A 57,671-nucleotide genomic window follows, 5' to 3' on the forward strand; every position below is an offset into this window, starting at 1 on the left:
GGCGTGTCGCGCGCGACACGCCGACAGCACCCCTCAGGCGGTCGAGGCCGCCGGCGGAACCACCACGACCCCGCGGGCCGTGGTGGCCACCACGGGAGGGTCCAGGAGCTCGGCCGCGGACTCGCCGCGCTCGGGGGCACCGCGGCCGACCACGCGGACCTCGAACTCCATCTCACGGCTGCGGGCGCCGGCCCGCACCAGTCGGGCCTCGATCTCGATGACGTCGCCCGCCCGGACCGGCGCCTTGAACTGGACGTCGGAGTACGACGCGAACAGCCCCTCGTCGCCGTCCGTCCGGATGCACATCTCGGTGGCGACGTCGCCGAACGCAGCGAGCGAGTAGGCGCCGTCGACGAGGTTCCCGGCGTAGTGCGCGTGGCTGTAGGGAACGTAGCGGCGGTGGGTGACGGTCAGTCCGACCGTCGCGGTGCCGGGGGCGGTCATGACGTCTCCTTGGTGCGGGTGTGGGCGGGGGCGAGGGCGTGGACGAGGTAGCTGGCGACCTCGCCCGGAGTGGTGCCGCGCCCGAAGATCCGGTCCACCCCCAGCTTGGGGGCAGAGCCCTCCTCGAAGCGCGGACCACCGACGACGAGCAACGGCACCTGTCCCGCAGGGTAGGCCTCACGGAAGGCCGCGCTCATCGTCGTCGTGTTGTGGATGTGGGCGTCGCGCTGGGTGACGACCTGGCTGACCATGACGGCGTCGGCCTTCTCGGCCCGGGCGCGGGCGACGAGCTCGGGGACGAGGACCTGGGCGCCGAGGTTCACGACCTTGATCTCCCGGTAGTACTCCAGCCCCTTCTCTCCCGCGAAGCCCTTGATGTTGAGGATCGCGTCGATCCCGACCGTGTGGGCGTCCGTGCCGATGCAGGCGCCGACCACGACGAGCTTGCGTCGCAGCCGGGCCTTGACCGCCTTGTTGACCTCGGCGGGGCTCAGCAGGGGGAACTCGCGTTCGACGACGACCACGTCGCGCAGGTCGACGAGGTGGGTGGCGCTGCCGTACACGACGAAGAAGGTGAAGTCGGGACCCATCGGCTTCGCGTGGACGAGCAGGGCCGGCTCGAGGCCCATCTTGGCCGCGAGCTGGAGCGCGGCGCCCTCGGCGCGCTTGTCGTGCGGGACGGGCAGGGTGAACGACACCTGCACCATGCCGTCGCCGGTGGTGTCGCCGTAGGGGCGGACGATGTCGGGCGTCTTGCGCGCGGCCTTGGCTCCCTTGGTGGTGGCCTTGGCGGGCATGGGGTCGAGCGGCATCGCCTTGTCGGTGGTGCGCGGGTCCTGGGCCGGGGTCATCGGGTCTCCCCCGTCTCGAGGAGGGTCGTCGCGGGGTTGTCGTAGCCGTCGGCGCGGACCACCACCCCGTCGAGGCCCTTGCCGGCGTTCGCGGGGCGCTTCATCAGGCCGAAGGTGCCGTCGGCGATCGCCTCGAGCAGGGGGGCCTTGCCAGGCTCCTCCGTGATCGCGGTGAGCAGGTCGATGGCCTCGCCGAGCACGCCTCGCGCACGGGTCTGGATGAACCCGTCACGAGGTGGGTGGAAGTCCTCGGTGAGACCCCCGGCAGCGTTGAGCACGTAGCGGACGTTCTGGAGGGCGAGGTCGCGGTCGGACAGGAACGGCGTCACCACGGCCTCGGTCATCATGCCGACGAGCAGGATGCCCTGACCGGTCATCGCCCCGACGAGGTTGAAGAACCCGTCCAGGAGGTACCCGCGGAACACGTCGCCGGTCATGTGCTTGGTCGGCGGCATCCACTTCAGCGGCGCGTCCGGGAAGAGCTGGCGGGCGAGCAGCGCGTGCGCGAGCTCCATCCGGAACGAGTCGGGGATCTCGGGGTTGATCTCGAACGCGTGGCCCAGGCCGAGCTGCCAGTCGTCGAGACCTGCCTCCTTGGCGAAGTACTCGTTGAGCAGCTGGCTCACGGTCACCGTGTGGGCGGCCTCGACGGCGTCGGCGGTGGTGAGGTAGTTGTCCTCGCCGGTGTTGATGATGATCCCGGCGCGGGCGTGGATCTGGCGGCTGAACCGCTGGTCGACGAACGTCCGGATCGGGTTGATGTCGCGGAACAGGATCCCGTACATCGAGTCGTTGAGCATCATGTCGAGCCGCTCGAGCCCGGCCAGGGTGGCGATCTCGGGCATGCAGAGGCCGGACGCGTAGTTGGTCAGCCGGATGTAGCGACCGAGCTCCTTGGACGTCTCGTCCAGGGCCGCCCGCATGAGCCGGAAGTTCTCCTGGGTGGCGTACGTGCCGGCATACCCCTCGCGGGTGGCGCCCTCGGGCACGTAGTCGAGCAACGACTGCCCCGTGGAGCGGATCACCGCGATGATGTCGGCGCCCTCGCGGGCGGCGTTCTGCGCCTGCGGGATGTCCTCGTAGATGTCGCCGGTGGCGACGATGAGGTAGATCCACGGACGCTGCTGCGGGTCGCCGTGGCGCTTGATGAGGCGGTCGCGGTTGGCTCGCTGCTTGTCGATGGCGCGTATGCCGCGGCTCACCTCGCGGCGCGCGTCCTTGGCGGCCGCGGTGGCGGCCTTGCCCTCGGGGAGCCGGAACTGGACCGAGCCGCTCGCGGCCTTCTGGGCCAGGGTGAGCAGGTCGGACGCCTCTCCCCTGCGCAGGGCGTCGAACACGGGGCTGGTGATGCCGTGCTCGAGCCCGACCTCGGCACGGACCGCGTCGACGAGGTGGTTGACCCACGGCACCCGCTCGTGGTCGGCGCCGGCCAGGCCGGCGAGGCGCAGCGTGGCGCGTTCGACGCTGACGGTCGTGTGGCTCCGGGCCAGCTTGACGACGGGTCGGCCGGCCTTGCGAGCCAGGGTGCGGGCCCGGCGGACGTCAGCCGGGTCGAGGTCGAGGAGGGGTTTCRCACGCGAAGACACGCGGCAAATCTAGCAGCGCGAGAGAGAATTTCCGGCCGCCAGTCCTCTGTGCCGCAAATTCTCCCTTCCCCGATCGGGGATCACGAGCTGAACGCGCCCGAGTCGAAGACGGTCCGGCCGCGCACGACGGTCCGCTGACAGGTCGGTGAGGGGCTGCCGGGTGAGAGGTCGGGCAGGCCGGGCGTCCCTGACCGTGGGTCGGTGGACCAGGTCTGGATGCGGTCGTCGGGTGCCTGCACCACGAGGTCGCCCACCTCCCACACGGCGAAGCTCGCCGGCAGACCAAGGTCGAGGTAGCCCCGGTCGTCGTAGCCGGCGGCCCGCCAACCACCGCGGGTGTGCGCGAGGAACGCTGATCGGGCGGACACCCGTTGTGCCTGGTCGTGGTGGAAGATGGCGGCCCGCACCGCCTCCCACGGGGCGAACGGGGTCACCGGGGAGTCGGACCCGAACGCGACCGTCATCCCCGCGGCCATCATCGACGCGAAGGCGTTCATCGGGGCGCAGTCGCCACCCCCGCGTCCGTGGACGCGGTCGGCGCCCAGCCGGGCGGCATACATGCCCTCGTCGCCGCCCCAGAAGGCGTCGAAGGCGGGCTGGACGCTGGCACTGACCCCGAGTCTCACCAGACGCTCGATGCCGTCACGCGAGATCATCTCGAGGTGCTCGAGGCGGTGCCGGTTCCGCGTCACGACCGGAGCCCCCACGAGCGCGGCAGCGGCCTCGAAACCCTCGATCGCGGTGTCCACCCCGGCGTCGCCGATGACGTGGAACCCCGCCTGGACGCCCGCCAGTGAGCAGGATGCGACGTGGTCGCGCACCTGCTCGACGGTGAGGTAGGCGTTGCCGGAGTGACCGGAGGCGTCGGAGTAGTCCGCGCGAAGGTGGGCGGTCCGTGACCCGACCGACCCGTCGATGTTGAGGTCGCCCGCGAGCCCCCGCGCGCCGCGCAGGGTGGCGACGTCGCGAGCCTGCGCCTCGTCGGCCACGAGCTGGGCCCAGTAGCCGATGGTCTGAGGGCCGTCACCGCGCTCCCCCGCCGCCAGCACCTCGGCGAAGTCGTCCGTGCCCGACAGGGTGCGCCCGCCGTTCTCGTGGACCAGTCCGATTCCGGCGGCCGCGGCGGCCTGGAGGGCGAGGTCGATGTCGGCCCGTCGCTGCGCTGGGGTGACCGCGCCGTTGAAGGCCTCGCGGGCTGCGTGGTGGGCGTCCTTGGTGACCAGGCCGTCACCCTCCCAGCCGGGAAGGTCACGGGCACCGGAGGCAGCCGCGAGGGCCGACGAGATGACCGCTGAGTGGCCGTCGACGCGGGGCGAGTAGACGACTCCCCCGTAGGTCGCGCGGTCCAGCTCGACACCCGTGTGCGGCCGGCGCTCGGCCCAGCCGCCCTGGTCCCAGTTGGGGGCGTAGACGGGGCGGCCCTGGTTGGCACGCGCGGCGTCCTCGATGCGGCTGAGCGCCTGGACGACCGACTGCGTCGCGCCGAGGTCGACCCCGCGCAGACCGGCCCCGGTCTGGGACGTGTGGGCGTGGGCATCGACGAACGCCGGGGTCACGAGGGCCCCGTCGAGCTCCACGATCTCGTCGACGGCGTCGACGTGCACGGCCGCCGCGTCGTCCCCGCCGATCCAGGCGATGGTGCCCGTCGCGTCGTCGACCACCATCGCGTTGGCGAAGGGGTCGATGGGGGTGTAGACGAAGCCGCCGCGGTACAGGGTGGTCACGCCAGCACCCTAGACGGGACGGTCCTGCCGCAGGACGGCGAGGCAGGCGCGGGCGATCTCCAGCTCCTCGTTGGTCGGGACCACGTAGGCCGCGATGTGGCTGTGGGCCGTCGTGACCAGCCGGGTGGGCTCCCCCGCGACGTTCGCCAGCGCGTCGACCTCGACCCCGAGGACCTCGAGCCCGCGGAGCACGGCGTGCCGCACCTCGGCGCTGTTCTCACCGATGCCACCGGTGAAGGCGATGGCATCCACGTGGCCCAGCGCCACGGCATACGCACCGATGTACTTGCGCAGCCGGTAGACCATCACGTCGAAGGCCAGGTCGGCGTCCGCGTCGCCGGCCGCACGCCGCTGCTCGAGCTCGCGCACGTCGGAGATGCCGGCCAGGCCCACCAGGCCGCTGCCCTTGTTGAGCGCCTCGTCGTATGCCGTGGAGTCGAGGTCCGCGACGCGCTCCAGATAGGCGCCGAGCGCCGGGTCGACGTCACCCGAGCGAGTGCCCATCACCAGGCCTTCGAGAGGCGAGAGCCCCATCGAGGTGTCGACGCTGCGACCACCCTGCACCGCGCAGGCGCTGGCGCCGTTGCCGAGGTGGAGCACGATCACGTTGCAGTCGGCGGGGCTGCGGCCCAGGAGCTCCGCCGTACGCCGGGAGACGTAGCGGTGCGACGTGCCGTGGAATCCGTAGCGCCGCACGTGGTGGCGTTCGCGCCACGCGGCGGGCACGGCATACGTGTGGGCACGTGGCGGGAGGGTCTGGTGGAAGGCGGTGTCGAAGACGGCAACCTGCGGCACGTCGGGGAAGGACTGTCGGGCGCTGAGGATGCCCTCGAGGTTCGCCGGGTTGTGCAGGGGCGCGAGCGGGACGAGCTCGCGGATGGCTTCGATGACGTCGTCGTCGACGACCACCGGCTCGGTGAACCGTGGGCCCCCGTGCACGACCCGATGGCCCACGGCGAACAGCCCCACCTCCTCGAGGTCCGGTCCGTGCTCGCGCAACGCCTCTCGGGCCGCGTCGAGAGCATCCTTGTGGTCCGTGCAGGTGACGTCGCGTTCGTGGGTCGCATCGCCGCCGGTGTGCTTGAGCCGTCCTGGTCCCCCGATCCTCTCGACCAGCCCTGAGGCCGCCGTGGCCCCTGTGTCGGCATCGATGACCTGGTACTTCAGCGAGGACGACCCGGAGTTGACGACCAGGACCGTGTGCGGGGCCGGCATCAGGCGCCGGCCTGGATCGCCGTGATGGCGATCGTGTTGACGATGTCGCGCACCAGCGCTCCACGGGACAGGTCGTTGACCGGTCGGTTGAGGCCCTGGAGGACGGGGCCGATGGCGACGGCCGACGCGCTGCGCTGAACTGCCTTGTAGGTGTTGTTGCCGGTGTTGAGGTCGGGGAACACCAAGACGGTCGCACGCCCCGCCACCGGGCTGTCCTTGAGCTTCGTCGCCGCGACGTGGGGGTCGACTGCCGCGTCGTACTGGATGGGACCCTCGACGAGCAGTTCCGGAGCACGCTGGTGGACCAGCGCCGTGGCGGCGCGGACCTTGTCGACATCAGCGCCGGTCCCCGACTCACCCGTCGAGTAGGACAGCATCGCCACCTTGGGCTCGATGCCGAACCGCTGTGCCGTGCGGGCCGAGGAGATCGCGATGTCAGCGAGCTGCTCGGCGGTCGGGTCGGGGTTGACGGCACAGTCGCCGTAGACCAGCACGCGGTCGGCCAGGCACATCAGGAAGACACTCGAGACCACGGACACGTCGGGCGCGGTCCGGACGATCTCGAGGGCGGGGCGGATCGTGTGTGCCGTGGTCGTGATGCACCCCGAGACCATGCCGTCAGCGAGCCCCTGGTGCACCATCATCGTGCCGAAGTAGGACGGGTCGACGACCCGGTCACGGGCCTGGTCGAGGGTGACGCCCTTGTGGGCCCGCAGCGCGGCGTAGTCGGCGGCGAATCCTTCGCGCAGGGAGCTGCCGGACGGGTCGATGACGGCCGCCAGGGAGATGTCCGCACCCAGGCGGGCTGCGTTGGCACGGATCGTCTCCTCGTCGCCGAGGAGCGTGAGCTTGGCGATCCCCCGTGCCAGGACGGTGTCGGCCGCGAGCAGGATCCGGTCCTCGGCGCCCTCCGGCAGCACGATGTGGGCGGCCGCGGCCCGCGCGTCGTCGACCAGCCGGTGCTCGAACATCAACGGGGTGACAGCACCCTCCCCCGTCGTCGCGACCGGCCCGAGCAACGCCTCGGCGTCGAGTCCGCGCTCGACCATGGCCACAGCGGCCTCGAGCTTCCGGGTGGACTCGGGGGTCAGGCGCCCGCGCGCCGCGCCCAGCCTCGTGGCCGTCGTCATCGTGCCGCCGTCGGTCGCGATGACCGGCAGCACCACGTCGAGGCCCTCGATGAGCCGCTCGACCTGCGGCGAGAGGGGGAACCCGCCGTTGAGCACGATTCCCGACAGCGTCGGGAACGTCTTGGAGCGGTGGGCGAGCAGGACGCCCAGGACCACGTCCTCACGGTCACCGGGCACGATCACCACGCCACCCTCGATGAGCCGGTCCAGGACGTGGGGCATGGTCATGGCTGCGACAACCAGACCCATGCACTCGCGGTCGAGCCACCCCGCCTCGCCGTGGACGAGCCGGCCCGAGCACGCGTCGACGAGGTCCTTGACGGTCGGGGCACGCAGCAGTGGCGTTTCCGGGAGCGACTGCACGGGGAGCCCGACCCGGTCCGACACGGCGGTCGTCGTGGCCGCCAGGAGCTCTCGTGCCACCTGGTTGGCCACCACGCCGGTCACGTGCGCGTGCGCCTCGCGTGCTGCCGTGACCGCCATCTCGGCTGTCGTGGCGACCTCCGCGGGATCGTGCCCCTGTGCCGGCACGACCAGGAGCAGCCGGGAGCCGAGGTTGGCTGCCACCGCGGCGTTGACCGAGAACTCCGTCGGCGCCGCGACGTCGGTGAAGTCCGACCCCACGACGAGGACGACGTCGTGGTCGCGCGCGACGTCGTGGAAGCGGTCGACGATCACCCCCATGGCCCGCTCGGGCGAGGCGTGCAGGTCGTCGTAGGTCACGCCGCACGCCTGCTCGGCCGAGAGGTCGCCGGGCAGCTGGGACAACAGCGTCAGGACGAGCTCGTCCGGCCCCGCGGCGCGGACGATGGGGCGGAACACGCCCACCCGGCCCGCGCGTCGGCTCAGCTGGTGCAGCAGTCCGACCGCCACCGCCGACTTGCCGGACCGGGCTTCGGTGCCGGCGATGTAGATGCTGGTGGTCACGGGGTCGAAACTACCGGCCCGACTCGTCCGGCGCGCTGCGGTGCAGCGGCCCCCTCCAGGTCCAGTCCGCGATGTCGGGCAGGTCCTCGAGGTGTTCCTCGATGTAGGGCCGGTGCTCGGCGAGCCGGCGCTTGCACAGCTCGGTGAGCGCTTCCGACCCGGGCACCTGGCGTTCTGCCCGCCGCAGCACTTCCTGGGCGAGGTGGAACCTGCTCATCCGGTTGAGCACGACCATGTCGAAGGGCGTCGTGGTCGTGCCCTGCTCGTTGAAGCCGCGGACGTGGAAGCGCCCGGGGTCGCTGCGCCCGTGGATGAGCTGGTGCACCGCACGGGGGTAGCCGTGGAACGCGAACACGACGTGCTTGTCGGCCGTGAAGAGGCCGTCGAACTTGCTGTCCGGGTAGCCGTGGGGGTGGTCGTTCTCGGGAAGCAGGGCCATCAGGTCGACGACGTTGACGAAGCGCACCCTGAGCTCGGGCACGTGCTGGGCGAGCAGCTCGGCGGCGGCGAGCGCCTCCTGGGTCGGGACGTCGCCGGCGCAGGCGAGCACGATGTCGGGCTCGTCGTCAGGTGCGCAGGTGCTGGCCCACTCCCAGACGCCGGCTCCCGCCGCGCAGTGTGCGTGGGCCTCCTCGAGCGAGAGGTACTGCAGGTGCTTCTGCTTGTCCACGACGATGAGGTTGACGTAGTTGGTGCTGCGCAGGCAGTGGTCGGTGATGGACAGCGTCGTGTTGGCGTCCGGGGGCAGCCACACCCGCACGACCTCCGGCGACAACGGGATGAGGCAGTCGATCAGGCCTGGCCCCTGGTGGGAGAACCCGTTGTGGTCGTTGCGCCAGCACGTCGAGGTGAGCAGCACGTTCAGCGACGACACGTCGGCCCGCCAGGGCAGCTCCTGCGCGTGCTGCAGCCACTTCACGTGCTGCACGGCCATCGACGCCGACACCATCGCGAACGCCTCGTACGTCGCGAACACCCCGTGCCGGCCGCTCAGCACGTATCCCTCGAGCCAGCCCTGGCACAGGTGTTCGCTCAGCACCTCCATGACCCGGCCATCCGGGCCGAGGTGGTCGTCGGTCTCCCGTAGTGGTCCCATGAAGCAGCGATCGGTCACCTCGAACACCGGCTGCAGGCGGTTGCTCGCCGTCTCGTCCGGGGAGAACAGCCGGAAGGTGCCGCCTCCGTCGGGTCGGGTCGTCGCGGCATACAGGTCGCGCATCAGGCGACCGGACGTGCTGGTGTTCTCGACCGAGTCCTGTCCGCGAGTCGTGGGCGTGAGGGGGACCTCGTACGCTGCCAGGTCCTGCGCTGGAAGCTCCGTGCGCAGCCGTCCGCCGTTCGCGTAGGGCGTCGCCGACATCCGCTTGTCCCCTCGGGGCGCGAGCTCCCGCAGCTCGGGCACCAGCCGGCCGTCGTCGTCGAACAGCTCGTCGGGGCGGTAGCTGCGCAGCCACTCCTCGAGCAGGCGCAGGTGTTCGGGGTCGTCGGCGAGGCCGGCCAGCGGCACCTGGTGGGACAGGTTCGTCCCCTCCACCTGCTCGCCGTCGACGACGTCGGGACCGGTCCAGCCCTTCGGTGTCCGCAGCACGATGGCCGGCCAGGGGTGACGTACGGGCTCGGCCGGCCCGTCGCCACTGCGTGCGGTCGCCTGGATGCCCAGGATCCGGTCGTGGGCTGCCGCCAGTGCCGCACGGAAGGCCGGGAACACCTGCTCGGGGTCGTCGCCACTGACCGTCACCGGATCCCATCCCTGGCTGCGCAGGTAGGCCTCCACATCCGCGTCGGAAGTCCGTCCCAACACGGTGGGCCCGGCGATCTTGTAACCGTTGACGTGCAGGATCGGCAGCACCGCACCATCGCGCCGCGGGTTGAGGAAGTTCGGCAGCCGCCATGACGCGGCCAGCGGGCCCGTCTCCGCCTCCCCGTCGCCGACGACGCACGCGACCACGAGCTCCGGGTGGTCGAACGCCGCGCCCGCCGCATGCACCAGCGCGTATCCGAGCTCGCCACCCTCGTGGATCGACCCGGGGGTCTGCACGCTGACGTGGCTCGGCACGCCACCGGGAGCGGAGAACTGCCGAAAGAGCTGGAGGACGCCAACACCGTCGTCGCCGACGTGAGGGTAGATCTCGCTGTACGTGCCTTCGAGCCACGCCGCGGCCACGAGCGCCGGGCCGCCGTGACCCGGGCCGGTGACGTAGAGCCAGTCCGTGCCGGTCTCCCGGATCCGCCGGTTGACGAGGGCGTAGACCATCGACAGGCCGGGGCTGGTCCCCCAGTGGCCGAGCAGGCGGGGCTTGGTGTGCGCCAGGGCCAGGGGCTCACGCAGCAGGGCGTTGTCCAGGAGGTAGATCTGCCCGACCGTCAGGTAGTTGGCCGCAGCCCACCATCGCAGGTCCAGCTCGAGGTCCTCCGGGGCGTAGGACACGGTCTCGGGCACGGCGGACGTCTGCGGCATGCGCCCACGACACCACGGACCGACACCGGAGCGGAAGGCCTTTGGTCCCGCGGCTACTCCGCGAGGCGGCCTTCGAACAGACCCCTCACCGCGGCGTTGCCCCGGATGAGGTCGAGGGCGTATGCCGCGTGGCCGGGCACGTAGCCGTTGCCCACCAGCATGCGCACGTCGGCGGCGACGCCCTCGGCGCCGAGGGCTGCTGCGGCGAAGTGCGTGGCCATGGAGAAGAAAATGATCGTGCCGCCCTGGGCCGTCGACAGGATGGCCGGCTGCTCGCACCCGGGGACGTCGACGCAGACCACCGTGATGTCGGCGGGTCCACCGGCGGCTGCGACCGCTTCGGACAGCCCGAGCGGGCTGCGGGCGTCGGCGATGACCACCTCGTCCGCCAGGCCAGTGCCGGCCAGCAGGTCGGCCTCGCGGTGGAACGGCACCACAGCGATCCGACGGCCCGCACCCGCATCCGCCGCCGCGGCGAGCGACAGCGAGCCGGACTTGCCGGCCGCGCCGAGCACGCACACCGTCGGGCTTAGGCCGCGCGCGGCATACTCCCCCACGACGCGGGCCACGAGCGCTGGTGCGCCGCACACGTCCATGACCATGAGGGCGAGGTCCGGGGTGAGGTCGTCGGGCAGCTGGGCTGCGATCGAGCGGCCGAAGAGGATGGCGTGCCCCTGCGCCGGGACCCGCTCGGAGCGGCCGTCCCAGCCGGCCAGCTCGTCGGTGATGACCAGCGGCGTGAGCGACAGGGAGACGAGCGTCGCGACGCGGTCCCCGACCGACAGGCCCAGGGTGGACTCCGGCCCGACCTCCTCGACGGTGCCGATGAGCATGCCGCCGGAGCCGGTGACAGGGTTCTGCATCTTGCCGCGGGTGGCCACGATGTCGAGCACCTCTGCCCGCAGTGCCGCGCCGTCGCCCGCGTGCTTCTCGGAGAGCTGACGGTAGGAGGCCGCGTCGAGGTTGAGCGTCTCGATGCTGATGCGGACCTCGTCCGGCCACAGCTCGGGCGAGGCGTCGAGCCGCTGGGCCGCCTGGGGCAGCGAGGCCCCCGCGGGCTCGAGGACGCGGTGCAGACCCACCGGCGAGGACGGCGTGGATCGGCAGTTGATCGACGCAGGCACAGAATCTCCTATCAATTGCGACACAGAGCGCAAATCTTGCGGTCGGATGTCGATTTCATCGGAACCTGTCCCGTATCCTGCCACGTATGAGCACCGCGATCGAGCAGCCCTATGTCTACCGCCACCGCGAGCTGGTGGAGCCCGACTGGACCCGTTTCGCGGGCTGGCGTGACGTCACCGCCGAGGACTGGGCCAGCGCGCAGTGGCAGCGGGCGCACTGCGTCAAGAACATCAAGCAGCTGCGCGAGCTGATGGGCGACCTGCTCAGCGACGCCTTCTATGCCGACCTCGAGCGTGACCAGGCCGAGCGCGCCACGATGTCGATGCTCGTCCCCCCGCAGATGATGAACACCATGGTCAGCGAGATGACCTGGACCGACGGGCGGATGCCCGCCGCCGGTGCCGAGTTCACGCGGGCGTTCTACGCCGACCCGATCCGTCGCTACATGCTCCCGGTCTTCTCCGACCGCCGCACCGACTGGCCGTCCCACCCGCACGCGACCCGCGACAGCCTGCACGAGCACGACATGTGGGTCGCCGAGGGCCTGACCCACCGCTACCCCACCAAGGTGCTCGCCGAGCTGCTCCCGACCTGTCCGCAGTACTGCGGCCACTGCACCCGCATGGACCTCGTCGGCAACTCGACCGCCGTCATCGACAAGCTCAAGCTGACCGGCAAGCCGGTCGACCGCTACGCCGCGATGCTCGCCTACCTGCAGCAGACGCCCCAGGTGCGTGACGTCGTCGTCTCGGGTGGCGACGTCGCCAACATGCCCTGGAAGAACCTCGAGGGCTTCATCGACAAGCTGCTCGACGTCGAGAACATCCGCGACATCCGGCTCGCGACCAAGGCGCTGATGGGCCTTCCCCAGCACTGGCTGCAGCCCGACGTCGTCGAGGGTGTCGCCCGCGTGTCCGCCAAGGCCCGCTCGCGCGGCGTCTCCCTGGCGATCCACACCCACGTCAACAACGCCCAGTCCGTGACACCGCTCGTGGCCGATGCCTCCAAGGCGATGCTGGAGGCGGGCGTGCGCGACGTGCGCAACCAGGGCGTCCTGATGCGCGGCATCAACGACTCGGTGGAGCAGTTGCTCGACCTCTGCTTCGCCCTCCAGGACGACGCCATGATCACGCCGTACTACTTCTACATGTGCGACATGATCCCGTTCTCCGAGCACTGGCGGCTCTCGCTCGCCGAGGCGCAGCACCTGCAGCACTCGATGATGGGCTACCTGCCCGGGTTCGCCACGCCGCGCATCGTCTGCGACGTGCCGTTCGTGGGCAAGCGCTGGGTGCACCAGGTCGACAGCTACGACACCGAGCGCGGAATGTCGTTCTGGCGCAAGAACTACCGCACCTCGATCGAGAACGCCGACACCGACGCCCTGTCGCGCGACTACGTCTACTACGACCCGATCTACACCCTCCCCGAGGCGGGCCAGCAGTGGTGGCGCGAGGAGGGCGACCACGAGGCTGCCCACGCGGTCGCCGTCGAGCGCGCAGCGGCCAGCCGCGAGGCCTCACTCGTCTGAGTGCACGTCCTGCGGGTGCCCGGTGTGACCTTCCCGACGTGAGGGCCTGTCATGAGGCGCCGTCGGGCTTCGCTAGGTTGCTCCCGTGACTGCTATCGCCCTCCCCCGCAAACGCGTCCTGGCCGACTACGTCCCCGCTGTGGTGGGCGTCCCCGCATGGGTCGGTTCACGCGTCCGTGACCTCCTGCTCATCGCGGCCGGTGCCGGATTCATCGGCCTGTTGTCCCAGTGGCACGTCCCGCTGCCGGGCACCCCGGTTCCGCTCACGCTCGGCACGTTCGCCGTCCTGCTGACGGGGGCCTCACTGGGCGGCCTGCGAGGCCTGCTCAGCGTCGGCACCTACCTGGTCGCCGGCGGCCTGGGCGTGAACTGGTTCGCCGACCACAAGGAAGGCTGGGGCGGTGCGACGTTCGGCTACGTCATCGGCTTCGTCCTCGCGGGAGCGCTCGTCGGCTGGCTCGCCCAGCGGGGCGGGGACCGCACGGTCGTCAAGACGGCGATCACCATGGTGCTCGGCAACCTCGTGATCTACGTCGTGGGCGTGTCGTGGCTGATGAGCTCCACCGGGATGGACCTCGAGGCCGGCCTGGCGGCGGGCTTCACCCCCTTCCTGGTCGGCGACGCCATCAAGGTCGCGGCCGCGGCCGGCCTCTTCCCGGCCGCCTGGGCGCTGGTCCAGCGCGTCGAGAAGCGCTGACCGACCCACTCGCGCGACCCGGCACACCGAACTCAGCATGGGCAAGCGTCGCGAAGCCAGCGCGGGCACTCCCGCCACCACCGCGCTGACGCGCCTCGGGCTGGCGTTCGAGCTGCATCCCTACGACCACGACCCCGCGGCGGCCTCCTACGGACTGGAGGCCGCTGCGGCGCTGGCGGTGCCACCGGCCCAGGTCTTCAAGACCCTCCTGGTCGAGTCCGAGCGCGGACTGGCCGTCGGAGTGGTGCCGGTCGACCGGCAGCTCGACCTCAAGGCCATCGCGGCCGCGCTGGGCCTCAAGAAGGTCGCGATGGCCCAGCCCGCCGACGCCGAGCGGTCGAGCGGTTACGTGGTCGGAGGGATCTCCCCCATCGGGCAGAAGAAGGCCCTGCCGACCGTTGTCGACGAGTCGGCTCTGGGCTTCGACCGCGTGTATGTCTCGGGAGGCCGTCGCGGCCTCGACCTGTCCCTCATCCCGGTCGACCTGGTCACCGCCACGGGGGCCGGAGTCGCGCGGATCGCGCGCTGACGCCTCGTTCGCACCCCCGTGACCTGACGCCGAACGGCCGACTCCGCCAAATGTGGTGTGTGTCGACCCCCTGGCCGATCTAGCGTGGGATGACCGGCCCACCAGTGCGGGGGGTGACACATGAGGACCACGCGGACGGGGTCGCTCGGCATCCTGCTGCTCGCGCTCGTCATGGTCGGCGCGACCGCGGGGCCCCGGGCGCACCTCCCGGAGGCACGTCTCATCACCGCACCCGGATACCGCTCACCCGACGTGTATGCCGCGGGCGGGCAGAGCAGGGCCGACCAGCTCTGGCTGGACACGGGGACCGTGCCCGGCGAGGGCACCCGCTGGGAGGACATGGCTCGATGGGCGCTGGTCGACATCCGCTCGTTCCTGTCCGCGAACGGAGCCGTGGCGGCCGGCCCCGGCGGGCCCTGGGGACACTTCTGGCCGCGAGACGGCTCGTTCGTGGCGGTCGCCCTGGGCGTCAGCGGTCACGACCAGGAGGCTGCGTCGATCCTCGACCGGCTGGCTCGACTGGAGTTCGACCCCGTGCAGGGCTTCCAGGCTCGATACCGGCTGGACGGGACTCCGCTGACCGACCGCGCGCGACAGTCCGACGGGTGTGGGTGGGTGCTCTGGGCGATCGCGGAGGTGCGAGCCGCGAGCCCCGCAGGTGTCCCCGCCGCGACGACCGGTCTCAGGGACCGCTGTGTGTGCGTCCTCACCACGCTGGTCGCCTCGGGAAACCGGCTCCCGCCACCGTCACCGGACTACTGGGAGCTGCCGGTCGAGCGCACCTCCCTGGGGACGGTGGCGCCGATGCTCGCCGGCCTGGCAGCTGCGGCCGATGACTACCGCGCAACCGGCCAGACCACTGAGGCGGTCACCACGGGGTTGGTCGCCTCGCGGTTGGGCCAGGTCGTCGCGCGCAGCTTCGGACCGGACTACGAGCGCTTCGGCCCGGGGGGTGGAGGCGTCGACGCCGCTGTGGCGATGCTGCTGCCTCCCTTCCACCGTCCACCGGCAGGTCAGGCGGCCGACCGAGCCGTGACTCACGCCTGGCTTCGCTACCAGCGCGAGGGCCTGCGCCCGGCAGGCGGTCTGGCACCCGGCGCCGACTGGCCCAAGGACGACGGTGCGTCGTGGACGCCCGAGACCGCGTTGGTGGCGCTCGCGGCCGCGGCCACGGGACGTGACGAGACAGCCACGCGGTGGTTGAACTGGCTGGATGACCACCGCACGTCCTACGGATCGCTGCCGGAGAAGGTCACTCGCACGGGGCGCCCGGCCGGCCCCGCTCCGCTCGTGTGGACCTCGGCGCTGACGCTGCTGACCCTCGACGAGCTGGACCAGCGCTGAGGCGGCTACTCCCAGGGGGTCGAGAGCACCACGGTGGTGCGCGTGGCCACGTTGGCTGCAGCACGCACCCGAGCCAGCAGCACCTCGAGGTCGCCCGGAGTGCGGACCCTCGCCTTGAGGATGTAGTTCTCCTCGCCCGCCACCGAGTGGCAGGCCTCGAGCTCGGTGATGTCGCGCAGCCGGTCCGGGATGTCGTCCGGTGCAGCAGGATCGAGCGGTGAGATCGAGATGAACGCCGTGAGCGGAAGGTCCAGCGCGGTGTAGTCGACGAGCGCGGCATACCCCTTGAGGACCCCACGCTCCTCGAGCCGGCGCACTCGCTGGTGCACCGCCGAGGTGGACAGGCCCATGGCCTTGCCCAGGTCGGTGTAGCTCATCCGACCGTCACCGCGAAGCAGGTCGACGATGCGTCGATCGAGGTCTTCCACGCCCACACCCTACTGAGGACCGAGGTCGGGAGTGGCACCATGTCCGCCATGACCTCGCCTGACGCCTCCGGCCGTCTCATGCTGCTCGATTCCGCCTCGTTGTACTTCCGCGCGTTCTTCGGGGTGCCGGACCAGCGCAGCGATCCCTCGCAGCCACCGACGAACGCGATCCGGGGGTTCCTCGACATGGTCGCCTCGCTGATCGCGACGCACCAGCCGACCCACTTCGTGGCGTGCTGGGACAACGACTGGCGGCCACAGTTCCGCGTCGACGCCATCCCGACCTACAAGACCCACCGCCTGGCCGACGCGACCGTCGTGGAGGAGGAGGTGCCCGACGACCTCGCTCCGCAGGTGCCCGTCATCGTCGACGCGCTGGCGGCGCTCGGCTTCGCCCGGTTGGGTGCCGACGGGTTCGAGGCGGACGACGTCATCGGCACCCTCACGGCCCGGCACAAGGGGTCCATGGCTGTCGATGTCGTGACCGGTGACCGCGACCTGTTCCAGCTGGTCGACGACGCGGCGAACGTCCGGGTCATCTACACCGCCCGCGGTGGCGTCCGTGACCCCGACCTCGTCGACCAGGCCTTCCTGCAGACGAAGTATGCCGTGGCGAGCGGCCCGGCCTATGCGGACATGGCGGTGCTGCGCGGCGACACCAGTGACGGACTGCCCGGCGTGGCCGGGATCGGCGAGAAGACAGCCGCCAAGCTGATCGAGAAGTACGGCACGCTCGTCGCCCTGCGCCAGGCCGTCGACTCCGGCGATCCCGACATCAAGGGCGCCCAACGGCTGCGGCTGGAGGCCGGGGCGGCCTACCTGGACGTGGCCCCGAAGGTGGTGCAGGTGGCGCCCGACGCCCCCGTGGCAGACGTGGACATGATCCTGCCGAACGAGGTGGCCGACCCCGTCCTGATGAGCAAGATCGCCAGCGAGTTCGGGGTGACCAGCTCGTTCAACCGCGTGCTGTCGGCTCTGCGCATCGAATAGCAGCGGCGCAGTCTGACACCTCAGGCTGCGGCCAGCCGGACTTCCATCAGGTGCTCGATCCAGCTGAAATCGGGTCGAGCACGGTGACGCGACAGGTCGCCTCGTCTGGCTTCGAGCACCGGCGGTGCGGTGGAGTCGTAGCTGTGTCCCGTGGGCGTTCGTAGACGGACCCGGTGCGGCGCAACATCTCCTCGCAGGCCCTGCGGTCCCGGGTCAACCACGTGTGCGGACCAACCGTGAGCCTCCTTGACCTGGTTGCAGGCGAGGCACAGACCCTGTCCGTTGGCGACATTTGTCGGTCCGTCACGGCTGGCGCCCACGACATGGTCGGCGTGGCGGATCGGCGCATCGCACCAGGGCGTGCGGCAGGTCTTGTCGCGCAGCACGAGGAAGCGCTTGAGGCGCTTGGGAAACAGCCGCCGGCGGCTCTCGAGACCGATCAGCTGAGTGCCGTCCAGCGTGGTCAGCATCCGGCGGAACCAGACCTGGGCTTCACTCTCGGCGCTGGCGGAGACCAGGGTCCTGGCGGTCTCGGCCGAGATGGGGCCCTGGCCCTCGACCTCGGCCGGTTCGTCGGTCGAGCCGATGGGCAGCAGGCCGCTGAGGTAGGTCATGGTGTCCGGTGCAGGCCGCAAGGACACACAGCGCTCGACGGCAGCCTTGCTGGCACGTCGCGCCACCGAACCGGGATCGAGCTGGGCGGCCAGCCCCTTGGCTGCGCGCTCGACCTGCGCGTCGCCCATCGACGGCAGGTCCGCCGACAGGCGGCGGTCCACCTCTCGACGGTCCTCCACTGACAGGGCGGCGGTCTCCCGACACAGGATCGTCGCCCGCCACTCACTGACCCTGCCCGCGGTCAGGTGCGCCAACGTCTGCGGCATCTCGTGGACCATCGCCCGGGCGAAGCCGAGGTGCCGCGACCCGCGGTGGGGTGACTCGCGCCTCGCCAGCGCGATCTGGGCAGCGACTCCCTTGCCGCACTCGGGAGCCGGCACTCCMCCAGCCGCCTGAACCGCCTCCTGGGAGTCGGCGAACGCGACGGCCAGCCGAGCCTGCGCCGCCGCTGCGGCGCCCTTGAGCGACTCGAGCTCGCGGATCAGGTCGATGCGCTGGGCATCGTCCAGGCAATCGAGGGAGGCCAACGAGGAGGTGACGGCGCGCACGTCGGCCGCCGAATCCATCGCGCTCTCACCACGGAGCACGCCCCCTCCATCGAACATATGTCCACACTAGACCAAGGGTCTGACAGCCCTTGCCGCTGCTCCCTGGGAGCCCCGGGTCGGACGGGCGGTGTCGAGCCTGCGTCCGCGAGCCGGACGTGGTTCAGTCGAGGCGGTCTGCAGCGACGACCCCGCGCATCACGGCGTCGATGGCCTTGCGGGCCGTGGTGCGCAAGGTGGGTTCCGGCGCGGCGTCGCTGATCTGGCCGAGCAGGTCGACGACCTGCTTGCACCGGCGCACGAAGTCTCCGGCCGCCATGTCTGACCCCCGCAGCACCTCCTCGAGCTGACGACCGCTCGCCCATCGGTGCATCATCCAGACCATCCCGGCGTCAGGGTCACCGGTCAGTGGCAGCCCCAGCTCGCGTTCGCGGTCCTCGAGCACCGACCACAGCCGGTTCATCTCGCGGACCGCCTCGGCGACGTCCTCGTTGGGCATCCGCGGCGACGGGTCGGTCTCGTCGCGTCGTGGCTCGTGGATCAGGGCCGACACGATCGACGCCAGACCGGCCGGGTCCAGCCGCTTCCACACCCCCAGCCGGAGGCACTCGGCAGCCAGCAGGTCCTTCTCGGTGTAGAGCCGGCGCAGGTTCTCGCCCTGGGGCGTCACGAGGTCACCGCTGTCGGACAGGTAGCCCATCTCCCCGAGCAGGGTGCAGATCCGGTCGAAGGTCCGGGCCACCGAGTTGGTGCGTCCCTCCACCTTGCGCTGCAGCCCGACCGTCTCGCGCTTCAGCCGCCACCACCGTTCCGCCCAGCGGGCGTGGTCCTCGCGGTCAGGACACTGGTGACAAGGGTGGGCCTTGAGCTGGCGGCGCAGCTCGGAGATGCGTTCGTCCTCGGCGCTGCCCGCGTATGCCGCGTGGTCGCGCGAGCGGCCGGGCGGCGGGTCGTACGGAACGGCGATGCGTAGCGAGGTGGCCAGGTCGCGTCGGGCCTTCGGGCTCTTGGAGTTGAAGTGCGGCGGCACCTTGACGTGGGCAATCGGCTCCACGGGGGTCGGCACGTCGACGAGGGACAGCTTGAGGAGCTGCTTGTCCTCGGTCACCACGGTCGGAGCCGGCACCTCGCCACGGTAGGACTTGGAGGGATGGACGACGACGGCGTAGCCGGCACGGCGGCCCGAGGGGATCTTGATGACGTCACCGATCTTCAACGACTCCAGGGACACCGCCGCCTGCGCCCGGTTGCTCGCGGACCGGGCCTTGGCGCCGTCCTTCTCGAGACGCGCGATCTCATGGCGCAGCGCGGCATACTCCTTGAAGTCGCCGAGGTGACACGCCATCCCCTCTCCGTAGCCCTCGAGGCCCTCTTCGTTCTTGCGCACTGCACGGGCCATCCCCACGACGGCGCGGTCGGCCTGGAACTGGGCGAAGGACGTCTCGAGGATCTCGCGGGCGGTCTCGCGCCCGACCTGGGCCACGAGGTTGACGGCCATGTTGTAGGTGGGCCGGAAGGACGACTTCAGCGGGTAGGTGCGGGTGGACGCGAGCCCGGCGACGGCCAGCGGGTCCATGCCTCGGTTCCACTGGACCAGGGCGTGGCCCTCGACGTCGATCCCGCGGCGCCCGGCCCGTCCGGTGAGCTGGGTGTACTCCGCCGGGGTGATGTCGGCATGGGTCTCGCCGTTGAACTTCACGAGCTTCTCGATGACGACGGTGCGCGCGGGCATGTTGATGCCGAGGGCCAAGGTCTCCGTGGCGAAGACGGCCTTGATGCGCCCTGCGGTGAAGAGCTCCTCGACGATCTCGCGGAACGTCGGCAGCATCCCGGCATGGTGCGCCGCGAAGCCACGGGTCAGGCCGTCGGCGAAGTCCCAGTAGCCCAGCACCCCGAGGTCCTCGTCGGCCAGCGCCGAGACGCGCTCCTCGACGGTGCGCCGGATCCGGTCGCCCTCCGCCTCGGTGATCAGCCGGACGCCGTCGCGCAGCAGCTGGCCAACGGCGGCCTCGCACCCCACCCGGCTGAAGATGAAGGTGATGGCGGGCAGCAGTCCCTCGCGCTCGAGCCGCTGGACGACCTCGGAGCGGGTCGCTCCCCCACCCGGACGACCACCCGAGCTGCGCGCCATGCCGTGGCCGCCATGACCACCCCCGGGGCCGCGCGGCCCGCGGCCTCGCCCTCCTCGGCTGTGCCGCTCCGACTGCGAGCCGTGGCGGACACCGTCGTCCCAGCGCCCGCGCTGCTCGAAGGTGCGAATCGCCTGCAACAGCTCGGGATTCACTCGCGTCGCGTCGACCCCGGTCACCGGTGCCGACGCCTCGTCCACGAACAGGTCGTACATCGACTGGGACACCATCATGTGCTGCCACAGAGGGACTGGACGGTGCTCGGACACGATGATGTCGACCCCGCTGCGCACCTCCGACAGCCAGGCGCCGAACTCCTCGGCGTTGCTCACCGTCGCGGACAGCGACACGACCTGGACGTCCTGGGGCAGGTGGATGATGACCTCCTCCCACACGGCGCCGCGGAACCGGTCGGCCAGGTAGTGCACCTCGTCCATGACCACGAAGCCGAGCCCGTGCAGGGTGGAGGACCCGGCATACATCATGTTGCGGAGCACCTCGGTCGTCATGACGACGACGGGAGCCTCACCGTTGATCGAGGAGTCCCCGGTGAGCAGGCCGACGTTCTTGGAGCCGTGTCGCTTCACGAGGTCGTTGTACTTCTGGTTGGACAACGCCTTGATCGGGGTCGTGTAGAACGCCTTGCGCCCCGTGGCCAGGGCGAGGAACACCGCGAACTCTCCGACGATGGTCTTGCCGGCCCCGGTGGGCGCCGCGACGAGCACACCACGGCCGGCCTCCACCGCCTCGCAGGCCTGCACCTGGAACTCGTCGAGGGGGAAGTCCACCGTCGCCGCGAAGGCGGCCAACCGAGACTTCTCGTATGCCGCGCGGCTGGCGCTTGCGGCGAATCGCTCAGCGGGCGTCGACATGCTCCCGAGCCTACGTGGCGGCGGGCGCCAGCACCGTCACCGCGCCGGGGACCACCTCGACGGTGATCGGCAGTGGGGCGAACCGCTCCCCGTCGGCGTAGGCCATGATGCCCTCCGCCTCGAGCGTCACCGAGCGCCCCTGGATGATCTCGACCGCAGGGTGCGTGACGTGGGCGCCCTTGAAGACCTTCGGGAAGACCTTGAGGAACTCCACCGTGCTGATCTGGTGGAGGATGAGCACGTCGAGCAGTCCGTCGTCGAACCTGGCACCGGGCAGGACCTGCATCCCGCCGCCGTAGCTCGGTCCGTTGCCCACGGCGACGAGCATGGCGCGGGTCTCGTGACGCACGCCGTCGACCGTCACGACGTAGGGAATCGCCTTGAAGAGCGGGAGCTCGCGCAGGATCGCCAGGTTGTAGCGCATGTTGCCCTTGGGCCACGGCCAGGTGTTGGCGCGCTCGTTGACGACCGAGTCGAAGCCGGCCCCCAGCACGCCCACGAACCAGTGACGTCCCCCGTGGGCGTCCACGTGGCGAACGGCGTCGATGGTGCGGGGGGTCCCCGTGGTGACCAGGTCGGCCGCGCGCACCGGGTCGTGTACCGGGAGGCCCAGCCCGCGGGCGACGTCGTTGCCGGTCCCGGCGGCGATGATGGCCAACGTCGTCTTGGTCTCGGCCGCGAGGTCGACACCGAGGTGGACCATGCCGTCACCGCCCACCACGGCGAGCACGTCCAGGCCCTGGGAGATGGCGCCGAGGGCGCGGTCGCGCGCCGCGGCATACGACTCGTCGGACAGGTCCAGCACCTCGTGACCGGCCGCCCGCATCCGCTGGGCCACCTCGATGCCGAGAGCCATCCCGCGGTTCTTGCCGGAGGTCGGGTTCACCACCAGGCCGATGCGCTTCTTGACGGTCGAGGAATTCGGACTCACGCGCGGAGGCTACAGGGCCGATGCCTCGTCGTCGGGCACCTCGGTCCACTTCGGCCGGTTCTTGCTGCGTCCACGCTCGATGAGCTTGCTGACCACGATGGCGCCGGCATAGAGGACGCACAGCGGGATGGCGAGCAGGAACATCGTGAAGGCGTCCGGTGTCGGTGTCGCGATGGCGGACAGGACGAAGATCCCGAAGATGGCGGGGCGCCAGGCCTTGATCATCGCCCTGGCCGGCAGGATGCCGATCGCATTCAGCGCGACCAGGAAGACGGGGAGCAGGAAGGCGAGGCCGAAGACGAGGATGAACCGGGTGACGAACGAGAAGTACTCGCTGACCTGCTGGATGTTCGACGCTCCCGGAGGGGTGAACCCGTAGAGGACCTCCAGCACCTTGGGCAGCACGTAGTAGGCCAGCGAACACCCGGCCAGGAACAGCGGGACCGTGGCACCGATGAAGGCCAGCGAGATCCGTCGCTCCTTCTTGGTCAGCCCGGGCACGATGAAGGCCCACAGCTGGAACAGCCACACCGGGCTCGAGACGATGATCCCGACGAAGATCGACAGGCTCACCTGCTGGGAGAAGGCGGCGGTGGCGGTGCCGAAGTTCAGGCTGATGATGCTGGTCGGGTTGGCCACCTTGTAGTCGTTGAACGGCGCGGAGAGCTGGTCGTAGACCTGGGGGTAGATGATCCAGCCGAGCACGCCACCGAGCAGGACCGTCACCGCGGAGATCAGGAAGCGTCGGCGGAGCTCACGCAGGTGGTCGCCGAGCGACATGCGCCCGTCGGGATTGCGGGCACGCCGGAACGCCATCGTCGAGGTGACTGGTGCGCTGGTGGGTCGGACTAGGAGGCGCCGGAGGAGTTGTCCGTGCGCGGACGGTCCTCACGGATCGGGCTGGCGGCCTCGGGGGCGGTGGGAGCCTCGGGATCCTTGATGGCCTCGCCCTTGACGGTGTCGCTGCTCGCCGCCGACTTGCCGTCGGTCTTCATCTCCTGGACCTCGGACTTGAAGATGCGCATCGACCGGCCGATGGAGCGGGCGGCGTCAGGGAGACGCTTGAAACCGAACAGCACGACGAGGAGCACGAGCAGGATGATGATGTGCCAGCCCTCAAACAATCCGCGACCCATGTGACTCATTCCTCTCGACCACGTCGTGGCCACTGTGACGGTGCTGCCCTGCCTGTGCCGGGCTCGTTGCCCTCAGTCTAGGTGTCTGGCCCAGCTGGGACGGCGCGCGGCCTGACGGGCGCGCCGCTGCTGCTTCAACGAGGCGCGGGTGGCGTCGCGTTCCCTGCGCAGCTGGCGGGGGTCCCCGAACACGTCGGGAGTGGGCGGCGTCGACCGCTCGCCCAGCCTGTCGGCCTGGGTCTGCAGCGCCGCGACGGTCTCGGAGGAACGTCGCACCTCGGCCGTCAGCTCCTTGAACTGCCCCCAGACGGCCCACGCCCGGGTCGCCAAGTAGGCCGCCGCGATGACCACGAGCAGCACCCAGATGAGGACCCACCACCACACGGCGTCGACCCTACCCGCCCGTGGTGGGTGGTTTCGCGTCCGCTCCGTATGCCGCGAGGGCGGCCTCGGCGCCTTCCCTCACCGCCTCGGCGACCTCGGGAGGCGACACGACGGTGCCGCGTCCCCCCAGGCGCCACAGCAGTCGGCGCAGCCAGAGCGTGTCGGCCGTGCGCAGCGCGACGGTCTGCGACCCGTCGGCAGCGGTCTCGACGGACTCGGTCGGGTAGTAGTCGCTGACCCACGTCGCGCCCGGCAGCAACCGCAGGGTGACGAGGGTGTCGTCGGGGCGTGGCGTGAACGCGCCGGCGTCGAGGTCCCGCAGCTGGGCATCGGCCGGCGGTGTTCCGTCGACGTCGAGGACGTCGAGGCCCGAGATGCGGTCCATCCGGAAGGTGCGCGTGTCCTGGGCCAGGTGGCACCAGCCCTCGAGGTACCACCGCGAGTCCAGGTTGACCACGCGCATGGGGTCGACGTCGCGCTCGGTGGCCTCGTCACGGCTCGGCACGAGGTAGCGCAGGTGCACCCGACGGTGCCCCTCGACGGCGCGACGGGCGTCGGCCAGCAAGTCCGCCTCCACGCCCTCGCTGATCGCGACCTCGACCCGGGCTGCCGCCGAGGCGCTGGCGCCGGTGGCCTGCTCGAGCTTGGCCATGGCGCGCTCGATGGCGTCACGCTCCCCCAGACCCGGCACCGCGGCCAGGGCACGGAGTCCCACCATCAGGGTCAGTGCCTCGTCGCGCCCGAGCCGCAGCGGGCGGGCGATGGTGTCGGCGTTGGTGACGAACACCCTGCCGCTCTCCCACTGCGCGTCGATCAGCTCGTCCGGCATCTGGCCGTAACCGCAGAGGTAGAGCAGGCGCAGGTCGGTCTCGAGCTGGTCGACGGTGATGCCCAGCTCGGCCGCGGCATGGCCGAGGTCGATCCCCTGTCGGGCGACCAGCCAGGGCACCATCGTGAGCAGTCGCGCGAGCCGGTCGGTGGCGGTCTCGGGCACGGTCCGTGTCCGTCTGGTCTGCGGGGTCATGCCGCACCACCCGCGTGGGCGGACAGCGCACCACGCAGCCGTTCGACCACCAGCTCAAGCACCTCGGGCGGTGAGAGGACGACGACGTCCGCGCCGTAGCCGCTCACCTCGTCGGCCAGGGCGTCGTCGTCGGTGAAGGGCACCTCGAGCTCGGTCCACTCCCCTGCCTCGGTCGTGCTCGTGGCTCGCCGACGCAGCGAGTTCCCCCTGTCGGCGCGGACCTTCACGGCAGCGGTCCGGGTCGGCTGGACGCCCACGGTGGTGCGGACCATCTCCTGGGCGCGGTGGTCGGCCGGCACGGCATACGCCGGGGCCTTCTTCACCTCGGTGACGTCGCCGTCGATCCGCGACAGCCGGAATACCCGTGGCGCCTCGCGGTCGAGGTCGAAGCCGGTGAGGTACCAGCGGCCGTGCCAGGAGGCGAGTCCCCACGGCTGGACCGTGCGCACGTTGACCTCCCCCTGACCGCCGGTGCGGTAGCCGAAGGTGATGGTGCGCTGGCCGACGACGGCGTTCTTGACGGGCTCGAAAGCGGGCTCGCTGGTCCCCAGGCGCGGTTCGATCCCGATGAGGGAGTCGCCGTCGCGCTCGATCCCGGCCGCCTTGAGCTTGCGCAGCGCCTGGGCGGCCGGACCGGCCAGCGAGGCGTGCGCCCAGGTGCGGCTGGCCAGGCCGAGCACGGCGAGCTCGTCGGGCTCGAAGGAGATGTCCGGCAGGGCATACTCGCGCTGGTCGATCCGGTAGCCGACCTCGTCGGCCCACGCCCCACCGATGTCCTCGGTCACGAGCGGGATCCCGAGTTCGCGCAGCTCGTCCTTGTCGCGCTCGAACATCCGGTCGAAGGCCTCGTCGCTGACCGCGTCGCCGTACTGCGGGACGACCGCGCGGATCCGCGACTTGGGCAGGGGGCGACGGGTGTAGAGCAGGCACAGCACGAGGTTGAGCAGGCGCTCGGTCTTGGCCGCCGGACCGGTGGGTGAACTCACCCGCCCGACGCTACCCGAGTGGAAGGCACGCCCCGTGGCTAGTCTGCGTGTCGTGATGCAGTGGCGCGAGGGAACGGTCGAGCAGGTGCGTGGCCGGTGGCCGGGCGCGGTGGAGTATGCCGTGCGGCTGGGTGGGGCCGACCCGGACACCGCGGACGACGACTCCCTCGTCCGGGCGCTGGCCTACACCGCGCTGGTGGGTGAGCCAGAGGTCGGCGACCGGGTGCTGCTCAACGCCTCGGCGCTCCTGCGCGGTCTCGGGACCGGTGGGCTGGCGTTCATCGTCGCCGCGCCCGACCGGCTGCCCAGGGACCCCGCGACTTCGGCCGGACACATCGTGAAGGCCCGCTACACGCCCCAGCAGCAGATGTTCCTGGCCGTCGACGAGCAGGACAGCCCGCACCACGAGGTGATGACTGGAGCGCTGGCCACTGCGGGAGATCTGCTGGGCATGCCTGTGGTCGTGGCCGACCTCCACTCCGCCCTGCCGGCCATCCTCGCGGGAGTCAGGGTCGACCGCCCCGAAGCGCGGGTGGTCTACCTCATGACCGACGGCGGGGCCCTGCCGATCGCGTTCTCCCGCAACGTCGCGACCCTGACCGAGCACGGCTGGCTGGCCGGCACCGTGACGGTCGGCCAGGCCTACGGCGGCGAGCACGAGGCGGTCACCCTGCACTCCGGTCTGCTCGCCGCCAAGCACGTGCTCGGCGCCGACATCGCCGTCGTCATCCAGGGGCCGGGCAACGTCGGGACAGGCACGCCCTGGGGCTACACGGGGGTCGCGGCCGGCGAGGCACTCAACGCCGTCAGCACCCTGGGCGGCCGCGGCGTGGCCGCGCTCCGCGTCTCGGACGCCGACCCCAGGGAACGGCACCGCGGGATCTCCCACCACAGCACCACGGCATACGGACGCATCTGCCTGGTCTCCGCGGACCTGCCGGTTCCCACGACGGGCGACGAGTTCGGCGCCCTGGTCGCCGACCAGGCGCACGCCCTCGCGCGCACGGCGCAGGGGGCCCTCACGGTTCGCGGCGTCGACCCGGACGGGCTCGATGCGGGCCTGCGGGCCACTCCCGTCAGGCTGTCGACGATGGGCCGTGGCCTCGACGAGGACCACGCAGCCTTCCTCTACAGCGCAGCAGCCGGGCGGTATGCCGCCCGGCTGCTGGAAAGCTGACGCGCTGGCCTCAGCGCTCGGTCCCGCAGGACGTCAGCGGACGTCCACGAGGTCGACGACGAAGATCAGGGTCTCGCCCGGCTTGATCGCGCCACCGGCACCACGGTCGCCATAGGCCAGGTGCGCGGGGATGACGAGCCTGCGACGGCCGCCGACCTTCATGCCGACGATGCCCTCGTCCCAGCCGCGGATGACCTGGCCGACGCCGAGGCGGAAGTCCAGGGGTGCGCCGCGGTTCCACGAGGCGTCGAACTCCTCGCCGGTGGAGTGGGCCACGCCGACGTAGTGCGCCGAGATGGTGTCACCCGCGCCGGCCTCCTGGCCGTCGCCCTCGGTGAGGTCCTCGATGACCAGCTCGGTCGGGGCCGCGTCGCCCGGGAAGTCGATCTCGGGCTTGGTGGTGTTGGGGTCGAAACCCATGGTGATGCTCCTTCGCAGGTGGAGTACTGGGTGGGTGGGGCGGTGCTGCGTGACTCAGAAGGCGGCGAGGATGTCGACCACGAAGACGAGGGTGTCGGTGCCGCTGATCTTCGGCGGGCTGCCGGCAGCGCCGTAGCCGTCCGCCGGGGGCACCACCATGAGGACGCGGCTGCCGACGGTCTTGCCGACCAGCTGGGTGTCCCACGCCTTGATGACCTGCTGGGTGCCGATCGAGGTCTCGAAGTACTTGTTCGGCGCCTTGGAGGAGGAGTCGAAGACCGATCCGTCCTTCCAGAGCGCGCCGGTGTAGGTCACGCGGATCGTCTGGCCCGCCTGTACCTTCGCCCCGGCGCCCTCGATGAGGAGCTGTCCGACGGTCTTGGTCGGCGGCTTGGCGCCCTTGGGGATCGTGATGGTGGCGGGCGTGTCGTTGCCCTCGACCTTCACCGTGGGCAGCCCCGCGGCCGGCTTGACCTCCTTGCCCTCGGCGGACGCCAGCGGCTTGGTCGCCGACAGCACGTCCATGAGGAACACGACGGTGTCGGTCCCGCCGACCTTGATCTCGGTGTTGCCCTGCGTGCCRAAGGCGTCCTTGGGCGGCATGGCGACGAGCACCCGTGAACCGATCTTCTGGTTGAGCAGGCCCTTCTTGAGGCCGGGCAGCAGGTCGGCGGCACCGAGGTTGAGCCCGAGGTTCTGCTTGCCGAAGTTCGTGTCGAGCACCGAGGAGTCCTTGCCGTTCAGCAGGACGTACTTGAGGCTGACGATCTCGTCGCCCTTGACCTGGGCGCCGGTGCCCTCCTTGACGACCTTGGTGGTGGTCTCGGTCACCGAGAGGGGCTTGGGGTTGACCGTCACCGTGGGGGCCGTGGTGTCGCTGCCGCCCGTCACCGTGATCTTGTCGAGCACGGAGGTCTTGGCGTCCTTGGAGTCACCGCAAGCGGTGAGGGCCAGGGTTGCGGCCAGGGCGACCGCCGTGAGGGCGGAAAAACGACGCAGATGCACGATGGAGAACTTTCGCTGGGGGCGGGAAACCAGCGACCACCATAACCGTGGCCGCTGGCAAAGCCCGATTCGTCCGTGCGCGGCCCCACTGCTCAGCCGCGCATGCCCTCGATCAGCCGGTCCACGCGGGCGTCCACCGCCGCGAACGGGTCCTTGCACAGCACGGTGCGCTGGGCCTGGTCGTTGAGCTTGAGGTGCACCCAGTCGACGGTGAAGTCGCGGCGGTGCTCCTGCGCGGCCTTGATGAAGTCGCCGCGCAGCTTGGCCCTGGTGGTCTGCGGGGGCACGGTCTTGGCCTCGAACACCTCGGGGTCGGTGGTGATGCGGGCCGCGCGACCGTGCTTCTGCAGCACGTAGAAGACCCCCCGCTCACGGTTGACGTCGTGGTAGGCGAGGTCGAGCTGGGCGATCCGGGGGTGCTCCATCGGCAGGTCGTGCTTGGCCATGTAGCCGGCGATCAGCTTGTGCTTGATGACCCAGTCGATCTCGGTGTCGACCAGGCCGAGGTTGCCGGTGTCGACCGCCCGGATCGTCCGCTCCCACAGGTCGAGGACCTGCTTGTGGATCGGGTCCTCGAGGCCCTCGCGGTCGGCAAAGGCCTGGGCCCGTTCGAGGTACTCGGTCTGGATCTGGAGGGCAGAGAGCTCACGACCGTTGGACAGCCGGACCGTCTTGCGCCCGGTCATGTCGTGACTCATCTCACGGATCGCGCGGATCGGGTTCTCCAGCGTGAGGTCGCGCACGACCATGCCGGCCTCGATCATGCGCAGCACGAGATCGGCGGACCCGACCTTGAGCATCGTCGTGGTCTCGCTCATGTTGGAGTCGCCGACGATGACGTGCAGGCGGCGGTAGCGCTCGGCGTCGGCGTGCGGCTCGTCGCGCGTGTTGATGATGGGGCGGCTGCGGGTGGTCGCCGAGGACACGCCCTCCCAGATGTGGTCGGCCCGCTGGCTCACGCAGAAGGTCGCGCCCTTCGACGTCGTGACCACCTTGCCGGCGCCACACGTGATCTGACGACTGACGAGGAAGGGGATGAGCACGTCGGAGAGCTGCTGGAACTCCCCCGCCCGGCCCACGAGGAAGTTCTCGTGGCAGCCGTAGGAGTTGCCCGCGGAGTCGGTGTTGTTCTTGAAGACGTAGATCTCGCCCTCGATGCCCTCCTCGGCGAGCCGGTCCTGGGCGTCGGCGACCAGGCCCTCGATGATCCGCTCCCCCGCCTTGTCGTGGACGACGAGCTGACGGACGTGGTCGCACTCCGGGGTGGCGTACTCGGGGTGCGAGCCGACATCGAGGTAGAGCCGGCTGCCGTTGGAGAGGAAGACGTTCGACGACCGCCCCCAGGAGACGACCTTCCGGAACAGGTAGCGCGCCACCTCGTCTGGGGTGAGGCGGCGCTGACCCTCGAACGTGCACGTGATGCCGTACTCGTTCTCGATCCCGAAGATCCGCCGGTCCATGCCCACACTCTAGGCTTCCGGGGTCTCGGGCTGCGGGTGACGCCACGCGTGGGAAGATGGCCACATGCCCGATGYCCACGCAACGGACACGGGGACCCGTGTCGCCGGTACGGCCACCACCCAGGTGGGCGACCTGACGCGGCACACCCAGTCCATCCTCGAACGTGCCCAGGCCTATGCCGACGCCATGCGAGCCGAGACCGACCAGGTCCTGGCTTCCGCGCGAGCCGACGCCGCCCGCATCCGCGAAGAAGTCCAAGGTCTGCTCGACGACGCCGAGCGCCAGCACGCCGACGCCGTCCGGGACCGCGACCAGGCCGGCCGCGCCCTCGCGGAGGCGACACGCGAGGCGGAGTCACTGGTCGGGGATGCCACCGAGCAGGCGTCGATGCTCACGCAGTCCGCGACCCGCACCAGCGAGGAAGCGGTCACCTCCGCGCGGGCCGAGGCAGCGGCCGTCCTCGACGAGGCCCACGCCCGAGCCGAGGCCCTGACCGCCAGCGCCCAGACCGACTACGACACCGCCATGGCCCGGTATGCCGCGCACGAGGCCGAGCGGGACGCCGCCTTCGCAGCCGGTGTCGAGAAGATGGACGCCCACTTCGCCGAGCGCGACGAGCAGGAGAAGGCCGTCCGTGCCGCTCTCCTCGAGGAGGCCACCGCTGCGGCCGCGAAGCACCGTGAGGACGCGCAGGTCGAGGCCGAGCGCACCATGGGTGCCGCGGCGATCCACCAGGAGGAGACCGCCGCCCGGGCCGCTGCGCTGGTCGAGCAGGCCCAGGTCGACGCCCAGGAGCGGGTGGACCGCGCCCACTCGGAGGCCAGCGAGATCATGACGCAGGCCGAGGAGCACCTCAAGTGGGGTCAGGACACGGTGCGCCGGATCCTCGACGAGGGCGAGGCAGAGGTCAGCCGGATGCGCAAGGAGACCCACCGCGAGCTCGCAGCGCGGATGYGGTCCCGCCGCCAGCTGATCCAGACGGCCCTGGCGCAGACCGCCCACCGCGCCCGGTCCGAACGCGAGTCGGCCCGCCTGGAGTCCGACAGCCTCCGGGCCCAGGCCGAGGCCGTCATGGCGGCGGCCCAGTCCCAGGCCGAGCGCACCACCGCGGCCGCCGCCGCGGAGGCGGAACGAGTGCGGGCGAGCGCGGCCGAGACCGAACGGGCCGCCGACGAACGCGCCGCCCGCAGGCTCGACGAGGCGGACAAGGCGGCGCGCCTGGTCCGGGAACGCACGGCCCAGGAGATCGAGCGTCTCCAGCGCGAGACCCACGAGTCGCACCGTCAGGCCCGCGAGGAGCTCGTGACCACCACTGCCGCAGCACGCGCTGATGCCGACCGGGTGCGTGACGAGGCCAGGGCGATGCTGGAGCGCGCCCGCTCCGAAGTGGCAGCACTCGCCTCCCGTCGGCAGGACATCACCACACAGCTCGGTCACCTCTCCGGAGTGATCGACGCACTCTCCGTGCCCGACCGCGTCGCCGAGAGCTCCACCACCGAAACTCCCACCAGCGAAGACCCCTCCCCCCACCAAGAACGGACCGACCATGAGTGACACCAGTTCCTTCCGCAGCGTCCTGCGCGGCTACGACCCGGCCCAGGTCGACCAGTGGCGTGCCGAACATGCCGGCGCGCTGGACCAGGCTCGGCAGGAGGCCGCCGAACGCACCGTCGAGGTCAGCGAGCTGCGCGCCGCGCTCGCTCGCGTCCAGGAGGAGCAGGCCGGGACCGCCCGGACGCTGGCCAGCCTCAAGGAGGAGCAGAGCAAGGCGGCCGCACCCACCTATGCGAACCTCGGCGAGCGGATCGGCACCATCCTCGGCCTCGCCGACGAGGAAGCAGCCGAGATCCGCAGCAACGCCAAGACCGACGCCGACACCCTCAAGGGCACGACCACCCTCGAGGCCGACCGGGTTCGGGCCGAGGCAGACCGATACGCCGAGGACGTCCGGACCAAGGCCGAGGCCCAGGCCACCCAGGTCGTGGAGAAGGCCAAGCAGCAGGCCGACGGCATCCTCGACGACGCCGACCGTGAGGCTTCTGCCCGTCGCGAGGAGGCCGAGGCGTTCTACGAGCACCAGCGTGCCCGGGCCGCGTCCGCTGCCGCGGACTTCGAGGCCACCCTCGGCCAGCGCCGCGACAAGGCAGCCGCGGAGTTCTCCACCCAGATGGCCGCCCACGAGACCGCGCTCACCCAGGCCCAGGAGCGTGCCGAGACGCTGTCCGCGGAGAGCGAGCGGGCCCACGCAGACAGCCTCAGTGAGAGCCAGCGCGCCCTGGACGCAGGTAAGGCCGAGGCCGAGCACCTCGTGAGCGCGGCCCGTGAGCAGGCCGAGCGCATCCGCCGCGACTCCGAGCGCGAGCTCTCCGCCGCGACCGCTCGACGCGACAGCATCACCGCACAGCTGAGCAACGTCCGGCAGATGCTGGCGACCCTCGGTGGTGGCGCCATCGCCGAGGCGTTCGGCGACCACGACGAGCCCGCCGCCCACCCCGTCGCCGTCGCTGGAGCCGACGCCGAGGCTGGTCCGGCCGACGAGGATGTCGACCCCGACCTCGACGTCACCGACGAGGGTGCGGTCGACCAGTCCGACTCAGCTGACGTCGAGGCGGACGACACTGAGCCGTCGGAGGCCTCCGACGACGACGAGGGCGACGAGGACGACGCGGACGCCGACGCCGACCTGGACGAACGCGCCAGCACCCGCGCCTGAGTCGGCTGCGGAGCCGCCCGCTACGCCGTCAGCACAACCGCTCGACATGCCCCCACGCCCGCTGGTTGCGTGGGGGCATGTCGCTGCTCGTCCTCGGCGGGACCGCCTGGCTCGGTCGTGAGGTGGTCGCCGCTGCTCGCGCACTCGGGCAGGACGTCACCGTCCTGGCGCGTGGGGTCTCCGGCGCCCCGCCACGGGGCGTCGAGGTGGTGCGGGCGGACCGTGGTGACCCCGCGGCATACGACGGCGTGACCGATCACGACTGGGACGTCGTCGTCGACGTCTCCCGCCAACCCAGCCACGTCGCCAGCGCCCTGGAGGCATTGGCTCCGCACGCCGCCGCCTGGGTGTTCGTGTCCTCGGCGTCGGTCTACGCCACCAGTGACGTCACGGGAGCCGACGAGAGCGCGGAGCTGCTGCCTGCCCACCCGGCCGACGACGAGGGCTGGGAGACCTATGGCGGACGCAAGGTCGCCTGTGAGGGCAGCATCCTCGAGCACGTCGGCGACAGGACGCTGATCGCGCGGTCGGGGTTGATCGCCGGGCCCGGTGACCACACCGACCGCACCGGGTACTGGCCCCTGCGGTTCGCCCACCCGGCCAGTCCCGACGGGGCCGTGCTGGTGCCGGACAGCGAGGTCTCCACCCAGGTCCTGGACGTCCGCGACCTCGCCGCCTGGCTCGTGCGGGCAGGCCTCGACCGGGCCACGGGTGTGGTCAACGCGAGTGGCCCGGTGATCCCGCTCGGCGACCACCTCGAAACGGCCCGGGCCGTCGCGGGTCACCGGGGCGAGACCGTGCGGGTGGACCAGGAGTGGCTCGCCGCTCACGCGGTGGAGCCGTGGTCCGGAGAACGGAGCCTGCCCCTGTGGCTGCCGGTTCCGGAGCATGCCGGGTTCATGGCTCGCACCACCGTCGCCGCCGAAGCGCTGGGCCTCACGAGCCGACCCCTTGCCGAGACCCTCACCGACACCCTCGCCTGGGAGGTGGCCTCCGGCCCCGGTCGTGTCCGCAAGGCCGGTCTGACGGTGGCAGACGAGCTCGCCCTGCTCGCCGCCGCACGCGCGTAGCCAGACGCGGCCGGCGGCGGGTGGTCCCGCGGGGCCCGTGCGCGCGGGTGGTGCGCCGGCACACCCGAGCGTCGCGGGTGTGGGCAGGGCCGCCATGTCACGCCTGACGGTGCCTGCGTAGCGTCGCTGTCCTGTCGGATCACGAGGATGGGGGCACCGTGCTGGACGAGCGCACCGAACGGGTTCCCGTCGACGGTGGCGACCTCGTGGTCCACGTCCTCGCCGAGGCTCCGCCAGGAGCGCCCACCGTGGTGGCGCTGCACAGCATCTCGTCGAACGCGTTGGCCTGGGTTCCCGTGGCTCGCGACCTGTCCGGCAGGGTCACCCTGATCGCACCGGACATGCGCGGCCGTGCCGAGAGCGCCGCCCTGCGCTCGACCGGGCTCGCTGACCACGTCGTCGACGTGATGCGGGTTCTTGACCACTTCGGTCTGGAGTCGGCGACCCTCGCCGGTCATGCCATGGGTGGCTTCGCCGCCGCGCTGACTGCGGCCACGCACCCCGAGCGGGTGAACGGCGCCGTCCTCGTCGACGGCGGCCTGGGCCTTCCCTCCCCCGGCACCTTCGACGTCGACGAGGTGCTGCACGGCATCATCGGGCCCGCGATGGACCGCCTGTCGATGACCTTCGAGGACCCGGCGGCCTACCTGCGCCACTGGGCTGCCCATCCGGCCATGGGACCGCTGCTGGACTCACCGTGCGGCGCGGACCTGACGTCCTACCTGCTGCACGACCTGGACGGGCCGCCGGGGGCCATGCGGTCGACCAGCTCGCTGGAGTGTGTGCGGGCCGACTGGGCCGACCTGATGAGCGATCCCGCGACGCTGAGCGCGGTGCACACCCTCCAGTGCCGAGCCCACCTGCTCTGGGCGTCCCGCGGACCGCTCGGCCAGGACCAGGGGCTCTACTCGTCCGAGCAGATCGCTCGGGCCCGGCTGCCCGACGATGTCGCGGTCACCGGTCTGGCTGGAGACCACTACGGCGTCCTGCTCGAACCCACTGCGGTGGGCGTCATCGCCGAGGCTGTGGCGCGCCTTGCCGGTGCGGCCGCCGTACCAACATCCGGACGGGGCATCCACTCCTCGGTCAAGTAACGGCATGTTTGGTCTCGACAAACTTCGCGTTACCGTTGAGAGGACCGTCATGGCCACGCTGCGACTGGGCGACGACGCCCCCGACTTCACTGCCGAGACCACCGAGGGCGAGCTGACCTTCCACGACTGGAAGGGCGACGGCTGGGCCGTGCTGTTCAGCCACCCCGCCGACTTCACCCCGGTCTGCACGACCGAGCTCGGCCGGGTCGCCCAGCTCAAGGACGAGTGGGCCGCCCGCAACACCAAGGTGCTTGCCGTGTCCGTCGACGCGCTCGAGGACCACACCGCCTGGAAGGCCGACATCGAGGAGGTCTCCGGTGCCGCCGTGGACTACCCGATCGTCGCCGACAAGGACCGCCAGGTCGCCGAGCTCTACGACATGATCCACCCGGGCGCGGGAGACACCTCCCCCGTCCGCTCGGTCTTCCTCATCGACCCGGTGGGCAAGGTGCGCCTCTCCCTGACCTACCCCAAGAGCGCGGGCCGCAACTTCGACGAGATCCTGCGTGCGCTGGATGCGTTGCAGGTCAACGACTCCGGCCCGTTCTCCACCCCGGCCGACTGGAAGGCCGGCGAGCGGATCATCGTCGCACCCACGGTCACCACGGAGGACGCGCAGGCGCGGTTCAAGGGCGTCGAGGTCGTCAAGCCCTACCTCCGCTACGCCGAGGCGCCCAGCGCCTGAGCCACCCCTACTCCTGGGGGCGCTGGGTCTGCGGGTTCGTGGACTCGTCGCGGGGTGTTCCCTCACCCGTCAGGGTGTCGTGGCGCCCCGGCGTGGGGTCGTCCTCGGCAGGCGCGTCGCTCGTCGGGTCCTCGGTGCTGAGCAGCGCGTCGAGCAGTCCCCCGCCGATGCGGCGGAAGGTTCGGCGGGGCCGCTCGCGGTCGAGCACCGCCACCTCGAGCTGGGCGGCGGTCAGGGTCCGCGAGCTGCCGCCGGCCGGGCTCGCCGCGCCCGCCGGGTCCTGCCCGAGCAGCTCGACCGCCAGCCTGAGCGCGTCGGCCAGCGACAAGCCCGGCGTCCAGCGGTCCTTCAGGCCGGTCTCGATCGGCTCGGCCGCGCCTCCCATGGCGACGAAGCCCAGCTCGTCGGCCACCGAACCGTCGTACGTCAACCGGTAGATCTGGTCCTCGTCCGCGGTGCCGCCCACCTCGGCGACGACGATCTCCACCTCGTAGGGCTTGGACTCCTGGGTGAACACCGTCCCCAGCGTCTGGGCGTAGGCGTTGGCCAGACCGCGAGCGGTCACGTCGGTGCGGTCGTAGGAGTAGCCGCGCAGGTCGGCATACCGCACACCGGCGACGCGGAGGTTCTCGAACTCGTTGTACTTGCCGACCGCGGCGAACGCGATGCGGTCGTAGATCTCGGACACCTTGTGCAGGGCCCTCGAAGGGTTCTCGGCGACGAACGCGATCCCCTTGTCATAGCCGAGCACGACGACCGACCGACCACGCGCAATTCCCTTGCGGGCGTAGTCAGCCCGGTCCTTCATGAGCTGCTCGGGCGAGACGTAGAACGGCATGCTGCTCATCGGGCACCTCCCGGGTTGCCCTGACGGGCGGCGATGACGGCTTCGACGACCGTGCGCAGGTCGTCGTCGCCGACGAACCGCACGCCCTCGGGTCCCACCACGGCGACGGTCGGCCAGATCCGTCGGCCGACATCGGGTCCACCGGTGGCGGAGTCGTCGTCGGCGGCGTCGTAGAGCGCCTCGACGACCACGCTGACGACCTCGTCGGCGGACAGCCCCGGTCGCCAGACCTTCTTGAGTGCCCCTCGGGCGAAGAGCGAGCCCGAGCCGACGCTGTGGTGGTCGTGCTCCTCGTAGCAACCGCCGGTCACGTCGTAGGAGAAGATGCGGCCGAGCCGGCGGTCGAGGTCGTAGCCGGCGAACAGCGGCACCACCGACAGCCCCTGCATGGCCATGCCGAGGTTGGACCGGATCATCGAGGCGAGCCGGTTGGCCTTGCCCTCGAGCGACAGCAGCGTGCCCTCGATCTTCTCGTAGTGCTCGAGCTCGACCTGGAAGAGCTTGACCAGCTCGATCGCGATGCCGGCCGTCCCGGCGATGCCGACGGCGGAGTACTCGTCGCCGGCGAAGACCTTCTCCATGTCGCGGTTGGCGATGATGTTGCCCATCGTCGCCCTGCGGTCACCCGCCATCACCACTCCACCGTCGAACGTCGCCGTCACGATGGTGGTGCCGTGCGGGGCCTCCAGGGTGCTGCCCGGGGGCAGGACACGTCGTGAGGGCAGCAGCTGGGGGGCATGGGCGCCGACGAACTCGGTGAACGAGGACGACCCTGCCGAGAGGTATGCCGCGGGGAGCTTCCCCGCGTCGGCGCCAGTGGTCACTGGCCGCCCTTCTGGACGAAGCCGCGGACGAACTCCTCCGCGTTGGACTCCAGGACGCCATCGATCTCGTCGAGGACGCTGTCGATGTCGGAGTCCAGGTTCTCCTTGCGGGCGGTGGCCTCCGGCGCCGCGGGAGTGGGCTCGGGGGCCTCGTCGGGACCGTCGTCGCGTCGCTGTGGTCGGCTCTGCTCTTGGCTGGGCATTGGCGTGACCTCTCACTGGTGATTCCTGCTGCACACGAACCTAGTCCGAACCTATCCCGATGCGGACGCCAACTCACGCAAGAGGGTGGCTGCGTCCGGACTGCGGTCAAGCAGTGGACCGACAGTCGCCTTGGTGCCCCGCAACGGTTCGAGCATCGGAACCCGCTGGAGCGAGGTCTGCCCCGGGATGTCGAAGATGACCGAGTCCCAGGACGCGGCCGCGATCTGGTCGGGGTACTTCTCCAGGCACTTCCCGCGGAAGTAGGCCCGGGTGTCGACCGGCGGCTCGTGAACGGCGTCGAGGACGACGTCCTCGGTGACCAGCTCCTCGAACCGGCCGGCGGCCCGCAGCCTGTGGAAGATCCCCTTGTCCGGGCGCACGTCGGACCACTGGATGTCGATGGCCCGCAGGCGCGAGTCCGTCCAGTCCAGCCCGTCACGGTCGATGTAGCCCTGGAGCACCTGCTGCTTGGCCACCCAGTCCAGCTCGCGCGAGGCCTCGCGCGGGTCGCGCTCGAGTCGGTCGAGGATGAGCGCCCACCACGACATGACCTCGGCGGTGTCGCTGTCGAGCTCGCCGGCGTACCTGTCCTTCAGGTAGCGCTCCGCCAGCTCGTGGTACCGCCAGAGCAGCTGTACCGCCGTGAGCTTGGTGCCGTCGCGCAGCTCGATCATGGCCGTGCACGTGGGGTCGTGGCTGACCGCCTGGAGGGTCGCGACCGGCCGGGCCACCGTGAGGTCGAGGTCGATGGCACGGTCCTCGATCATGGCGAGCACCAGCGACGTGGTGCCGAGCTTGAGCAGGTTGGCGACGTCGCAGTGGTTGGCGTCCCCGATGATGACGTGCAGGCGCCGGTAGAGGTCGGCCACGGCGTGCGGCTCGTCGCGGGTGTTGATGATGGGTCGCTTGAGGGTCGTCTCCAGGCCCACCTCCACCTCGAAGAAGTCGCTGCGCTGGCTCAGCTGGTAGCCGGCGGTGCGCGAGTCCTGGCCGATGCCGACCCGGCCGGAGCCGGTGATGACCTGGCGTGCCACGAAGAACGGCACGAGGTGCCGGACGATGTCGGTGAACGGCGTCTCGCGACGCATCAGGTAGTTCTCGTGCGTGCCGTAGGACTGGCCCTTGCCGTCGGTGTTGTTCTTGTAGAGGTTCACCCCTGGCGGGACGTGGGAGAGCCGGCGAACCGACTCGGCCATGATCGCCTCGCCGGCCCGGTCGAAGGCGACCGCAGCACGGGGTGAGGTCACCTCGGGCGACGAGTACTCCGGGTGCGCGTGGTCGACGTAGAGCCGGGCACCGTTGGTCAGCACGACGTTGGCGAGGGTGGGATCCTCCTCGTCCGTGAGCTGGCTCGCGTCGGCGACTCCTCGCCCCATCTCGAAACCACGCGCGTCCCGCAGCGGTGCCTCGTCCGCGTAGTCCCACGACGCGTGGGCAGCCCTGATCCCTTGGGCCGACGCGTAGGCGTTGACCACCTGTCCCGACAGGATCATCGGGTTGGCGGCCGGGTCCCCGGGCACCGAGATGCCGTACTCGGTCTCGATCCCCATCACCCTGCGGACCGTCATGCGTGGCTCACGCTCATGGACTCACCCTAGGTGAGACGCGTCCGACCAGCCCGCAGCCACGGGTATGCCGCCTGCGCGCGCCACAGCGGGCGCGGGAGGGTTAGGCTCGGTCCAGACCTCATTGCCGGACACCCAGCCACCAGGAGTGCCATTGCGCGACATCGTGGTCTTCAGCGGGAGCGCACACCGCGGCCTGGCCCAACGCATCTGCGAGGCCCTCGGGGTGACGCTGTCCCCGGCCGAGATCAAGCGGTTCAGCAACGACTGCCTCCAGGCCCAGCTGCTCGCGAACTGCCGGCAGCGAGACGTCTACATCGTGCAGCCCCTGGTGCCGCCGACGCAGGAGCACCTCATGGAGCTGCTCCTGATGATCGACGCGGCCCGGGGAGCCTCGGCCGCCCAGATCACGGCAGTCATCCCCCACTACGCCTACGCCCGCTCCGACAAGAAGGACGCGTCGCGGATCTCGCTCGGTGGGCGGCTGGTCGCCGACATGCTGGTGGCGGCCGGTGTCGACCGGGTCCTGACGATGACCCTGCACGCGCCGCAGGTGCACGGGTTCTTCTCGGTGCCCGTGGACCACCTCACCGCGATCGGCGTGCTGGCCGACCACTTCCGCGGGGCCGACCTGGCGAACTCGGTCGTGGTCTCCCCCGACCTGGGCAACGCCAAGACGGCCACCCAGTTCGCGCGGCTCCTCGGACTGCCCGTCGCCGCGGGCTCGAAGCAACGCCTTGCGGACGACCGGGTCATCATCGACTCGATCGTCGGTGACGTGGCAGGCAAGCGCGCCATCATCCTCGACGACGAGATCGCCACCGGGGGCTCGATCGTCGAGCTGCTGGACCGCCTGGCCGACCTCGGCTGCCCGCGAGCCGACGTCGCCTGCACCCACGGCCTGTTCGCCGGCAAGGCGGTGGAGCGGCTCCGGGAGCACCCGATGATCGGTGAGGTGATCACCACCGACACCGTCCCCGCGCCCGGCCACTGGCCCGAGCTGCGTGTCCGCTCGGTGTCGCAGCTGTTCGCCGAGGCGATCAAGCGGATCCACGCCGGCGAGTCGGTGAGCAGCCTGTTCGACGGTGTCGACCCCACCCACGCGCCCCCACAGGCCTCGCTGTTCGACAAGGTCCATGTCTGAGGCGTGTGAGGTGCAGCTGAGTCCGGTGGGGGCAGGGTGAGGTCACTGCGGTCTGCCGCGCTTGCCTTCCTTGTCGACCTGGCGTTCGTCCTGCTCTTCGCCACCGTCGGACGGATCAGCCACGCGGAGGGAGTCTCCGTCGCGGGCGTCCTCGGGGTCGCCTGGCCGTTCGTGGTGGCCCTCCTCGTCGGTTGGGCGCTCGCGCGTCGGCGCACGGGGTGGCCGGTCCGGATGCCGGGGTCGACCACCGTCTGGCTGGTCACCGTGGGGCTTGGCCTGGTACTCCGCGTCGCCGCCGGCGGCGGCTTCGCCTGGACCTTCGGTGTGGTCACCCTGCTCACGCTGGGCCTCTTCCTGGTCGGCTGGCGCTGTGCTGGTGAGGTGTTCCGGTTCGTTGCCGAGGGCCTGAGCCGTTGGGCTGACAAGGCCGCCGCGCGACGCTGAGGGCCGCGGAGCCAGCGCCGACCGGGCGGCAGCCCTGCCTGTCACGACGCTGTGCAGGGCATTTGAGTTTGGTAAGCCTTACCTAATATCATCCCCGCGTGACCGCCGACCTCCTGTCTGCCCCACCACGCCACCGCGTCGACTTCGTCGCGACCCTGGCGGACCGGGGCGACGCGACGGCCGTGCTCTCCCCCGACACCACCCTGAGCTATGCCGCCCTCGCGGTACTGGTGGCCGAGGCGGGAGCCCGGTTGGGTGCGGGACGGCGCCTGGTCCTCATCGCCGCCGAGAACTCGGTCGATGGCCTCGTCACCTACCTCGGCGCCCTGCACGCCGGACACGTCCCCCTGCTGGCGCCCGGGGACCGCCTCCAGCACCTCGACGGACTGATCGAGGCCTACGACCCCGATGTCGTCGCCGGGCGGGGCGACTCCGGGTGGCAGGTGACGTCGCGTCACCAGCGCGCCAGGCACGACCTGCACGCCGACCTGGCCCTCCTGCTCACGACGAGCGGGTCCACCGGCTCCCCCAAGCTGGTCCGCCTCTCCCACGAGAACCTCGACAGCAACGCCGCCGCCATCGCCGAGTCACTGGGCGTGCGGAGCAGCGACCGGGCCATCACCAGTCTCCCGCTGCACTACTGCTACGGCCTGTCCGTCGTGCACAGCCACCTCAGCGCCGGTGCTGCCGTGGTGCTCACCGACCTGTCCGTCGTCGACCCGTGCTTCTGGACCCTGTTCGACGAGGTCGGGGCCACGACGCTGGCCGGAGTCCCCCACAGCTTCGACCTCCTGGACCGCAGCGGTTTCGCCCGGCGGGCGCACCCGTCCCTCCGGGTTGTCACCCAGGCGGGTGGCCGACTCACGCCGGACAGGGTGCAGCGCTATGCCGCGCTCGGCCGCCAGCACGGCTGGGACCTCTTCGTCATGTACGGGCAGACCGAGGCCACCGCCCGCATGGCCGTGCTGCCCCCTGACCTGCTCGAGGCCAGGCCCGAGACGGTCGGTCGGCCCGTGCCCGGCGGCTCGTTCCGCCTCGACCCGCTGGGCGAGCTCGACTGCGGGCTGGGCGAGCTCGTGTACTCCGGGCCCAACGTCATGCTGGGCTACGCCGAGTCCGTGCTCGACCTGTCGCGCGGACGCGAGGTGCACGAGCTGCGCACCGGCGACCTCGCCCGACTCGGGCCTGACGGCTTGGTCGAGATCGTCGGTCGCCGGAGCCGGTTCGCGAAGGTCGTCGGTCTGCGCATCGACCTCGACCAGGTCGAGCGCGACCTCGCCGCCGCCGGCCACGATTCGCACTGCGTCGACCTCGGCGACGCCATCGGCGTCCTCGCCGTGGCGGCCGGCGCAGGCGCCGGGGTGACGCAGATGCTGACCCAGCGGCACGGCATACCCGCGTCGGGGGTGGTCGTCCTCGATGGGCTGGAGGCTCCGCGCCTGCCCACCGGCAAGCCCGACTATCGCGGCATGGCGGAGCTCATCGGTGCGCACCCGGCACTCGCCACCGAAACCGAGACCGACCCCGTCCCCTGCACCTCGACCCGCTCCGCGGAGGACAGGACCGAAGCGGTGGTGGCGCTCTACCGCTCGTTGCTGTCAGCGCCGCGGGCCGACGCGACGACGAGCTTCGTCGACCTCGGCGGCGACTCCCTGTCCTACGTCGAGGTGTCGGTGCGGCTGGAGGCGCTGCTGCAGACCCTCCCCGACGGCTGGCACCTGCTGCCGCCCGACGAGCTGGCGGCGTCAGAGCCGGCCAGCCGGCGGCCGGGTCGGCGGCTGCACACCGTCGACACCACGGTCCTGGTGCGCGCCCTGGCCATCCTCCTCATCCTCGCCAACCACACGCACCTGTCGTTCGTCCCCGGTGGCGCCCACACCCTGCTCGCCCTGGTCGGCTACAACCTCGCCCGCTTCCAGCTGACCTCACGCCCGCGCCACGAACGCGTTCGCGGAATCGTGCGCAGCATCGCTCGTGTCGTGCTGCCGAGCGCCGCCTGGATCGGTGTCGTCGCCCTCGTGGCCGGCACGTACGACTGGCGCAACGTGCTGATGCTCAACCAGGTGCTGGGCGACTGGGCGCAGTGGTCGGACCACTGGCACTACTGGTTCGTCGAGGCGGTGACCTCGCTGCTCCTCGGAACCGCGCTGCTCATGGCGATTCCCGCTGTGGACCGGTGGGAGCGGCGGTGGCCCTTCGCCTTCCCCGTCGCGCTCGTGGGCCTCGGCCTGCTGACGAGGTATGCCGTGCTGGTGCCGGACGCCGGGCCCTACCGGGGCGCGAACGCTTACGTGCTCATCTGGCTGTTCGCGACCGGCTGGGCCGCGGCCCGAGCCTCCACGACCTGGCAGCGGGTCCTCGTGTCGGCGATCCCGGTGCTGACGGTGCCCGGCTTCTGGCCGAGCATGCCCGGGCGTGAGGTGACCATCATCGTCGGGCTGCTCGCGCTCATCTGGTTCCCGACCGCCCGAGTACCCGGTTTCGTCGGCCGCGCGGCTTCGCAGGTCGCGACCGCATCGCTGTTCGTCTACCTGACCCACTTCGTGGTCTACCCGCGCATCATGGGGACCAGCTCGGTGCTGGCGATGGCCTGCTGCCTCGTGGTCGGGATCGCCTACTGCCGGTTGTGGACCTGGCTCGAGGCGACAGCCCGTCGTGGTCTGCGCTCGCGCCCGGGGCTCAATGCGGTCCTCAGGACCGGCTCGAGGTCGCAGGTCACGACCGGGGCGCCCACCCGGGTGGGGCGAACAGGTAGCCCAGCCGGTCGCGCCAGCGACGCGCTGATCTGACCTCGCGGAGCATCAGCGCGAACTCGGCGTACTGCAACCGGAACGGGTTGAAGGTCGTGACCGGGTGGGTCAGGCCGTAGGTCGGGCGTTGCTGCTCCTCGCGGAAGGTGCCGAACAACCGGTCCCAGACGATGAGGATCCCGCCGTAGTTGCGGTCGAGGTACTCGGCGTCGCTGGCGTGGTGCACCCGGTGGTGGGATGGCGTGTTGAAGACGAGCTCGATCGGGCGCCACAGCTTGGGGATCGTCTCGGTGTGGACCCAGAACTGGTAGGTCAGGTTGAGCGAGAAGACGAAGAAGATCATCCACGGGGGCAGTCCCAGCAGCGGGAGCGGCACCCAGAACAGCAGCTCGCCCCACGGGTTCCACTTCTGCCGCAGCGCGGTCGTGTAGTTGAAGTGGACGCTGCTGTGGTGTGCCTGGTGCATCGCCCAGAGCACCCGGACCCGGTGGCTGCTGCGGTGGTAGGAGTACCAGAGCAGGTCGACGAGCAGCAGCGCGATGACCCAGGTCCACCAGTCGTGGGGGTCAAGGCGAAGAGGCGTCACGGCATACAGCGCGGTGTAGCCGAGCAGCGCGAGTGCCCGGGCTCCGAGGTTGACGACGACGGAGCCGACGCCCATCGACAGGCTCGCCGCCGAGTCCTGCCTGGCGTACCCCGCCCGTGGCGCGTCCGCGTCCGTCTCGAGCACGCGCAGGGCGACCAGCTCCAGCACGATGAACAGGACGAAGAACGGCACGGCGAGCAGCGCCGGGTCGCGCATCAGGTGGTCCACGCCACCTATGTTACCGAGAGTAAGTTAGTGGTGGCCAGTCACGAGACCCAGGTCACGCGGCCGGCCACCGCCGCGCTCAGAGGTACTGGCCGGTGTTGGCCACGTTGTCGATCGAGCGACCGGGCTCGGTGCCGCTCTTGCCGGTGACGAGCGTGCGGATGTAGACGATCCGTTCGCCCTTCTTGCCGGAGATGCGGGCCCAGTCGTCGGGGTTGGTCGTGTTGGGGAGGTCCTCGTTCTCCTTGAACTCGTCCACGCAGCTGGCCAGGAGGTGCTCGACGCGGATGCCCTTGGCCCCGACGGTGAGGAAGTCCTTGATGGCCATCTTCTTGGCCCGGTCGACGATGTTCTGGATCATCGCCCCGGAGTTGAAGTCCTTGAAGTAGAGGACCTCCTTGTCACCGTTGGCGTAGGTCACCTCGAGGAAGCGGTTCTCCTCGATCTCGGAGTACATCCGCTCGACCGCCGCGGTGATCATGGCGTCGACCGTGGCCTGCGGGGACCCGCCGTGCTCGGCCAGGTCGTGCTCGTGCAGCGGCAGGTCGGCGACGAGGTACTTGGTGAAGATGTCACGGGCGCTCTCGGCGTCGGGGCGCTCGATCTTGATCTTCACGTCGAGTCGGCCCGGGCGCAGGATCGCGGGGTCGATCATGTCCTCGCGGTTGGACGCGCCGATCACGATGACGTTCTCGAGCCGCTCGACGCCGTCGATCTCCGACAGCAGCTGCGGCACGATCGTGGTCTCGACGTCGGAGGACACCCCGGACCCACGAGTGCGGAACAGGCTGTCCATCTCGTCGAAGAACACCACCACCGGAGTGCCGTCGGAAGCCTTCTCCCGAGCCCGCTGGAAGATGAGCCGGATGTGCCGCTCGGTCTCCCCGACGTACTTGTTGAGCAGCTCGGGGCCCTTGATGTTGAGGAAGAACGACTTGCCGACCGGCTTGCCCTCCTTCTCGGCGACCTTCCGGGCGAGCGACGCGGCGACGGCCTTGGCGATCAGTGTCTTGCCACACCCAGGAGGGCCGTAGAGGAGGACACCCTTGGGCGGCTTGAGCTTGTGCTCGGTGAACAGGTCGGGGTGCAGGTAGGGCAGCTCCACCGCGTCGCGGATGGCCTCGATCTGGCCGGCGAGGCCGCCGATGTCCTCGTAGGCGATGTCGGGGACCTCTTCGAGGACGAGCTCGGAGACCTCGGCCTTGGGGATCCGCTCGTAGACGAAGCCCGAGCGCGGCTCGAGCATCAGGGCGTCGCCGACCCGGATCGGCTCGCCCTCGAGCGAGTCCGCCATCCGGCAGACCCGCTCCTCGTCGGCGTGCGCCACGACGAGCACCCGGCCCTCACCGAGCAGCTCCTTGATCATGACGACCTCGCCGATGCGCTCGTAGCCGCACGTGGCGACGACGTTCATCGCCTCGTTGAGCCGGACCTCGCGCCCGCTGGACAGCTCGGCCGGGTCGACGGCGGGGCTCACGGCGACGTGCATCTTGCGACCGCCGGTGAGGATGTCCACGGTGGCGTCGTCGTAGGACTCGAGGATCACGCCGTAGGCAGCGGGCGGCTGGGCCAACCGGTCCACCTCGGACTTGAGGGTGACGATCTGTTCGCGCGCCTCCTTGAGGGTGCGCACGAGCCGTTCGTTCTGCGAGGACACGGTGGCGAGGTTGGACTGCAGCTGCAGCACCTTGGTCTCGAGCTCGCGGGACCGCACGGGAGCGTCCGAGAGGCGCTGACGAAGAGCGGCGACCTCCTCGGCGAGGAGCTCCGCCTGGCGGCGCTCCTCGGAGTGGTCTGCGGGGGTGCTGTGATCGGTCATGGCGGCTCCCTCAAGACAACGCAGTGGCGATCGAGCGGTACCGACCGTGCCCTGCCCGCGCGTGACGCGGCCGATGACCCAAACCTAACCCCGAACTACTCGGGTGTCGGGGAGGTTTGAGTCACAGAACGGCGAAGGCGCCGGATCTTCTTGTCTGATGGGACGCGCTCGCCGACGTCCTCGGGAGTGAAGTCGCTCTCGGCACCGAAGGCGAGGCCGCTCTGGAGCGCCCCCTCCTCGTCCGTGGAGCCCTTGGCCGGCCGGCGCTTGCGCAGCGGGGGTGTGACCCCGGGCGCCAGTCGTCGGCTGGTGATGAGGAAGCCGGTGTGGCCGTGCATCCGGTGCTGGGGGCGCACGGCGAGACCCTCGAGGTGCCAGCCACGAACCAGGGACTCCCACGCCTCCGGCTCGGTGTAGCCGCCGTGGTCGCGCAGGGCCTCGGCGACCCGGGACAGCTGGGTGGCGGTCGCGACGTAGCAGATCAGCACACCCCCGGGGGCGAGCGCCTGGGCGACGACCTCGAGGCACTCCCACGGGGCCAGCATGTCCAGGACCACGCGGTCGACGGACCCGGGCTCCTCGACGGTCGGCAACGTCTCGACGAGGTCGCCGACCGTGACCTGCCACGCGGGGTGGTCGAGCCCGAAGAACGCCCGGGCATTGCCCTTGGCGATGTCGGCGAAGTCCTCACGTCGCTCGAACGAGTGCACGTGGCCGAGCTCGCCCACCGCCCGGAGCAGCGACATGGACAGTGCACCGGACCCGACACCCGCCTCGACGACGCGCGCGCCCGGGAAGATGTCGGCCATCGTCACGATCTGGCCGGCGTCCTTGGGGTAGACGACAGCAGCCCCCCGGGGCATCGACATGACGTAGTCGGACAGCAGTGGCCGCAGGGCGAGGTACTCGACCCCGGCGGTGTTGCGCACGACGGACCCGTCGGGTGCACCGATGAGGTCGTCGTGGGCGAGCCGCCCGCGGTGGGTGTGGAACTCGCGCCCGGGCTCGAGGGTGATGGTGTGCAACCGGCCCTTCGGGTCGGTCAGCTGGACCCGCTCCCCCTCGGTGAACGGTCCGCGACGCAGTGCCGCGCCGATGGGCGGGGCCGGTGCGGGACTGGTCGGCTCGGGGGCTGTGCTCATGGGCGGGAAGTCTAATTGCGGGACAGTGCCGCGTTGACCAGACTGCCGTGGGCGATGCCGTAGACCTGCCCGTGCCAGGTCAGGACCACGTCCTGGTGACGGGTCGACTGCATGAGCTCGACGACGACGAGCGCGTTCGCGTCCGGCGAGACCTCGAGGACGTTCTCCTCCGGGATGCGCATGACCGCGGAGATCAGGGGGGCCTGCGGGTCGAGGCCCGCAGGGGTGACGCCGCCCGGCGAGGCGAGGAGCAGGCACGGTATGCCGCGTGCGTCGGCCGTGACGACGGCGTCAGGGTGGTCGATGGCGACACCCAGCGGGGTCTGCGGGTCGAGGAAGACCGCGTGCTCCATGACCTGCGAGACCCGCAGGGACTCGAACCGGGAGAGCGCTCGCCCGCGGCGGATGGAGTCGGTGGCGCCGGTCCACAGGACGGATCCCACGACCAGCACCCAGATGGACTCGAAGCCGATCGGTTGGCCGTCCGCGAGCGGGCGGACGAAGAACCACAGCACGAGCAGGACGGTCAGGACCCTGCCGCACCACCCGGCGACCACGGAACCCTTGCCGCGGTCGCCGGTGGCCTTCCAGACCAGGCTCTCCACGACCTGCCCACCATCCAGCGGCATGCCCGGGAGGAAGTTCAGCACCGCGAGGGATCCGTTGATGATCACGAGCCCCGTGAGCACCGCGCTCGTGCGGTCGCCCGTCGTCGCGAGCAGGAGCAGCCATGCCACCACGGCGAGGACCGCGTTCGAGGCGGGGCCGGCGGCCGCGATCGCCGCCAACCTCCCAGGAGTGCTTCGCGCCGCCTCGAAGGACGTGTGTCCGCCCCAGAGGTTCGCGACGATGCGGATCACGGGCATCCCGAACGCCCGTGCGGTCACGGCGTGGGCGGCCTCGTGGACCAGGACGCTGACGAGGAGCAGGAGTGCCTGCGTGACCCCGATGGCGATCCCGGTGCCGACCCGGTCGGGGAAGTAGGGCGTGGCCACGATCGCGACGATCACCGCCGCGATGACGAACCAGCTCGGCGCGAGGTAGACCGGCACGCCGCCGACCCTCGCGATCCGCACCCCGTGACCGGACTCCTCTGGTTCCATCGCGGGAGCCCTGGTCGTCATGGGGTGACCCTACGTGACCGGCGCCGACGTCGATTCCCGCACTGGGCCATACTTGTGCGGTGCCTGATGCCCCCACCCTTCGGCCCGATGCCACCGCCCAGCTGACGAGCGCGCTCACCGAGCGCATCCTCGTCATGGACGGCGCGATGGGGACGATGATCCAGCGCGAGGGGCTCGGCGAGGCCGACTACCGCGGCGAGCGGTTCRCCGACTGGGAGAGCGACCTCAAGGGCAACAACGACCTGCTGAGCCTGACCCAGCCGGAGATCATCCGCGGCATCCACACGGCATACCTCGAAGCCGGTGCGGACCTCATCGAGACCAACACCTTCAACGCGCAGCGGATCTCCCTCGCCGACTACGGCATGGAGGACCTCGGCTACGAGATCAACCTCGCCGCAGCGCGCCTCGCCCGCCAGGCGTGTGACGAGATGACGGCCAGGACTCCCGACCAGCCCCGCTGGGTGCTCGGGGCGCTCGGCCCGACGAACCGCACCGCGTCCATCTCCCCCGACGTCAACGACCCCGGCAAGCGCAACGTCACCTTCGACGAGCTGGTCGAGGCCTACCTCGAACAGGCGCGGGGGCTGGTCGACGGCGGATCGGACCTGCTGATCGTCGAGACGATCTTCGACACCCTGAACGCCAAGGCCGCGATCTTCGCCCTCGAGACGCTGTTCGAGGAGCACGACCGCCGCTGGCCGGTCATCATCTCCGGCACCATCACGGACGCCTCAGGCCGCACCCTCTCGGGTCAGGTGACCGAGGCCTTCTGGAACTCGGTCCGGCATGCGCGTCCGCTCGCGGTCGGGCTCAACTGCGCCCTCGGCGCCGCCGAGATGCGTCCGTATGCCGCGGAGCTGGCCCGCGTCGCCGACACCTATGTGTCGTGCTACCCCAACGCCGGGCTGCCCAACGCCTTCGGCGAGTACGACGAGACCCCTGATGCGATGGCGTCGGTGGTCGGCGAGTTCGCGAAGTCCGGGTTGGTGAACCTGCTGGGGGGCTGCTGCGGCACCACTCCCGAGCACATCGCCGCCATCGCCAAGGCGGCCAGCGACCAGTCGCCGCGGGTGCCGAGCGAGATCGCCCCGGCGTTGCGCCTCTCCGGCCTCGAGCCGCTGACCGTCACCGAGGAGTCGTTGTTCGTCAACGTCGGCGAACGCACCAACATCACCGGGTCGGCGCGGTTCCGCAAGCTGATCCAGGCCGAGGACTACGGCACGGCGCTCAACGTCGCGCGCCAACAGGTGGAGTCCGGCGCCCAGGTCATCGACATCAACATGGACGAGGGCATGATCGACGGCATCGCCGCGATGGACCGGTTCGTCAAGCTGGTCGCGACCGAGCCCGACATCTCGCGGGTGCCGTTGATGATCGACTCCTCCAAGTGGGACGTCATCGAGGCCGGGCTCAAGTGCGTCCAGGGGAAGTCGATCGTCAACTCGATCTCCATGAAGGAGGGCGTGGAGCCCTTCATCCACCACGCCCGCCTCTGCCGCAAGTACGGCGCGGCGATCGTCGTCATGGCGTTCGACGAGGACGGTCAGGCCGACTCGCTGCAGCGGCGCAAGGAGATCTGCCAGCGGGCCTACGACATCCTCACGCAGGAGGTCGGGTTCCCGGCCGAGGACATCATCTTCGACCCCAACATCTTCGCCGTGGCGACGGGCATCGAGGAGCACGCGGCCTACGGCACCGACTTCATCGACGCGACCCGCTGGATCAAGGCGAACCTGCCGGGTTCGCTGATCTCCGGTGGTGTCTCCAACGTGTCCTTCTCGTTCCGCGGCAACAACGCGGTCCGTGAGGCGATCCACGCCGTGTTCCTCTACCACGCCATCCAGGCGGGCATGGACATGGGAATCGTCAACGCGGGTGCCCTCGTCGTCTACGACCAGGTCGACCCCGACCTGCGTGACCGGATCGAGGACGTCGTCCTCAACCGCCGCCCCGACTCCACCGAGCGGTTGCTCGAGATCGCCGACAGGTTCAACACGGGCGACACCAAGCAGGAGGCCATCGCCGAGGAATGGCGCTCACTGCCCGTCGGCGAACGCATCACCTACGCCCTGGTCAAGGGGCTCGACGAACACGCGGAGACGGACACCGAGGAGCTGCGGCAGGAGATCTCGGCCCGTGGCGGTCGTCCCATCGAGGTCATCGAAGGACCGCTCATGGACGGCATGAACGTCGTCGGTGACCTGTTCGGCGCAGGCAAGATGTTCCTGCCGCAGGTCGTGAAGTCGGCCCGGGTCATGAAGAAGGCCGTGGCCTACCTCATCCCGTTCATCGAGGCCGAGAAGACCGAGGCCGAGGTGGCCGAGAACAGGGCCAAGGGCAAGGTCGTCATGGCCACCGTCAAGGGCGACGTCCACGACATCGGCAAGAACATCGTCGGCGTGGTCCTGCAGTGCAACAACTACGACGTGGTCGACCTCGGCGTCATGGTCCCGGCACAGAAGATCCTCGATGCGGCCAAGGCCGAGAAGGCCGACGTCATCGGGCTGTCCGGGCTGATCACCCCGAGCCTCGACGAGATGGTCAACTTCGCCATGGAGATGGAGCGTCAGGGCTTCGACCTGCCGCTGCTCATCGGTGGCGCCACGACGTCGCGGGCGCACACCGCCGTCAAGGTCGACCAGAAGTACCACGGACCGGTCGTCTGGGTGAAGGACGCCTCGCGTTCGGTGCCGGTCGTGGCGCAGCTGCTGTCCGACGAGCTGCGGCCCAAGCTGATGGCCGAGGTGAAGGCCGACTTCGACTCGCTTCGCGCCCGGCACGCGGCCAAGTCGACCGAGCGGCCGCTCGTGTCGATCGAGAAGGCCCGCGCACAGGCCACGCCGATCGACTGGAGCAGCTACCGGCCGCCGGTGCCCCACCTGGTCGCGGCCCAGGAGAAGGAGCTGCTGCGCCGTCAGTCCGGCACCCGCAACCGCACCGTCACCCAGTTCGTGCGGACCTTCCGCGACTACCCCATCGCCGAGCTGCGCGACTACATCGACTGGCAGCCGTTCTTCCTCGCCTGGGAGATGAAGGGCCGCTTCCCCGACATCCTGAACAACCCCTCGACCGGTGAGGCAGCGACCAAGCTCTACCAGGACGCGCAGCGGATGCTCGATGACATCGTCGACCAGAAGTGGTTGACCGCCAGTGGCGTGATCGGCCTGTTCCCCGCCAACTCCGTCGGTGACGACATCGAGGTCTACACCGACGAGTCCCGCGACACGGTGGCCACGACGCTCCACACCCTGCGGCAGCAGGGGCAGCACCGCGAGGGCATCCCCAACCGCGCCATGTCCGACTTCGTCGCGCCACGGGACACCGGGCTGTCCGACCACGTCGGGGCGTTCGCCGTCACGGCCGGGCTCGGTTCGCACGACTTGGTCAACGATTTCAAGGCCGCGATGGACGACTACAACGCGATCCTGCTCGAGGCGCTCGCCGACCGTCTGGCAGAGGCCTTCGCCGAGCGGATGCACGAGCGCGTCCGCCACGACTTCTGGGGCTACGCACCGGACGAGCACCTCAAGAACCCCGACCTCATCGCCGAGAAGTACGTCGGCATCCGACCGGCTCCCGGCTACCCCGCCTGTCCGGACCACACCGAGAAGGCCCTGCTCTGGGACCTGCTCCAGGTCGAGGAGAACACCGGCATGGAGCTCACCGAGTCGATGGCGATGTGGCCGGGTGCGTCGGTGTCCGGCTGGTACTTCTCGCACCCGCAGTCGCAGTACTTCGTCGTGGGTCGCCTCGGCCGCGACCAGGTCGAGGACTACGCCAAGCGCAAGGGCTGGACCCTCGCCGAGGCAGAGCGCTGGCTCTCGCCCAACCTCGGCTACCTGCCCGAGGACTGACCTGCCCGGCTCTCAGCGCTGCTGCGGAATGCCGAGCGGGGCCGACACGCCTGCACCTGAGAGGTTGTCACAGCGAACGACCTGCGACCCAACGCGTTCCACCGGACACCGGAACGGGGTGGACTCCCAGGACATCGTGGTGGCGCTGGGCCCTGGGTCCTGTCGTGCTGCGGCAGTAGAGGAAAGGTAGACAGTAAGCGCTGCCACCAAAGCTGTTGCGGTGAGCGCCGAGCGACGAATGTGGTTGTGCTGGGCGGTGTTTGGGTTCATGAGGAGTAGTCGTCGATGCGGGCCAAAGGTTGACGACGGCGCCTGGAACATTCTCGGACGGCTTGGTTTGGCCCGGCTCAACACCGCTGCCGCCTTCGGCCGTTGTCCAGCGCTCAAGAAACCCCTGGATCGGTGTCAACCTCGGGCGTGCTACGGCGACTACACCGCAGGAGACTGGTGCCGGGAGGCCGGAGTGAACGGTGGCGAGGAGTCAGCGGTCGTAATCGCCTTCGCGACGCCCACGTCACGTGACAAGGACGCCGTGGTCGAGGCCTTGTTCCGCGAGCACTTCGGCAGCATGGTGCGCCTCGCCTACTGCCTGCTTGGCGACCGCGCCGCCGCGGAGGACGTCGCCCAGGAGGCCTTCGTCGCGCTCCACGTGCACTGGGGAACACTGCGAGACCGGGGCGCACTGCTGACCTATGTCCGGTCCGTGGTGTTCAACCAGTGCCGGTCGAGGCAGCGTTGGCTCATGCGAGGAAGGAGGGCGTTGAGCGATCTAGGATCGCCGGAGCAGGTGCCCAGTTCGGAGGACACGGCCGTCGGGCTCGACGAGACGTACCGCCTCGGCAGAGCCATTCGGGACCTCCCGCGCCGTCAGCGCGAAGTCATCGTGTGCCGGTTCCTGCTGGGACTCACCGAGGCCGAGACCTCCGCCGAGCTGGACATGAGCGTGGGCAGCGTCAAACAGCACACCCACCGGGCGCGAGCCGCCCTTCAGGCAGTGATGGGAGCCGGCAGATGACGCTGCAGGACCGTGACCTCGAACGCGCACTCGAGCGCCTCGCCGATGACGCCTTCCCGGCAGGGGTGGACGTGGACGCTGCGTTCACTGACTTCACGGAGCGCTCGGCCAGTGCGTCGCGCCGTCGGCGCGGGCAGCGCATGGCGGCGGCGGCCGCCGCCGTGGTCCTCCTCCTGGGCGGAGGGACGGCCTACTGGGCGGTCTCCGACCGCGGCACGGACCGCAGGCCCCCTCCCGTGCCGGCGGTGACCCCCTCGGTCATCGCGCCCGAGGAGATGGTCGGCCTCTGGACGGGAATGGGGCTCTGGACGTTCTACGCGGATGGGTCAGGCGGGCACAGCAACAACGCGGACACCCTCGAGACCCCCTTCTACTACACCCTCAAGGGCAACAAGCTCGGGGTACGCGACGCCGAGGGGTGCGACTTCTCCTTCCGCCTGACGAAGTACCGGGAGGGCACGCTCACCGCCAACGTCCTGGAGTTCTGCGGCAACACCGCACCCCCGGTGTCTCTCGTGCGACTATCTCCGGCCAGCCGCGCGGGGACGGAGATCCCGATGTTCTCGATGGCGGGTTCCACCCCCGTCCGTCGCGTCGCGCAGGTGGGTGGGGTGTGGATCATGCCCGGCACCGGCATGCTCCTCGCGATCGACGCCGGCCGAGCCACCTACGCGCTGGACGACCGGGGCAACCTGGCCAGGAGCCCTCGCGACTCCGGCACCGTCACGGTCTCGTCCGACGGCACCGTCACCCTGACCAGCTCGCAGTCCCCCACCACCGGTTGCACCACCTCCGGACGCCCACGCACCGTCCTACGGGACGTGAGGGTGGTGGCGGCACAGAGCGTCGAGGCCAAGGGTGGTGTGACGCCGACCTGTGCCCGGGCTGCCGTCCAGGCCGGCTGGGTCATGGTGAGCGACCGCTGACTCCCACGCCACTGTCCCGCTCCCGACGAGCTCCAACCTGGCTTCGAGCGGTATGCCGGGCTGCATTGCCGGTGCGCCGCGGCACCGCTGTCAGCGGCGCGGCATACCGTGTGGTCCATGGTTCCAGCCCTGTCACCGAGCCGAGCATCGGACTTCAAGCAGTGTCCGCTGCTCTACCGGTTCCGCACCATCGACAAGCTGCCGTCCCCGCCGAGCCCGGCAGCGGCACGGGGCACGCTGGTGCACGCCGTCCTGGAGCGGTTGTTCGACCTGCCCGCGCAGGAGCGCACACCGCAGGCCGCGCAGGCCCTGCTGGGCCCCCAGTGGGCGGCCCTCGTCGAGCAGGAGCCCGAGCTCGCCGAGATGATCCTCGCCGACGACAAGCTCACCGAAGCGGGCTGGTTCGGTGACGCGCAGGCACTCATCGAGACCTGGTTCACCCTGGAGGACCCGACTCGGCTCGAGCCCGCCGAGCGCGAGCTCTACGTCGAGACCGATGTCGACGGCCTGGTGCTGCGAGGCTACGTCGACCGCCTCGATGTGGCCCCGGACGGCGCCATGCGCGTCGTGGACTACAAGACGGGTCGGTCGCCGAGCGAGCTGTTCGAGGGCAAGGCGTTGTTCCAGATGAAGTTCTACGCGCTGGTCCTCTGGCGCTTGCGAGGCGAGATCCCCCGCCTGCTCCAGCTGGTATACCTCGGCAACGGTGAGGTCGTCCGCTACGCCCCCGACGAGCACGACCTGCTCAGCCTCGAGCGCAACCTCAAGGCCGTGTGGACGGCCATCGAGCATGCCGCCACCACCGGTGACTGGCGGCCCAAGACCTCCCGGCTGTGCGACTGGTGCGACTACCGCGAGTTCTGCCCCGCCTGGGGTGGCACTCCCCCGCCGTTGCCCGAGAACGCCACCCAGATCGCCCTCAACCCCGCCGTCTCCGGCCAGGTGACCCCGATCGACGAGTGAGCCGGCTGCGCAGAGCTACTGGCGCGCTCCGTCCCTGCGCCCTCCAACACTGCGCCCTCCAACACTGCGCCCTCCAACAAATAGGCTTCGAAGGTCGCGCGGCCCGAGCCCGCGCAGGCTCGGCACCTGTACCGCACCGACGATGGACGGCACCGCGACGACGTGTGGCACGGCGAGGGTCGGCACTCCCGCGGCAACCGCTGAGCGCACCCCGGTGGGAGAGTCCTCGATGGCGACGCAGTCGCCGACTGCCACGCCGAGCGCTCGGGCCGCGGCGAGGTAGGGCTCGGGGTGCGGCTTGCCGTGCTCCACCTCGTCACCGGTGACCACCGCGGCGAAGGTCCCCTCGGGCAGCGCGGTCACGACCGCGTCGGCGAGCGACCGCCAGGACATGGTCACCAGGGCATTGGGCACCCCGGCCTCCCTCAGGCTGGTCAACAGCTCCACGGCCCCGGGCCGCCACGGAACGTGCTCGCTGACCTGGGCGATGACGCGCGTGAGCAGCTCCTCGATGATCTCGACGGGTTCCAGCGAGACAGGGCTGTTGTCCCGGATGAACTCTGCGGACACCATGAGGTCGTTGCCGACGAGCTGGTGGGCGTACTCGTCGCTCCAGATCCCGCCGGCCTCCTCGACGATCGCGTGTTCGGCGTTGATCCAGTAGGGCTCGGTGTCGACGAGCGTGCCGTCCATGTCCCAGAAGACCGCGGCCGGGAGACCGGTACCGACGGGCGACGAGTCCTCGGACGGAGCGGACGCGGGAGGCGGCATTGCGGGTGGCCTTCGTGGTGCGGGGATGGCGGCGCGCCCGACTATACGCAGCCGTGCAGAGGGCTCTGGACCACGGACCGTAGGCTGGACCTGGACCGAGCACCGGCAGCAGAGGCTGTGTGTTTTCAAGGAAGGAGCGGTGGTGATCGAACTCGAAGACGTCCCCGAGCTCAACAACCCCGTCGTGATTGCCGCGTTCGAGGGCTGGAACGACGCGGGCGAGGCTGCGACCGCGGCCGTCGACCACCTCGTCGACGTGTGGGACGCCGAGGCCATCGCAGCGCTGGACCCCGAGGAGTACTACGACTTCCAGGTCAACCGGCCCAGGGTTGTCCTCGAGGACGGCCGCCGACGGATCCACTGGCGGACCACCCGGATCCTCGTCGCACGCTCGGCCGGGCTGGACCGCGACGTGATCCTGATCCAGGGCATCGAGCCCTCCTTCCGCTGGCGGGCCTTCACCATCGAGCTCATGGAGTTCGCCCAGGAGGTGGGCGCGAGCACCGTGTTCACGCTCGGCGCGCTCATGGCGGACGTGGCCCACACCCGCCCGATCCCGGTGACCGCGACCTCCGACGACGACGACGTGATCCACCGCTTCGATCTCGAGCCGAGCCGCTACGAGGGGCCGACCGGCATCGTCGGGGTGCTGGCCGACGCCGCCACCCAGTCCGGGATGCAGTCGCTCTCGTGCTGGGCCGCGGTTCCGCACTACGCCGGGCACTCCCCCTCGCCGAAGGCCACCCTCGCGCTGATCTCGCGACTCGAGGAGCTGCTCGACGCGTCCATCCCGCACGGCGACCTGGCCGACGGTGCCAAGGCGTGGGAACGCGGCATCAACGAGCTCGCCGACACCGACGAGGAGGTCGCCGAGTACGTCCAGTCCCTCGAAGAGGCCCAGGACACCGCCGACCTGCCCGAGGCGAGCGGGGACGCGATCGCCCGCGAGTTCGAGCGCTACCTGCGTCGCCGCGGCCAGGAAGGGCCGGCCTGAGGCCGTCGACCGGCGACTCGGGCCGAGGCACCCGGTGGATCGCTGAACCGGACGCGCATCGTCCGGAACTGGATCTAGCCTCCTGACCATGGACATCCTGCTGATCGCCGGACTGTGGCTCGACGGATCCGCCTGGGACGATGTGGTCCCAGAGCTCGAGGCCCTCGGCCACCGCCCCCTGCCGCTCACCCTCCCCGGTCAGGGTGACGGTGCCGCGTCGGCCACCCTGGACGACCAGGTGGCAGCGGTGCTCAGCGCTGTGGACCTCGCCGCCGAGCCACCCCTGGTCGTTGGCCACTCCGCCGCCTGCACCCTCGCGTGGCTGGCGGCTGACGCCCGGCCGGACACGGTGGCCGGGATCGCCCTCATCGGCGGATTCCCGTCCGCCGACGGTGACGTCTACGCCGACTTCTTCGAGACCACGGACGGCGTCATGCCGTTCCCCGGCTGGGGGCCCTTCGAGGGAGCAGACTCGGCCGACCTCGATGAGGTGTCCCGGCGCACCTTCGAGGCTGCCTCGATCGCGGTCCCAGAGGGGGTGAGCAAGGGCGTGGTGCACCTGACGGACGAGCGGCGGTTCGACGTCCCGGTCGTGCTGGTGTGCCCCGAGTTCGACCCGGCGCAGGCCCGGGCGTGGATCGACGAGGGTGAGCTCCCCGAGCTCGCCAGGGCCAGGCACCTCGACCTGGTCGACATCGACTCGGGTCACTGGCCCATGCTCACCAGGCCGAAGGAGCTCGCCCAGCTCCTCGCGGCCGCCGCAACTGCTGCGACGGCCTGAAGCGGGCGCGGTCGAGCGCYCTCAGACCCGGATTCCGAGGATGGCGTCCAGGGCTCGGGCGAGCACCCCCGCCGCCGAGCTGTTGGTCCCGCCGCGGGTCAGCGTCTGCCTGGCCCACGCGTCCACGGCAGCCAGCGCGCCAGGGGTGTCGAGGTCCTCGGCCACGCGCGCGCGGATGGCCTCGACGGCATCGGCGGAGTCGGGTGCGCTGTTGACCGACAGGGCCGCGCGCCACGTCTCCAACCGTTCCTGCGCAGCGTCGAGCACGGCATCGGTCCACGACCACTCCGTGCGGTAGTGCTGGGCGAGCAGCGCCAGGCGGATGGCCATCGGGTCGACGCCGTCGGCGCGCAGCTTGGAGACGAGGACGAGGTTGCCCTTGGACTTGCTCATCTTCTGGCCGTCCAGACCCACCATCGCCTGGTGGGAGTAGGTCCGCGCGAAGGGCCGCTGGTCGGTCAGCA

Annotated in this window: 50 protein-coding genes (1 of these 50 running past the window's edge); 20 read left to right on the plus strand and 30 right to left on the minus strand. The window is 70.5% G+C overall.

Going from position 1 to position 57,671, the window contains the following annotated elements; all coding sequences use genetic code 11:
• Positions 1-33 precede the first annotated feature (33 nt).
• The 8 genes from kal to kdd all read right to left on the minus strand — a co-directional run bounded on the left by kal (position 34) and on the right by kdd (position 11,459).
• Positions 34-444: a 3-aminobutyryl-CoA ammonia lyase gene (gene kal, locus AC1DVZ_RS07725; RefSeq protein ID WP_477617602.1), complete on the minus strand. Its 411-nt coding sequence runs from the start codon at positions 442-444 to the stop codon at positions 34-36.
• Positions 441-1,295 (minus strand): lysine 5,6-aminomutase subunit beta, encoded by an 855-nt coding sequence (gene kamE, locus AC1DVZ_RS07730; protein ID WP_477617603.1) that lies wholly within the window; start codon positions 1,293-1,295, stop codon positions 441-443. Before kamE ends, kal begins: the two co-directional genes overlap by 4 nt.
• The gene (gene kamD / locus AC1DVZ_RS07735) at positions 1,292-2,881 is read right to left on the minus strand and encodes a lysine 5,6-aminomutase subunit alpha (RefSeq protein WP_477617604.1); all 1,590 of its coding nucleotides are present in this window, start codon (positions 2,879-2,881) and stop codon (positions 1,292-1,294) included. The genes kamE and kamD overlap by 4 nt, the downstream gene beginning before the upstream one ends.
• A gap of 80 nt (positions 2,882-2,961) precedes the next feature.
• A complete protein-coding gene (locus AC1DVZ_RS07740; RefSeq protein WP_477617605.1) occupies positions 2,962-4,605 on the minus strand; it encodes an amidohydrolase in 1,644 nt (547 codons plus the stop codon).
• 9 nt (positions 4,606-4,614) lie between these two features.
• Positions 4,615-5,820 (minus strand): acetate/propionate family kinase, encoded by a 1,206-nt coding sequence (locus AC1DVZ_RS07745; RefSeq protein ID WP_477617606.1) that lies wholly within the window; start codon positions 5,818-5,820, stop codon positions 4,615-4,617.
• Positions 5,820-7,877, minus strand: coding sequence for a phosphate acetyltransferase (gene pta / locus AC1DVZ_RS07750; protein WP_477617607.1), 2,058 nt, complete (start codon positions 7,875-7,877; stop codon positions 5,820-5,822). The genes AC1DVZ_RS07745 and pta overlap by 1 nt, the downstream gene beginning before the upstream one ends.
• A gap of 10 nt (positions 7,878-7,887) precedes the next feature.
• Positions 7,888-10,335, minus strand: coding sequence for a phosphoketolase family protein (locus AC1DVZ_RS07755; protein ID WP_477617608.1), 2,448 nt, complete (start codon positions 10,333-10,335; stop codon positions 7,888-7,890).
• Between the two features lie 53 nt (positions 10,336-10,388).
• The gene (gene kdd / locus AC1DVZ_RS07760) at positions 10,389-11,459 is read right to left on the minus strand and encodes an L-erythro-3,5-diaminohexanoate dehydrogenase (RefSeq protein ID WP_477617609.1); all 1,071 of its coding nucleotides are present in this window, start codon (positions 11,457-11,459) and stop codon (positions 10,389-10,391) included.
• 86 nt (positions 11,460-11,545) lie between these two features.
• Here kdd and AC1DVZ_RS07765 point away from each other — a divergent pair, with 86 nt between their 5' ends.
• From AC1DVZ_RS07765 to AC1DVZ_RS07780, 4 genes are all read left to right on the plus strand, one after another.
• Positions 11,546-12,991 (plus strand): KamA family radical SAM protein, encoded by a 1,446-nt coding sequence (locus AC1DVZ_RS07765; protein ID WP_477617610.1) that lies wholly within the window; start codon positions 11,546-11,548, stop codon positions 12,989-12,991.
• 85 nt (positions 12,992-13,076) lie between these two features.
• Positions 13,077-13,688, plus strand: a complete 612-nt coding sequence (locus AC1DVZ_RS07770; RefSeq protein ID WP_477617611.1) for a biotin transporter BioY — start codon at positions 13,077-13,079, stop codon at positions 13,686-13,688.
• Between the two features lie 37 nt (positions 13,689-13,725).
• Positions 13,726-14,217: a Cys-tRNA(Pro) deacylase gene (ybaK, locus tag AC1DVZ_RS07775; protein WP_477617612.1), complete on the plus strand. Its 492-nt coding sequence runs from the start codon at positions 13,726-13,728 to the stop codon at positions 14,215-14,217.
• A gap of 120 nt (positions 14,218-14,337) precedes the next feature.
• Positions 14,338-15,561 (plus strand): glycoside hydrolase family 15, encoded by a 1,224-nt coding sequence (locus AC1DVZ_RS07780; RefSeq protein ID WP_477617613.1) that lies wholly within the window; start codon positions 14,338-14,340, stop codon positions 15,559-15,561.
• Positions 15,562-15,566: 5 nt separating this feature from the next.
• Here AC1DVZ_RS07780 and AC1DVZ_RS07785 read toward each other — a convergent pair whose 3' ends face one another.
• Entirely contained in the window at positions 15,567-15,989 is a 423-nt protein-coding gene (locus tag AC1DVZ_RS07785; protein WP_477617614.1) for an Lrp/AsnC family transcriptional regulator, read from the minus strand.
• A gap of 48 nt (positions 15,990-16,037) precedes the next feature.
• Here AC1DVZ_RS07785 and AC1DVZ_RS07790 point away from each other — a divergent pair, with 48 nt between their 5' ends.
• Positions 16,038-16,979 carry a 5'-3' exonuclease gene (locus AC1DVZ_RS07790; RefSeq protein WP_477617615.1) on the plus strand — a complete coding sequence of 314 codons (942 nt, stop codon included), beginning with the start codon at positions 16,038-16,040 and terminating at the stop codon, positions 16,977-16,979.
• Between the two features lie 20 nt (positions 16,980-16,999).
• Here AC1DVZ_RS07790 and AC1DVZ_RS07795 read toward each other — a convergent pair whose 3' ends face one another.
• The 8 genes from AC1DVZ_RS07795 to AC1DVZ_RS07830 all read right to left on the minus strand — a co-directional run bounded on the left by AC1DVZ_RS07795 (position 17,000) and on the right by AC1DVZ_RS07830 (position 25,601).
• Positions 17,000-18,199, minus strand: a complete 1,200-nt coding sequence (locus tag AC1DVZ_RS07795; RefSeq protein ID WP_477617616.1) for an HNH endonuclease — start codon at positions 18,197-18,199, stop codon at positions 17,000-17,002.
• 103 nt (positions 18,200-18,302) lie between these two features.
• Complete coding sequence (locus AC1DVZ_RS07800; RefSeq protein ID WP_477617617.1) at positions 18,303-21,140, minus strand: DEAD/DEAH box helicase; 2,838 nt, start codon at positions 21,138-21,140, stop codon at positions 18,303-18,305.
• Positions 21,141-21,150: 10 nt separating this feature from the next.
• Positions 21,151-22,071: a diacylglycerol/lipid kinase family protein gene (locus AC1DVZ_RS07805; RefSeq protein WP_477617618.1), complete on the minus strand. Its 921-nt coding sequence runs from the start codon at positions 22,069-22,071 to the stop codon at positions 21,151-21,153.
• 9 nt (positions 22,072-22,080) lie between these two features.
• Positions 22,081-22,887, minus strand: a complete 807-nt coding sequence (tatC, locus tag AC1DVZ_RS07810) for a twin-arginine translocase subunit TatC (RefSeq protein ID WP_477617619.1) — start codon at positions 22,885-22,887, stop codon at positions 22,081-22,083.
• A 32-nt stretch (positions 22,888-22,919) separates the two neighbouring features.
• Positions 22,920-23,207: a Sec-independent protein translocase subunit TatA gene (tatA, locus tag AC1DVZ_RS07815; RefSeq protein WP_477617620.1), complete on the minus strand. Its 288-nt coding sequence runs from the start codon at positions 23,205-23,207 to the stop codon at positions 22,920-22,922.
• Positions 23,208-23,279: 72 nt separating this feature from the next.
• Positions 23,280-23,591, minus strand: a complete 312-nt coding sequence (locus AC1DVZ_RS07820; protein ID WP_477617621.1) for a hypothetical protein — start codon at positions 23,589-23,591, stop codon at positions 23,280-23,282.
• Between the two features lie 10 nt (positions 23,592-23,601).
• Entirely contained in the window at positions 23,602-24,585 is a 984-nt protein-coding gene (locus AC1DVZ_RS07825; protein ID WP_477617622.1) for a helix-turn-helix transcriptional regulator, read from the minus strand.
• 26 nt (positions 24,586-24,611) lie between these two features.
• Positions 24,612-25,601 (minus strand): helix-turn-helix transcriptional regulator, encoded by a 990-nt coding sequence (locus AC1DVZ_RS07830; protein ID WP_477617623.1) that lies wholly within the window; start codon positions 25,599-25,601, stop codon positions 24,612-24,614.
• Positions 25,602-25,653: 52 nt separating this feature from the next.
• On the opposite strand from AC1DVZ_RS07830, the gene AC1DVZ_RS07835 reads away from it, so the two are divergent.
• Positions 25,654-26,778, plus strand: coding sequence for a DUF3866 family protein (locus AC1DVZ_RS07835; protein ID WP_477617665.1), 1,125 nt, complete (start codon positions 25,654-25,656; stop codon positions 26,776-26,778).
• A 33-nt stretch (positions 26,779-26,811) separates the two neighbouring features.
• Here the strand turns inward: AC1DVZ_RS07835 and AC1DVZ_RS07840 are convergent, their stop codons facing one another.
• The 3 genes from AC1DVZ_RS07840 to pafA form a co-directional block, all read right to left on the minus strand.
• The gene (locus AC1DVZ_RS07840; protein ID WP_140737758.1) at positions 26,812-27,198 is read right to left on the minus strand and encodes an FKBP-type peptidyl-prolyl cis-trans isomerase; all 387 of its coding nucleotides are present in this window, start codon (positions 27,196-27,198) and stop codon (positions 26,812-26,814) included.
• A gap of 54 nt (positions 27,199-27,252) precedes the next feature.
• Positions 27,253-28,203 (minus strand): FKBP-type peptidyl-prolyl cis-trans isomerase, encoded by a 951-nt coding sequence (locus tag AC1DVZ_RS07845; RefSeq protein WP_477617624.1) that lies wholly within the window; start codon positions 28,201-28,203, stop codon positions 27,253-27,255.
• Between the two features lie 92 nt (positions 28,204-28,295).
• Positions 28,296-29,663, minus strand: coding sequence for a Pup--protein ligase (pafA, locus tag AC1DVZ_RS07850; RefSeq protein WP_477617625.1), 1,368 nt, complete (start codon positions 29,661-29,663; stop codon positions 28,296-28,298).
• A 64-nt stretch (positions 29,664-29,727) separates the two neighbouring features.
• Between pafA and AC1DVZ_RS07855 the strand changes: the two genes are divergently transcribed.
• From AC1DVZ_RS07855 to AC1DVZ_RS07875, 5 genes are all read left to right on the plus strand, one after another.
• Positions 29,728-31,218, plus strand: a complete 1,491-nt coding sequence (locus AC1DVZ_RS07855) for a coiled-coil domain-containing protein (protein WP_477617626.1) — start codon at positions 29,728-29,730, stop codon at positions 31,216-31,218.
• Positions 31,211-32,377 (plus strand): hypothetical protein, encoded by a 1,167-nt coding sequence (locus AC1DVZ_RS07860; protein WP_477617627.1) that lies wholly within the window; start codon positions 31,211-31,213, stop codon positions 32,375-32,377. Before AC1DVZ_RS07855 ends, AC1DVZ_RS07860 begins: the two co-directional genes overlap by 8 nt.
• A gap of 77 nt (positions 32,378-32,454) precedes the next feature.
• Complete coding sequence (locus AC1DVZ_RS07865; RefSeq protein ID WP_477617628.1) at positions 32,455-33,447, plus strand: NAD-dependent epimerase/dehydratase family protein; 993 nt, start codon at positions 32,455-32,457, stop codon at positions 33,445-33,447.
• A 158-nt stretch (positions 33,448-33,605) separates the two neighbouring features.
• On the plus strand, positions 33,606-34,541 hold the full coding sequence (locus AC1DVZ_RS07870; protein WP_477617629.1) for an alpha/beta fold hydrolase: 936 nt from the start codon (positions 33,606-33,608) through the stop codon (positions 34,539-34,541).
• Between the two features lie 49 nt (positions 34,542-34,590).
• On the plus strand, positions 34,591-35,226 hold the full coding sequence (locus tag AC1DVZ_RS07875; protein WP_477617630.1) for a peroxiredoxin: 636 nt from the start codon (positions 34,591-34,593) through the stop codon (positions 35,224-35,226).
• Between the two features lie 7 nt (positions 35,227-35,233).
• On the opposite strand, the gene prcA is transcribed toward AC1DVZ_RS07875, so the two are convergent.
• The 4 genes from prcA to dop are packed head-to-tail and all read right to left on the minus strand — an operon-like array spanning position 35,234 to position 38,669.
• Positions 35,234-36,073, minus strand: coding sequence for a proteasome subunit alpha (gene prcA / locus AC1DVZ_RS07880; protein ID WP_477617631.1), 840 nt, complete (start codon positions 36,071-36,073; stop codon positions 35,234-35,236).
• The gene (gene prcB, locus AC1DVZ_RS07885; protein ID WP_477617632.1) at positions 36,070-36,897 is read right to left on the minus strand and encodes a proteasome subunit beta; all 828 of its coding nucleotides are present in this window, start codon (positions 36,895-36,897) and stop codon (positions 36,070-36,072) included. Before prcB ends, prcA begins: the two co-directional genes overlap by 4 nt.
• Positions 36,894-37,100 carry a ubiquitin-like protein Pup gene (locus tag AC1DVZ_RS07890; RefSeq protein WP_477617633.1) on the minus strand — a complete coding sequence of 69 codons (207 nt, stop codon included), beginning with the start codon at positions 37,098-37,100 and terminating at the stop codon, positions 36,894-36,896. Before AC1DVZ_RS07890 ends, prcB begins: the two co-directional genes overlap by 4 nt.
• A 51-nt stretch (positions 37,101-37,151) precedes the next feature.
• Entirely contained in the window at positions 37,152-38,669 is a 1,518-nt protein-coding gene (gene dop / locus AC1DVZ_RS07895; RefSeq protein ID WP_477617634.1) for a depupylase/deamidase Dop, read from the minus strand.
• 151 nt (positions 38,670-38,820) lie between these two features.
• On the opposite strand from dop, the gene AC1DVZ_RS07900 reads away from it, so the two are divergent.
• The 3 genes from AC1DVZ_RS07900 (at position 38,821) to AC1DVZ_RS07910 (ending at position 43,043) form a co-directional block, all read left to right on the plus strand.
• Positions 38,821-39,810 (plus strand): ribose-phosphate diphosphokinase, encoded by a 990-nt coding sequence (locus AC1DVZ_RS07900; protein WP_477617635.1) that lies wholly within the window; start codon positions 38,821-38,823, stop codon positions 39,808-39,810.
• A gap of 36 nt (positions 39,811-39,846) precedes the next feature.
• Positions 39,847-40,254, plus strand: a complete 408-nt coding sequence (locus AC1DVZ_RS07905) for a DUF3054 domain-containing protein (RefSeq protein WP_477617636.1) — start codon at positions 39,847-39,849, stop codon at positions 40,252-40,254.
• A 98-nt stretch (positions 40,255-40,352) separates the two neighbouring features.
• Positions 40,353-43,043 carry an AMP-binding protein gene (locus AC1DVZ_RS07910; protein WP_477617637.1) on the plus strand — a complete coding sequence of 897 codons (2,691 nt, stop codon included), beginning with the start codon at positions 40,353-40,355 and terminating at the stop codon, positions 43,041-43,043.
• On the opposite strand, the gene AC1DVZ_RS07915 is transcribed toward AC1DVZ_RS07910, so the two are convergent.
• The 4 genes from AC1DVZ_RS07915 to AC1DVZ_RS07930 all read right to left on the minus strand — a co-directional run bounded on the left by AC1DVZ_RS07915 (position 42,970) and on the right by AC1DVZ_RS07930 (position 47,900).
• Positions 42,970-43,818 (minus strand): sterol desaturase family protein, encoded by an 849-nt coding sequence (locus AC1DVZ_RS07915; RefSeq protein WP_477617638.1) that lies wholly within the window; start codon positions 43,816-43,818, stop codon positions 42,970-42,972. The genes AC1DVZ_RS07910 and AC1DVZ_RS07915 overlap by 74 nt on opposite strands.
• Positions 43,819-43,894: 76 nt before the next feature.
• Positions 43,895-45,634: a proteasome ATPase gene (arc, locus tag AC1DVZ_RS07920; RefSeq protein ID WP_477617639.1), complete on the minus strand. Its 1,740-nt coding sequence runs from the start codon at positions 45,632-45,634 to the stop codon at positions 43,895-43,897.
• 95 nt (positions 45,635-45,729) lie between these two features.
• Positions 45,730-46,776: a tRNA (adenine-N1)-methyltransferase gene (locus tag AC1DVZ_RS07925; RefSeq protein ID WP_477617640.1), complete on the minus strand. Its 1,047-nt coding sequence runs from the start codon at positions 46,774-46,776 to the stop codon at positions 45,730-45,732.
• A gap of 11 nt (positions 46,777-46,787) precedes the next feature.
• Complete coding sequence (locus AC1DVZ_RS07930; protein ID WP_477617641.1) at positions 46,788-47,900, minus strand: site-2 protease family protein; 1,113 nt, start codon at positions 47,898-47,900, stop codon at positions 46,788-46,790.
• Positions 47,901-47,959: 59 nt separating this feature from the next.
• Between AC1DVZ_RS07930 and metH the strand changes: the two genes are divergently transcribed.
• The 4 genes from metH (at position 47,960) to AC1DVZ_RS07950 (ending at position 54,661) form a co-directional block, all read left to right on the plus strand.
• A complete protein-coding gene (gene metH / locus AC1DVZ_RS07935) occupies positions 47,960-51,757 on the plus strand; it encodes a methionine synthase (RefSeq protein ID WP_477617642.1) in 3,798 nt (1,265 codons plus the stop codon).
• Between the two features lie 220 nt (positions 51,758-51,977).
• Complete coding sequence (locus AC1DVZ_RS07940; protein WP_477617643.1) at positions 51,978-52,772, plus strand: RNA polymerase sigma factor; 795 nt, start codon at positions 51,978-51,980, stop codon at positions 52,770-52,772.
• Positions 52,769-53,698: a hypothetical protein gene (locus AC1DVZ_RS07945; RefSeq protein WP_477617644.1), complete on the plus strand. Its 930-nt coding sequence runs from the start codon at positions 52,769-52,771 to the stop codon at positions 53,696-53,698. Before AC1DVZ_RS07940 ends, AC1DVZ_RS07945 begins: the two co-directional genes overlap by 4 nt.
• A gap of 117 nt (positions 53,699-53,815) precedes the next feature.
• Positions 53,816-54,661, plus strand: coding sequence for a RecB family exonuclease (locus AC1DVZ_RS07950; protein ID WP_477617645.1), 846 nt, complete (start codon positions 53,816-53,818; stop codon positions 54,659-54,661).
• A gap of 15 nt (positions 54,662-54,676) precedes the next feature.
• Here AC1DVZ_RS07950 and AC1DVZ_RS07955 read toward each other — a convergent pair whose 3' ends face one another.
• The gene (locus AC1DVZ_RS07955) at positions 54,677-55,432 is read right to left on the minus strand and encodes an HAD family hydrolase (RefSeq protein WP_477617646.1); all 756 of its coding nucleotides are present in this window, start codon (positions 55,430-55,432) and stop codon (positions 54,677-54,679) included.
• A 142-nt stretch (positions 55,433-55,574) separates the two neighbouring features.
• Between AC1DVZ_RS07955 and AC1DVZ_RS07960 the strand changes: the two genes are divergently transcribed.
• Positions 55,575-56,426 carry a PAC2 family protein gene (locus tag AC1DVZ_RS07960; protein ID WP_477617647.1) on the plus strand — a complete coding sequence of 284 codons (852 nt, stop codon included), beginning with the start codon at positions 55,575-55,577 and terminating at the stop codon, positions 56,424-56,426.
• An 88-nt stretch (positions 56,427-56,514) separates the two neighbouring features.
• Positions 56,515-57,207, plus strand: a complete 693-nt coding sequence (locus AC1DVZ_RS07965) for an alpha/beta fold hydrolase (protein WP_477617648.1) — start codon at positions 56,515-56,517, stop codon at positions 57,205-57,207.
• A gap of 21 nt (positions 57,208-57,228) precedes the next feature.
• On the opposite strand, the gene mshC is transcribed toward AC1DVZ_RS07965, so the two are convergent.
• Positions 57,229-57,671 carry the final stretch of a cysteine--1-D-myo-inosityl 2-amino-2-deoxy-alpha-D-glucopyranoside ligase gene (mshC, locus tag AC1DVZ_RS07970; RefSeq protein ID WP_477617649.1) on the minus strand. It continues 805 nt past the right edge of the window, so only the last 443 of its 1,248 coding nucleotides appear in the window; its start codon lies beyond the right edge, outside the window; it ends in the stop codon at positions 57,229-57,231.

Source organism: Pedococcus sp. P2_E5 (assembly GCF_056403895.1).

Excerpts from the sequence above, each read along its gene's own strand:
- kal (WP_477617602.1), bottom strand. The coding sequence starts at position 444 with ATGACCGCCCCCGGCACCGCGACGGTCGGACTGACCGTCACCCACCGC.
- kamE (WP_477617603.1), bottom strand. The coding sequence starts at position 1,295 with ATGACCCCGGCCCAGGACCCGCGCACCACCGACAAGGCGATGCCGCTC.
- AC1DVZ_RS07745 (WP_477617606.1), bottom strand. The coding sequence starts at position 5,820 with ATGCCGGCCCCGCACACGGTCCTGGTCGTCAACTCCGGGTCGTCCTCG.
- AC1DVZ_RS07755 (WP_477617608.1), bottom strand. The coding sequence starts at position 10,335 with ATGCCGCAGACGTCCGCCGTGCCCGAGACCGTGTCCTACGCCCCGGAG.
- AC1DVZ_RS07765 (WP_477617610.1), top strand. The coding sequence starts at position 11,546 with ATGAGCACCGCGATCGAGCAGCCCTATGTCTACCGCCACCGCGAGCTG.
- ybaK (WP_477617612.1), top strand. The coding sequence starts at position 13,726 with ATGGGCAAGCGTCGCGAAGCCAGCGCGGGCACTCCCGCCACCACCGCG.
- AC1DVZ_RS07780 (WP_477617613.1), top strand. The coding sequence starts at position 14,338 with ATGAGGACCACGCGGACGGGGTCGCTCGGCATCCTGCTGCTCGCGCTC.
- AC1DVZ_RS07790 (WP_477617615.1), top strand. The coding sequence starts at position 16,038 with ATGACCTCGCCTGACGCCTCCGGCCGTCTCATGCTGCTCGATTCCGCC.
- AC1DVZ_RS07800 (WP_477617617.1), bottom strand. The coding sequence starts at position 21,140 with ATGTCGACGCCCGCTGAGCGATTCGCCGCAAGCGCCAGCCGCGCGGCA.
- tatC (WP_477617619.1), bottom strand. The coding sequence starts at position 22,887 with ATGGCGTTCCGGCGTGCCCGCAATCCCGACGGGCGCATGTCGCTCGGC.
- tatA (WP_477617620.1), bottom strand. The coding sequence starts at position 23,207 with ATGGGTCGCGGATTGTTTGAGGGCTGGCACATCATCATCCTGCTCGTG.
- AC1DVZ_RS07840 (WP_140737758.1), bottom strand. The coding sequence starts at position 27,198 with ATGGGTTTCGACCCCAACACCACCAAGCCCGAGATCGACTTCCCGGGC.
- pafA (WP_477617625.1), bottom strand. The coding sequence starts at position 29,663 with ATGGACCGGCGGATCTTCGGGATCGAGAACGAGTACGGCATCACGTGC.
- AC1DVZ_RS07860 (WP_477617627.1), top strand. The coding sequence starts at position 31,211 with ATGAGTGACACCAGTTCCTTCCGCAGCGTCCTGCGCGGCTACGACCCG.
- AC1DVZ_RS07865 (WP_477617628.1), top strand. The coding sequence starts at position 32,455 with ATGTCGCTGCTCGTCCTCGGCGGGACCGCCTGGCTCGGTCGTGAGGTG.
- AC1DVZ_RS07875 (WP_477617630.1), top strand. The coding sequence starts at position 34,591 with ATGGCCACGCTGCGACTGGGCGACGACGCCCCCGACTTCACTGCCGAG.
- prcA (WP_477617631.1), bottom strand. The coding sequence starts at position 36,073 with ATGAGCAGCATGCCGTTCTACGTCTCGCCCGAGCAGCTCATGAAGGAC.
- AC1DVZ_RS07890 (WP_477617633.1), bottom strand. The coding sequence starts at position 37,100 with ATGCCCAGCCAAGAGCAGAGCCGACCACAGCGACGCGACGACGGTCCC.
- dop (WP_477617634.1), bottom strand. The coding sequence starts at position 38,669 with ATGACGGTCCGCAGGGTGATGGGGATCGAGACCGAGTACGGCATCTCG.
- arc (WP_477617639.1), bottom strand. The coding sequence starts at position 45,634 with ATGACCGATCACAGCACCCCCGCAGACCACTCCGAGGAGCGCCGCCAG.
- AC1DVZ_RS07925 (WP_477617640.1), bottom strand. The coding sequence starts at position 46,776 with ATGAGCACAGCCCCCGAGCCGACCAGTCCCGCACCGGCCCCGCCCATC.
- AC1DVZ_RS07930 (WP_477617641.1), bottom strand. The coding sequence starts at position 47,900 with ATGACGACCAGGGCTCCCGCGATGGAACCAGAGGAGTCCGGTCACGGG.
- AC1DVZ_RS07945 (WP_477617644.1), top strand. The coding sequence starts at position 52,769 with ATGACGCTGCAGGACCGTGACCTCGAACGCGCACTCGAGCGCCTCGCC.
- AC1DVZ_RS07950 (WP_477617645.1), top strand. The coding sequence starts at position 53,816 with ATGGTTCCAGCCCTGTCACCGAGCCGAGCATCGGACTTCAAGCAGTGT.
- AC1DVZ_RS07955 (WP_477617646.1), bottom strand. The coding sequence starts at position 55,432 with ATGCCGCCTCCCGCGTCCGCTCCGTCCGAGGACTCGTCGCCCGTCGGT.
- AC1DVZ_RS07965 (WP_477617648.1), top strand. The coding sequence starts at position 56,515 with ATGGACATCCTGCTGATCGCCGGACTGTGGCTCGACGGATCCGCCTGG.